Source organism: Acidimicrobiales bacterium (assembly GCA_036491125.1).
GTDB lineage: Bacteria > Actinomycetota > Acidimicrobiia > Acidimicrobiales > AC-9 > AC-9.
In genome coordinates, this window is record DASXCO010000158.1 from 1 (window position 1) to 53,305 (window position 53,305).

At 68.0% G+C, this 53,305-nt stretch carries 42 protein-coding genes; 24 read left to right on the top strand and 18 right to left on the bottom strand.

The genetic code is table 11. From position 1 onward, the window contains the following. The 5 genes from VGF64_12095 to VGF64_12115 form a co-directional block, all read right to left on the bottom strand. Nucleotides 1-785, bottom strand: a 785-nt coding sequence (locus tag VGF64_12095) for an ATP-binding cassette domain-containing protein (protein ID HEY1635492.1), incomplete at its 3' end; no start/stop codon positions are given. Continuing rightward, nucleotides 782-3,613 carry an ATP-binding cassette domain-containing protein gene (locus VGF64_12100; GenBank protein HEY1635493.1) on the bottom strand — a complete coding sequence of 944 codons (2,832 nt, stop codon included), beginning with the start codon at nt 3,611-3,613 and terminating at the stop codon, nt 782-784. The genes VGF64_12100 and VGF64_12095, both read right to left, overlap by 4 nt. 16 nt (nt 3,614-3,629) lie before the next feature. Beyond that, a complete protein-coding gene (locus VGF64_12105) occupies nt 3,630-5,183 on the bottom strand; it encodes a hypothetical protein (GenBank protein ID HEY1635494.1) in 1,554 nt (517 codons plus the stop codon). Nucleotides 5,184-5,202: 19 nt separating this feature from the next. Then, nucleotides 5,203-6,402, bottom strand: coding sequence for a hypothetical protein (locus VGF64_12110; protein ID HEY1635495.1), 1,200 nt, complete (start codon nt 6,400-6,402; stop codon nt 5,203-5,205). Between the two features lie 403 nt (nt 6,403-6,805). Beyond that, on the bottom strand, nt 6,806-7,567 hold the full coding sequence (locus VGF64_12115; protein ID HEY1635496.1) for an SDR family NAD(P)-dependent oxidoreductase: 762 nt from the start codon (nt 7,565-7,567) through the stop codon (nt 6,806-6,808). A gap of 158 nt (nt 7,568-7,725) precedes the next feature. Between VGF64_12115 and VGF64_12120 the strand changes: the two genes are divergently transcribed. The 3 genes from VGF64_12120 to VGF64_12130 are packed head-to-tail and all read left to right on the top strand — an operon-like array spanning nt 7,726 to nt 11,773. Next, a complete protein-coding gene (locus VGF64_12120; protein ID HEY1635497.1) occupies nt 7,726-8,673 on the top strand; it encodes a TIGR03564 family F420-dependent LLM class oxidoreductase in 948 nt (315 codons plus the stop codon). Next, nucleotides 8,670-10,253: a FadD3 family acyl-CoA ligase gene (locus tag VGF64_12125; GenBank protein ID HEY1635498.1), complete on the top strand. Its 1,584-nt coding sequence runs from the start codon at nt 8,670-8,672 to the stop codon at nt 10,251-10,253. The genes VGF64_12120 and VGF64_12125 overlap by 4 nt, the downstream gene beginning before the upstream one ends. Further along, nucleotides 10,253-11,773 carry a class I adenylate-forming enzyme family protein gene (locus VGF64_12130; protein HEY1635499.1) on the top strand — a complete coding sequence of 507 codons (1,521 nt, stop codon included), beginning with the start codon at nt 10,253-10,255 and terminating at the stop codon, nt 11,771-11,773. Before VGF64_12125 ends, VGF64_12130 begins: the two co-directional genes overlap by 1 nt. Nucleotides 11,774-11,780: 7 nt before the next feature. On the opposite strand, the gene VGF64_12135 is transcribed toward VGF64_12130, so the two are convergent. Continuing rightward, the gene (locus tag VGF64_12135) at nt 11,781-13,037 is read right to left on the bottom strand and encodes an amidohydrolase family protein (protein ID HEY1635500.1); all 1,257 of its coding nucleotides are present in this window, start codon (nt 13,035-13,037) and stop codon (nt 11,781-11,783) included. A 64-nt stretch (nt 13,038-13,101) separates the two neighbouring features. Between VGF64_12135 and VGF64_12140 the strand changes: the two genes are divergently transcribed. From VGF64_12140 to VGF64_12160, 5 genes are all read left to right on the top strand, one after another. Then, entirely contained in the window at nt 13,102-14,403 is a 1,302-nt protein-coding gene (locus VGF64_12140) for an amidohydrolase family protein (protein ID HEY1635501.1), read from the top strand. A 4-nt stretch (nt 14,404-14,407) separates the two neighbouring features. Next, nucleotides 14,408-15,196, top strand: a complete 789-nt coding sequence (locus VGF64_12145) for an enoyl-CoA hydratase/isomerase family protein (protein HEY1635502.1) — start codon at nt 14,408-14,410, stop codon at nt 15,194-15,196. Beyond that, complete coding sequence (locus tag VGF64_12150) at nt 15,180-16,244, top strand: hypothetical protein (protein ID HEY1635503.1); 1,065 nt, start codon at nt 15,180-15,182, stop codon at nt 16,242-16,244. Before VGF64_12145 ends, VGF64_12150 begins: the two co-directional genes overlap by 17 nt. A 112-nt stretch (nt 16,245-16,356) precedes the next feature. Beyond that, nucleotides 16,357-17,658 carry an acyl-CoA dehydrogenase family protein gene (locus tag VGF64_12155; GenBank protein HEY1635504.1) on the top strand — a complete coding sequence of 434 codons (1,302 nt, stop codon included), beginning with the start codon at nt 16,357-16,359 and terminating at the stop codon, nt 17,656-17,658. 86 nt (nt 17,659-17,744) lie between these two features. Continuing rightward, on the top strand, nt 17,745-18,728 hold the full coding sequence (locus VGF64_12160; GenBank protein ID HEY1635505.1) for an NADPH:quinone oxidoreductase family protein: 984 nt from the start codon (nt 17,745-17,747) through the stop codon (nt 18,726-18,728). 13 nt (nt 18,729-18,741) lie between these two features. Here the strand turns inward: VGF64_12160 and VGF64_12165 are convergent, their stop codons facing one another. The 5 genes from VGF64_12165 to VGF64_12185 are packed head-to-tail and all read right to left on the bottom strand — an operon-like array spanning nt 18,742 to nt 24,055. After that, nucleotides 18,742-19,875 carry an acyl-CoA dehydrogenase family protein gene (locus VGF64_12165; GenBank protein HEY1635506.1) on the bottom strand — a complete coding sequence of 378 codons (1,134 nt, stop codon included), beginning with the start codon at nt 19,873-19,875 and terminating at the stop codon, nt 18,742-18,744. Continuing rightward, entirely contained in the window at nt 19,862-20,902 is a 1,041-nt protein-coding gene (locus VGF64_12170) for an acyl-CoA dehydrogenase (protein ID HEY1635507.1), read from the bottom strand. The genes VGF64_12165 and VGF64_12170 overlap by 14 nt, the downstream gene beginning before the upstream one ends. 5 nt (nt 20,903-20,907) lie before the next feature. Continuing rightward, nucleotides 20,908-22,065 (bottom strand): CoA transferase, encoded by a 1,158-nt coding sequence (locus VGF64_12175; GenBank protein HEY1635508.1) that lies wholly within the window; start codon nt 22,063-22,065, stop codon nt 20,908-20,910. Continuing rightward, nucleotides 22,065-22,469, bottom strand: a complete 405-nt coding sequence (locus VGF64_12180; protein ID HEY1635509.1) for a cobalamin B12-binding domain-containing protein — start codon at nt 22,467-22,469, stop codon at nt 22,065-22,067. The genes VGF64_12175 and VGF64_12180 overlap by 1 nt, the downstream gene beginning before the upstream one ends. Continuing rightward, nucleotides 22,469-24,055, bottom strand: coding sequence for a methylmalonyl-CoA mutase family protein (locus VGF64_12185; GenBank protein HEY1635510.1), 1,587 nt, complete (start codon nt 24,053-24,055; stop codon nt 22,469-22,471). The genes VGF64_12180 and VGF64_12185 overlap by 1 nt, the downstream gene beginning before the upstream one ends. Nucleotides 24,056-24,191: 136 nt before the next feature. On the opposite strand from VGF64_12185, the gene VGF64_12190 reads away from it, so the two are divergent. After that, the gene (locus tag VGF64_12190) at nt 24,192-24,983 is read left to right on the top strand and encodes an enoyl-CoA hydratase/isomerase family protein (protein HEY1635511.1); all 792 of its coding nucleotides are present in this window, start codon (nt 24,192-24,194) and stop codon (nt 24,981-24,983) included. A 37-nt stretch (nt 24,984-25,020) separates the two neighbouring features. On the opposite strand, the gene VGF64_12195 is transcribed toward VGF64_12190, so the two are convergent. After that, on the bottom strand, nt 25,021-26,100 hold the full coding sequence (locus VGF64_12195; GenBank protein ID HEY1635512.1) for a ferredoxin--NADP reductase: 1,080 nt from the start codon (nt 26,098-26,100) through the stop codon (nt 25,021-25,023). A 95-nt stretch (nt 26,101-26,195) separates the two neighbouring features. Between VGF64_12195 and VGF64_12200 the strand changes: the two genes are divergently transcribed. From VGF64_12200 to VGF64_12240, 9 genes are all read left to right on the top strand, one after another. Beyond that, complete coding sequence (locus VGF64_12200) at nt 26,196-26,783, top strand: carboxymuconolactone decarboxylase family protein (GenBank protein HEY1635513.1); 588 nt, start codon at nt 26,196-26,198, stop codon at nt 26,781-26,783. A 65-nt stretch (nt 26,784-26,848) separates the two neighbouring features. Continuing rightward, on the top strand, nt 26,849-28,141 hold the full coding sequence (locus tag VGF64_12205; protein HEY1635514.1) for an aromatic ring-hydroxylating dioxygenase subunit alpha: 1,293 nt from the start codon (nt 26,849-26,851) through the stop codon (nt 28,139-28,141). 14 nt (nt 28,142-28,155) lie between these two features. Then, nucleotides 28,156-28,482 carry a hypothetical protein gene (locus VGF64_12210; GenBank protein HEY1635515.1) on the top strand — a complete coding sequence of 109 codons (327 nt, stop codon included), beginning with the start codon at nt 28,156-28,158 and terminating at the stop codon, nt 28,480-28,482. An 82-nt stretch (nt 28,483-28,564) separates the two neighbouring features. After that, the gene (locus VGF64_12215; protein HEY1635516.1) at nt 28,565-29,266 is read left to right on the top strand and encodes a TetR/AcrR family transcriptional regulator; all 702 of its coding nucleotides are present in this window, start codon (nt 28,565-28,567) and stop codon (nt 29,264-29,266) included. A gap of 158 nt (nt 29,267-29,424) precedes the next feature. Further along, nucleotides 29,425-30,759, top strand: a complete 1,335-nt coding sequence (locus VGF64_12220) for an alpha/beta hydrolase domain-containing protein (protein ID HEY1635517.1) — start codon at nt 29,425-29,427, stop codon at nt 30,757-30,759. A gap of 367 nt (nt 30,760-31,126) precedes the next feature. Then, nucleotides 31,127-33,172: an ABC transporter permease gene (locus VGF64_12225; GenBank protein HEY1635518.1), complete on the top strand. Its 2,046-nt coding sequence runs from the start codon at nt 31,127-31,129 to the stop codon at nt 33,170-33,172. 41 nt (nt 33,173-33,213) lie between these two features. Beyond that, entirely contained in the window at nt 33,214-34,830 is a 1,617-nt protein-coding gene (locus tag VGF64_12230) for an ATP-binding cassette domain-containing protein (GenBank protein HEY1635519.1), read from the top strand. A 72-nt stretch (nt 34,831-34,902) separates the two neighbouring features. Further along, complete coding sequence (locus VGF64_12235) at nt 34,903-36,138, top strand: ABC transporter substrate-binding protein (GenBank protein HEY1635520.1); 1,236 nt, start codon at nt 34,903-34,905, stop codon at nt 36,136-36,138. Nucleotides 36,139-36,146: 8 nt separating this feature from the next. Continuing rightward, on the top strand, nt 36,147-36,872 hold the full coding sequence (locus VGF64_12240) for an alpha/beta hydrolase (GenBank protein ID HEY1635521.1): 726 nt from the start codon (nt 36,147-36,149) through the stop codon (nt 36,870-36,872). A 51-nt stretch (nt 36,873-36,923) separates the two neighbouring features. Here the strand turns inward: VGF64_12240 and VGF64_12245 are convergent, their stop codons facing one another. After that, on the bottom strand, nt 36,924-38,249 hold the full coding sequence (locus VGF64_12245; GenBank protein HEY1635522.1) for an alkaline phosphatase family protein: 1,326 nt from the start codon (nt 38,247-38,249) through the stop codon (nt 36,924-36,926). Between the two features lie 205 nt (nt 38,250-38,454). Further along, entirely contained in the window at nt 38,455-39,564 is a 1,110-nt protein-coding gene (locus VGF64_12250) for a Zn-dependent alcohol dehydrogenase (protein HEY1635523.1), read from the bottom strand. Between the two features lie 205 nt (nt 39,565-39,769). On the opposite strand from VGF64_12250, the gene VGF64_12255 reads away from it, so the two are divergent. Further along, on the top strand, nt 39,770-40,600 hold the full coding sequence (locus VGF64_12255) for an alpha/beta hydrolase (GenBank protein ID HEY1635524.1): 831 nt from the start codon (nt 39,770-39,772) through the stop codon (nt 40,598-40,600). Nucleotides 40,601-40,613: 13 nt separating this feature from the next. Here VGF64_12255 and VGF64_12260 read toward each other — a convergent pair whose 3' ends face one another. Together VGF64_12260 and VGF64_12265 are read right to left on the bottom strand one after the other, a co-directional pair. Then, complete coding sequence (locus VGF64_12260; protein ID HEY1635525.1) at nt 40,614-41,372, bottom strand: maleylpyruvate isomerase family mycothiol-dependent enzyme; 759 nt, start codon at nt 41,370-41,372, stop codon at nt 40,614-40,616. Between the two features lie 58 nt (nt 41,373-41,430). Then, nucleotides 41,431-42,456 carry a trypsin-like peptidase domain-containing protein gene (locus VGF64_12265; protein ID HEY1635526.1) on the bottom strand — a complete coding sequence of 342 codons (1,026 nt, stop codon included), beginning with the start codon at nt 42,454-42,456 and terminating at the stop codon, nt 41,431-41,433. 369 nt (nt 42,457-42,825) lie between these two features. On the opposite strand from VGF64_12265, the gene VGF64_12270 reads away from it, so the two are divergent. The 4 genes from VGF64_12270 to VGF64_12285 all read left to right on the top strand — a co-directional run bounded on the left by VGF64_12270 (nt 42,826) and on the right by VGF64_12285 (nt 51,055). Continuing rightward, nucleotides 42,826-43,659 carry a helix-turn-helix domain-containing protein gene (locus VGF64_12270; GenBank protein HEY1635527.1) on the top strand — a complete coding sequence of 278 codons (834 nt, stop codon included), beginning with the start codon at nt 42,826-42,828 and terminating at the stop codon, nt 43,657-43,659. Nucleotides 43,660-43,942: 283 nt separating this feature from the next. Beyond that, entirely contained in the window at nt 43,943-45,388 is a 1,446-nt protein-coding gene (locus VGF64_12275; protein ID HEY1635528.1) for a choice-of-anchor P family protein, read from the top strand. After that, nucleotides 45,385-47,082: a hypothetical protein gene (locus VGF64_12280; protein ID HEY1635529.1), complete on the top strand. Its 1,698-nt coding sequence runs from the start codon at nt 45,385-45,387 to the stop codon at nt 47,080-47,082. Before VGF64_12275 ends, VGF64_12280 begins: the two co-directional genes overlap by 4 nt. Nucleotides 47,083-47,107: 25 nt before the next feature. Next, nucleotides 47,108-51,055 carry an ATP-binding cassette domain-containing protein gene (locus VGF64_12285; protein HEY1635530.1) on the top strand — a complete coding sequence of 1,316 codons (3,948 nt, stop codon included), beginning with the start codon at nt 47,108-47,110 and terminating at the stop codon, nt 51,053-51,055. A 653-nt stretch (nt 51,056-51,708) separates the two neighbouring features. Here the strand turns inward: VGF64_12285 and VGF64_12290 are convergent. Then, nucleotides 51,709-52,314 carry a TetR/AcrR family transcriptional regulator gene (locus VGF64_12290; GenBank protein HEY1635531.1) on the bottom strand — a complete coding sequence of 202 codons (606 nt, stop codon included), beginning with the start codon at nt 52,312-52,314 and terminating at the stop codon, nt 51,709-51,711. Between the two features lie 107 nt (nt 52,315-52,421). Between VGF64_12290 and VGF64_12295 the strand changes: the two genes are divergently transcribed. After that, nucleotides 52,422-53,045: a DUF2867 domain-containing protein gene (locus VGF64_12295; protein ID HEY1635532.1), complete on the top strand. Its 624-nt coding sequence runs from the start codon at nt 52,422-52,424 to the stop codon at nt 53,043-53,045. 30 nt (nt 53,046-53,075) lie between these two features. Here the strand turns inward: VGF64_12295 and VGF64_12300 are convergent. Next, a partial coding sequence (locus VGF64_12300; protein HEY1635533.1) for a hypothetical protein occupies nt 53,076-53,305 on the bottom strand: 230 nt, incomplete at its 5' end.

Sequence of the window (53,305 nt, forward strand, 5' to 3'; positions counted from 1 at the left end):
GCCTTCGTGCCTTCCCCATTGCCTTGACGAGCTCCGTCGCCGTGGCCTCCCAAGAAGACGGCCCGGGCGATGTCGTCGCGCTCGAGGAGCTCGGTGGCGGCTCCCTCGAAGCGGATCTCGCCCTTTTCCATGAACACGGCCCGTTCGCAGATCTCACACGCGACACTCAGGCTCTGCTCGACGATGACCAGTGTGATGCCGGCGTCTCGCAGGGACCGCACGATGGCCATGAGCTCCTTGACCACGACGGGGGCGAGGCCGAGGGACAGCTCGTCGATGCAGAGGACCTTGGGGTCGAGCAGGAGCGCCTTGGCCAGGGCCAGCTGCTGCTGCTCACCTCCCGACAGGCTCCCTGCCCGCCTGCGGAGGTAGCGCTCGAGCACCGGGAAGGTCTCCAGCACCCGGGCTGTGCGGGCTCGCACCGTGGCCCGGTCCCGGTGGATGGGGAGGGCCTGAATGTCGAGGTTCTCCCGCACTGTCAGATCCGGAAAGATGGCGTGGCCGCCGGAGATGAGGGCCAGGCCCCTCCCCACGAGGCGCTCCGCCGGTGTGGTGGTGATGTCGGCGCCCTCGAAGGTGATGGCCCCCGAGGACGGCGCCTCGAGGCCGCAGAGGAGCCGCAGCAGGGTGGACTTCCCGGCCCCGTTGGTGCCGAGGAGGGCGAGGGCCTCGCCCTCTTCGACCTGGAGGGACACGTCGAAGAGGACCTGGAGTCGGCCGTAGGAGAAGTTGACGCCATCGACGTCGATGATCGGTGCGATCGGTGCCGACAAGGCGTCGCTCATCGGGCCCGGAGGGGTCGGGCCCGCAGGGGCCGCTCTCGGACGGGCGGCGTCGGGGAGATGGGTGGGCTCGCCGGGGCCTCGTCGGTGCCCAGGTAGGACACGATCACCGCCGGGTCGGCCCGGACCTCGTCCGGCGTGCCCTCAGAGATCACCCGACCCTGGTCCATGGCGTAGATGCGGTCGCACAAGCCCATCAGCAGGGGCATGTCGTGTTCGATGATGAGCACGGACAGACCCAGCTCGTCGCGGATGGATCGCAGCAGGGGGCCGAAGGCCTCCGCCTCACGCTGGGCCACCCCACCGGTGGGCTCGTCCAGCAACAACACCTTGGGCACCGAGGCGACCTGGGCAGCCAGGTCGCAGATCCTTCTGGTGCCGGTGGACAGCTCGTCGGTCAGCACGTCGGCCCAGGCGGTCAGGCCGAAGCGCTCGAGCAACGCCCACGCCGCCTTGCGGGACGATCCCTCTCCCGCCCGCACCCAGGGCGCCGAGGCGGCCGAGGAAAGGAGCCCGACCCGGTGCTGGGTGCTCATGGCCACCTGCATGGTCTCGGTGACGGTGAGCCCGGGGAAGAGGGTGGCCTGCTGGAAGCTGCGCCCGAGGCCGAACGTCGCCCGCAGCTCGGGGGGAAAGTCGCCCACGTTCACCCCGGCCACTGCCACCGAGCCGCCGTCGGCGCGAAGCACGCCGGAGATCACGTTCAGCAGCGTGGTCTTGCCCGCCCCGTTGGGTCCGATCAGCCCGACGATCTCGCCCTCTCGTACCTCGATCGACGCCCCTTCGAGAGCTTGCTGTCCGCCAAAGGCAAGGCGCATGTCCTCGACCGCCAGGGCTGGCGAATGGGCCGCGGCAGTGTCGCGCTCGGTCGTCTCGGCGACCATCGCATCCAGGCGGCCCTGCCACCACGACTGCACGGCGCCGGCGATCCCCTGGGGGAACTTCCGCAGGGCGAGGACCAGCCCCAGGCCACCGAAGAGCAGCTCGAAGCCGACACCTGAGCCCGCTGCGGAGCTGAAAAGGTCTGAGATCAAGGGGCTCAGCAAGAACGTCATTCCGTAGACGACGACCCCACCGGCCACCGCCCCGGCCACCGAGCCGATGCCGCCGATCACCACCGCAGCAAGCACGGCGAGGGACAGGTCGGCCGGGAACTGTGTGGCGGAGACGTTGCGCCAGGCGTCGGCCCACAGGACCCCGGCCGAGCCGGCGAGGAACCCCGAGACACACAGCGCCCCCATCTTGACGGTGGTGGGTGTCACCCGGAACGACGCAGCCCGGGCTTCGTCGTCTCGAACGGCGATGATGAGGCGGCCCGGTTGCGAGCGCCTGAGAGCCCACATCGCAGCCGCCGCGACCACGACCACGCCGAGGGCGACGTAGTAGACGGCGAGCTGTGACGAGGGGCTCCCCAAGCCGGCGGCCAGGCTCGGCTGCTGGAGGACAATCCCGAATGGTTGAGCCGACCCGAACCAGCCCTTGTGGAACAGCCAGTCAGGAGCGACGACGGCGAACCCGAGGGTGGTCACCGCCAACGTCAGGCCCGGCACCCGCAAGGCGGGCAGAGCGACCAGCCCCATCAGGGCCGCACCCACGAGACCGCAGACGATCAGCAGGAAGAGCACCGACCAGCCCCTCGGCATCAGGTGGGCGGCGACGAAGGCGCCGGCACCGACGAAGGCGAACTGGCCCAGGCTCACCTGGCCGGCCCAGCCGATGGCAACGGTCAGCGAGAGTGAGACGACCGCGTAGGTGAGGACCAGGGCCAGGTCGAAGCGCGTTCCCTCGCTGTTGAAGATGGGAATCACCGGAAGGATGAGCCCCACGAACAGGGCTCCCGCCAGGAGGGTGCGCGGGGCGTAGCGGACGGTGAAACGGTCGCGGATGGCCTCGGGGATGCGCAGGGGCGGCCGGTCCTCGACGATGGCGCCCGCGGTGGCGAACACCCGTCCGATGGCGCCGCCGCGGATCAACACCATGGCGATGATGACCAGGAAGACGACGAGCTCCGAAGTCGCCGCGTTCGAGGTGAGGGCCAGTGCGATCTGCTGCGCCAGTCCGATCAGCAGTCCACCACAGAGGGCGGCAGGCAACGACGTGAACGCCCCGAGGGCGGCTGCCCCCAGGGCGAGCAGGAGCAGCTGTGGGCCGAGCACGGCCGCGGCGGAGCTACCGTTCGAGCCGAACGACGGGCTCTGGAGGATGGCGGCGATCGCCGAGAGGCCACCGGCGATGGCCCAGGTGATGGCGGAGACCCGGGCGGCGGACACGCCGGCAAGCCGGGCCGCATCGGGGTTGGAGGCGGCCGCCCGGATCATGGTGCCGAGGAGAGTGAACCGGAGGAAGGCGGCCAGGCCGGCGACGATGAGGGGCCCCAGGACAAGGACCATGATGTCGGCGCCGCTCAGGATCACGCCCCCCACGTGGACACTGGCCTGGAACGGCAGCGGGTAGCCGGTGTACACCTCCTTCGAGCTGCTCGGGCCGAGGGCCGGGATGAGGGCGAGGGCCAGCAGGACCTGGGTGACCCCGACCGTCACCAGCAGCAGCGAGACCGCGGACGCCGATCGGGCCCGCAGGGGCCGCACGACCCAGCGCTCGACCCCAAGGCCGACGACGATCCCCACGGGCACGCACACCCCGAAGGCGACCCACCAGCTCCAGCCCCAGTCGATGACGAGCTTGGCGAGCAGCTGAGCAGACAACGCGCCCAGCTGGGCGTGAGCCAGGTTCAGGAAGCGGTTGGACTTGTAGACGAGGACGATGCCCACGGCCAGCAGCCCGGTCAGCGTGCCGTTGATCAGACCCAGTACGAGCGTGCCAGAGCTCACGGTCGACTCCTTCGCATCAGAAGGACGGCGAGAAGTTCGGGCTGTCGAGCTGCCAGCAGCCGCAGGAGGTGTGGTAGGTCACGGGCCGCCAGAACTCCCCTCCATAGGTCGTGCCCGAAGCAGAGAAGCTGTTCGGCCCGTAGGGGAAGGAGAACGGCACCGGGCCCGCACGCTGCAGGCCGGCGGCCAGCTGATTCGGGGCCACGCTGGGAGCGTGGTCGACCGCGGCCGCGAACATCCACGCCGTGTCGCAGACCGCCCCCGAGAACTGGTCGGTCGACGCGATGGCGCCCGGCTGACCGTGGCTCGCCATGATCTGGTCGCACAGGGCGGTGGTGGCATCCTCCTTGAACCCCGGCGTCGTCTGCGCCCCGTACTGCTCGGGGGTGATGGCGAGGGCGTTGTTGAAGTTGTTGGGGTCCGGAGCGAACGGCGGGTTCCCGGAGATGGCGACACTTCCGTCATCCGGTAGCGTCCACTGGGGCCGAAAGCCCTGCGCCTGCGACTGCTTGGTGATGTTCTGCATGTCCTCGAGGTCGTTGTCGATCGTCGCCGTCGTGACCCCGTCGGCCTTGAACTTGACTACGGCCTGTTCGATCGAAGACGGCGACGCGAAGGCAGAGGGACAACCGAGGTCGGCGCGATCGATGGCGCTGGAGGGAACCCCGACCGCCTGGAGGTCGGCCAGCATCGCCTGGTTCACCTCGGGCTGGCAGTCCTTGTAGAAGATGCCGAGCTTCTTGAAGCCGTTGGCCGGGTTGAACATGTTGAACTGGCGGGATGCGAAGGCCCAATTGCGGTAGACGACCTGGAGCGCCCCGTCCCCGCTGAAGTAGTACGGGTAGTAGCGCTGGACGTCGGCTTGGGAGAGCTCGATCTCCTCGAACACAGGGATATGGGCTTGGAGCAGGCAGGTGTCCGGGCTCTGAGGCAGGAAGCCGAACAACACGGCGAAATCCTTGTGCTGGATGAACGAGAGGCATGCGCTCTGGGCGCTGGAGGGGTTGAACTCGTTGTTCGTCTGGAAGTCGGGGACGATCTTCTGACACGCCGCCCCGCCCGACTTGTTGATCGCGTCGAACATGGCGTTCCACATACCTTGTTGGCTGCTGGGCGAGGGGGCCCCGAAGACGCTGTTGAGCCCGCCGCTGTCGACCAGGACCACACCCACGTTCATGGTCTTCTGTGGACCCGAGCATCCCGCCAGAGACCCTCCGGGTGTGCCAGGCAGCCCGCCTCCCGCGGTGGCGCCGCTGCCGGCGACGGACCCACCTGGAGCCGCTGGCGCGCCGGCGGACCCCGGGCCTGCTGCAGCTGTGGTGCTACTCGCAGTGCCGGCGGTGTCAGCCGTTCCCGCCGTTTCTCCCGTCGCCTTTGCGCCACGGGTGCCGCTGCCGTATCCGACCCCGAGGTTGGTGGAGGGCCCACTGGCCAGGGGGACGGCGATCCAGACGACGAGGGCCAGGGCGGTGGCCACGGCACCGACCGCGGCGGCCTGCTTGCCGGGCGATGCCCGTCGCCACCACAGCCGGAACTCGAGGAACGGCGTCGTGGCCGTCATGCCATCCATGGCGGTGTCCCCTTCCCAGTCATCGAGGAACCGGCCCCTCCCACAGCCTCCACAACGCCACCGAAGCTGCGGGGCCCCGCGCCACCGAAGCCTTCAGGCAGGTGAGATCATCCGCCAGCTGACCGGCGGGCGCCGGAGCCTGCACCGCCTCGGAGACCACGGGCAACCCCGCGGCCACCGGGTAGCGACGCAGAGTGGCGGCGAACGCAGCTGGGGAGCTGCACGCACCAGCCCCGTCGAGCGAGCGGGCCACGAAGGACGCCTTCGACCACGCCTGGTTCGAGTCGAGGGCCGACCACACGGCGGCATCGGCGCTGGCGGTGCCGCCGTCGAGCCAGGCAACTCCTGCGGAGGGTTGGCCGGCGGCGTCACGGGCGGCCCCGAGTCCGGCCACGGTGTACGCGGCGATGGTGGCCGGCGTCGAGCCTTTCGGGGGCCCGCCCGTCCCGATCTCCACGAGCGGCACGGGCCCGAGCACCCCGAGGACCTGGGCCACCCAGGAGCCGAAGGCCGCCGGACCTCCGGGAGCGGCGGGTTGGGGCACCAACAGAAGCGAGACCAGGGTGCCGTGGCGTACGAGATCACCGAGGGCGCTCGCGAGGCCGGGTGACACCGTGGCTCCCTGCACCAGTCCCACCGGCACGATGGGGGTCCTGCCCGCCATCTCGACCCTGAGCCCGGGACTCCAGGTCGCGTTCGGGCCGCCCGAGGCACCCACCGGGGAATCGACGTACATCCAGCGCGTGGGCACCTGCGACGTGCCCGCAGCAGAACTGCCACCAGGAAGGGCTCCGGCCGGCGCCGTGCCCGAGCCGAGCACCTGGGCGCACACCGCACTCAGCTGGGCCGAGACGCCGTCCAGTGGTGTGTTGGTGGTCGGGAACGGCACGGGGCATGCGTCACTCGGCGAGGTGGGAGCACCGGGCGTGCTCGGGGCACTGGCGCCGTCCGGGGCGAGGCTCCCCGTGTCCCCGGAGGCCAAGTCCGGGCTTGCGCCTGCGTTGTCATCAGAGGCCGCGCCCGGGCTTCCGCTGTCGGTCGCGGGGCCGGTTGCCTCGGTCCCCAGTCCCGAGGCGTTCGCCGCCAGCTGCGCGCTCTGGCCCTGCGAAGATGCCGGGGCCTGGCCGGATGGCGTGGCCGAGCTCACTGGGAAGCCGGCCGCGAAGTTCGCCAGCACCCCGCCACCGGAGGGGACCGCGATCCAGGCGAGGAACGCCATCGCGGCGGTCCCCGCCGCGATGGCCCTGGATCGTGGGCCGTTCGACGCTCCCCGCCACCAGAGACGGAACGCCGGAAACGGTGCATCGGCATGCCTCATGGGCGATTGGGCGCCAACCACCGACCGACCGCAGCTCCGCCGCGTGGCGAACTCGGTGTGCCGCTCCTGGTCCCCATACCCCAGCGCTCCACTCGTCTCGGGAGCTATCTCCTGCTGTCTCCTTCTAGAGCGATGGAGCTATCTCCTTTTGAGCGCCCGATAATATGCTTCCCGATCGCGAAGAGCAACCTTCTCGCCAGGCGGCGAACGATCGATACGACCAACAATCGCCGCGACCAACGACGCGAGCTCTTCCGGTCCGGCGTTGGTCGTGTTGCGGCCGGCGCACGCGGGTAACCCGGCGTCAGGCCGGCGGTCGTGGTACTACGGCCACCGTTGGGATCGTGGCGCCGGCGCCGCACCGCAGCACGCTGTCGATCACTCGTAAGAGCTCGTCCACGTCGAGCAGCGCGCCGCTGAGGAGGTTGCGAGCGAGCCATATGGGGAAGACCTCGGCCGCGACCTCCTCGTCCCAGTCGGCACTGAACTCCGTGGCCGACGCCCCCTCCCCACCGGCGCAGTCGCCGACCGTGACCCGGGTGAAGCCGACGGCGGGATGCTCCGCTCGCCAAGCTTCGACCAGCTTGTCCAGGGCCGCCTTGCTGACGATGTAGGCGCCGAGGCCCGGCCACGGCGCCGTGATCGAGGCGCTCACCGAGGACAAGTAGGCGGCCACCCCCCGTGACGCCGAGAGGTGGGGGATCGCGGCGGCGGTGACAAGCGCGGCGCCGGTAACATTTGTGTCGAAGGCCCGCCGCCACGTGCCGGCATCGAGCTCGGCGAGCCGACCGAGGGGGCCGATGCCTGTCGCGTACACGAGGGCGTCGATCCCCCCCAACCCGCTCGCTGCCTGCTCGATCGCGTCGCGACACGACGCGTCGTCGGTAACGTCGCAAGCGATCGCCAGCGCGCCGGGGCCGGCCTCCTTCGCGGTGTCGACGAGGCGGTCGTGCCGCCGGGCAAGGAGCGCCACCGTGGCTCCGCGCTGCGCGAGTCCGATGCCGATGCAGCGGCCGAGGCCGCTCGATGCGCCGACGACAACGGTCCTCAACGGTGCAGTGGCCATGTCAGTCTCGCCATCTTGCCACGGACGAACTGTCGGCTCTGCGCTGCCACCAGCCCCTCCTTGGCCGCAAACTCGTTTCTTCCGCTCAGCAGAACGTAGATTACACTGAGCGAGGATACCGTTTTCACCGGTGCTCGCCACCTCGAAGGGAGTCGCCGATGCGCATCGGCCTCATGATCGGCCCGGAGCGAGCCCGCTACCGGACGAAGGTCGAGCGGCTCCTCACCGATGTCCGATGGGCGGAGGATGCTGGCCTGGCCACGGTCTGGATCCCGCAGATCCCCGACGAGTTCGACGCCCTGACCGCTGCCACGCTCGTCGGCGCCGAGACGACGAGGATCGAAATTGGTACCGCGGTGGTCCCGGTCCAGCCCCGGCACCCGATCGCGCTCGCTCAGCAGGCGCTGTCGGTGCAGGCAGTGTGCGAAGGTAGGCTGAGACTCGGGCTCGGCGTATCGCACCACTGGATCATCGACGAGATGCTCGGATTGCCCTACAAGCGTCCTGTCGTGACCATGGGCGCCTACCTGGACGTCCTCGACCAAGCCTTCGGAGGTCCCGGCACTGTCGACGTCGACAACGAGCTGTTCCGCGTCCACAGCCCCCTCGACGTCACAGACGTCGCCCCGACGCCGGTGCTCATGGCCGCTCTCGGTCCGCTCATGCTCCGGCTGGCCGGCGAGCGGACCGACGGCACGATCCTGTGGATGGCTGACGAGCGGGCCATCGCGTCGCATGTCATCCCTCACCTCACTGGAGCGGCGTCGGCCGCGGGCCGGCCGGCACCCCGTGTCGTCGCCGGCATCCCGGTGTGTCTCTGCAGTGAGCGGGAGGTCGACGCGGCGACCGCCCGGGCGAACCGGATCCTGGCCGAGGCGGAGGTGTCGCCGAACTACCAGCATCTGCTCGATCACGGCGACGCCCGCAACGTCGGGGACATCCTGGCCGCGGGCAGCGAGTCGACGATCGAGAAGCGCCTACGCGGCTTCGCCGATGCCGGCGTGACGGACGTGTCGGTCCGTGTGTTGCCGATCGGGGAGAGTCGCCCGGACCTCATCGCGTCGCTCGAGCGTACGCGTCAGTTCATATCGTCGCTCGCTCGATGAGTGCCACCCGCGCAGCCCGGTGGCCGAGCGTCACGGCGATGACGGCGGCTGCCGCCGAGCGGTTTGGAGACCAGCTCGCGATCGTGGACGGCGGGACCCGGCTCTCATACAGGGACCTGCGCGACGAAGCACGAACCTTCGGCGCGGCGTTGGTCGCGTCCGGCGTGGAGCCTGGCGACCGTGTGGCCATCTGGGGGTTCAACAGCGCCGAGTGGGTTGTCAGTGCGCTGGGGCTGTTCGAGGCCGCGGCGGTGCTCGTCCCCGTCAACACCCGGTTCAAGGGCGTCGAGGCGGCGGACATCCTGTCCCGGAGTGGGGCCAAGGTGCTAGTCACGGTCAGCGACTTTCTCGGGACGGACTACGTCGCCATGCTCCGAGCGAGCGACGCGGAGCTGCCCCAGCTCCGCACGATCGTGGTGTCGAGCGGTCACGCACCGGATAGCGCTTCGTCGTGGAGCGCCTTCCTCCGGCGCGGGACCGACGCGACGCGCGCCGAGGTCGCCCGGCGCAGCGCCGCCACGACCGCTGAGGACGTCTCCGACATCCTCTTCACCTCGGGCACGACGGGTGTCCCCAAGGGCGTGGTCCAGACCCACGCCCGGACGTTGCGCGTCGCCACTGACTGGGTGGCGATGACCGGCCTCACCGCCGGCGACCGCTATCTCATGGTCAACCCGTACTTCCACATGTTCGGGTTGAAGGCTGGGATCCTCGCGTCGGTCGCCGCCGGCGCGACGATGCTCCCCGAAGCGGTGTTCGACGTCGATCGCCTGCTCTCGCGGGTCGCCGAGGAGCAGATTACGGTGCTTCCTGGGCCACCCACCGTCTACCAGTCGATCCTCGACCACCCCGACCGCGGCCGCCACGACCTGTCGAGCCTGCGGGTCGCGGTGACCGGCGCCGCCGACATCCCGATCGAGCTCATCCGCCGCGTGGTCGACGAGCTGCCGTTTCCCACGATCATCACCGGCTACGGGCTCACCGAGGCGGGTACCGCGACGGCGACGTCCTTCGCTGACGACGTAGAGACCATCGCCACCACGGTGGGGCGTCCACGCCCGGGCTTCGAGCTGCGCATTGTCGACGACAAGGGCGTCGAGGTCCCGGCCGGAGATACCGGCGAGATCGTGCTGCGCGGGGGAAGCACGATGTTGCACTACCTCGACGACCCCGAGGGGACAGCGCGGGCTCTCCCCGAGGGCGGGTGGTTACGGACGGGTGACCTCGGCACGGTGAACGGAGCGGGCTGTCTACGCGTCGTCGGCCGGGCCAAGGACATGTTCATCGTCGGTGGCTTCAACGCCTACCCCGCTGAGATCGAGAGCGCCCTGCTCCGTCACCCCGACATCCAGGAGGCTGCCGTGATCGGCATACCTGATCAACGGCTGGGTGAGGTCGGCATGGCGTTCGTCGTCGTTCGGCAGGGGGTTGCCACGTCGGGCAGCGAGATCATCCGGTGGTCCCGCGACCAGATGGCGAACTACAAGGTCCCTCGGGCCGTCGAGGTGATCGATGAGCTGCCGGTCAGCGCCACCGGGAAGGTGATGAAGGACGTGTTGCGCGAGCAGGCGACGGCCTGATGGCGCCGGGCCTGATGCACCAGGGGCTCGAGCGGTCTGCCCGCCGCTTCGGCGATCGTGACTTCATACGGGCCGGCGAAGACATGTGGTCCTTCCAGGGGCTCGACGGCCTGAGCAACGCCTTCGCCCGGCACCTGGCGGTGAGCGGCGTGAACGCCAGAGACCGTGTCGTGGTCATGACCACGAGCCGCGTGGAGTTTGTTGTTGCCGTCCACGCCGTCAGCAAGCTGGGCGCGTCCGCCGTCCTCCTGAGCCCGGCGTGGAAGGCCCTCGAGGTCGGGCACGCGCTGGCGCTGACCGAGCCGGTCCACGCCGTGGCCGACGGGCCCGCGGTGGCCGTGCTGTCCGATCGCTTACGCGGGGGCGTGACTGATCTCGACGACCCGGCGATGACGGAGACGGTGTTCACCCTCGCTCCCGAGCCGATCACCGGCAGCGACGTCGACGACAGCGACGAGGCGGTCCTCGTCTTCAGCTCGGGTACGACCGGGCTCCCCAAGGCCGTGCGCCACTCGCACCGGTCGATTCGTCACGCCACGGCGCACTGGTGCGACGCCCTCGACCTCGGTCCCGACGACCGCTTCCAGGTGGCCACGCCACCGTCGCACATCCTCGGATTGTTGAACCTGCTCGCTGCGGCCGCCGCCGCGGCGACGGTGCGGCTGCATCCACGCTTCGACCTCGACGAGATCCTGGGCCGGATCGAGAGCGAACGTATGACACTCGAGATGGCCGTGGCGCCGGTCGCGCTGGCGATGGCAAAGCATCCTCGGCTCGAGGCGTACGACCTGTCATCGCTGCGCTACATCATGTGGGGCGCCACCCCGGTGAGTGAGAACGTCGCCAAAGTCGTGACCGAGCGCACCGGCGTCCGGTGGCTGCCGGCATACGGCGCCAGCGAGCTGCCGGTGATCGCCTGCAATCCCGTGCGAGAAACCGACGCCTGGCGACTCGACTCCGCCGGGCTGCCGCCGGCCGGCGTCGAGCTGCGGGTCGCGGATCTCGACACTGGCGAGCCCCTGGCGCCTGGCCACACCGGCGAGATCCAGGTCCAGAGCCCATCGGTCATGGCAGGCTACCTGCCAGCGGAGGCCACGGCCGGGGCATTCGCCGATGGTTGGTACCGCACGGGCGACGTCGGATGGCTCGAGCCCGAGGGATGGGTCCACCTGACCGACCGATCGAAGGAGATGATCAAGGTGAACGCCTTCCAGGTGGCGCCGGCCGAGATAGAGGCGGTGCTGCTCGACCACCCTGCGGTCCTCGATTGCGCCGTGTTCGGCGTGCCTGACGAGCGCGCCGGCGAGGTGCCAGCCGCAGCCGTGCAGCTGGACTCCTCGCACCCGGTTGCCGATGGGGAGCTTCAGCGACTCGTCGCCGACTCGCTCGCGACGTACAAGCACCTCCACCATGTCGTGGTCGTCGACGCCATTCCGCGGCTCCCGTCGGGGAAGGCGCTCCGCCGGACGCTTCGCGACGAATGGGCGCCGATGCTCGTCGCCTCGGGGAAGGTGGGTTAGGGGAGCTCTAGGCGATCCCGTCGTTGCGGTACACATGACCGCCCTTCATCACGAACCGGACATCCCCGGTCACGGCGATGTCAGCCAGCGGATCGCCGGGAACGGCGATGATGTCGGCGAGAAGTCCGGCTTCGAGCCGGCCCCGGTCGTCGACGTCGATCAGCTCGGCTGAGACGGTCGTCGCGGCGCGGATCGCCTGGAGTGCCGTCATCCCCCGGTTGACGAGCGCGACCAGCTCCTTGGCGTTGCGGCCATGTGGGATGGCCGGTGCGTCGGTACCGCAGGCGACTCGAACGCCACGCTCGATGGCTTTGCTGATCGTCGCCCGGGCCCGCGGGAAGACCTCCGCGGCCTTGGCTTGGAGCTCCGGCGCCGCGCGCGAGACATCCATGGCGTCCGCGAGGTAGGTGGTCGCGACGAGAAACGTGCCTCGCTCGACCATCAGCTCGAGGGTCTCGTCGCTCGCCAGCGAGCCGTGCTCGATACAGTCGATCCCCGCCTCGATCGCAGCACGGATGCCATCGTCGCCGTGGGCGTGGGCGGCGACCCTGAGTCCGGCGCGGTGGGCTTCGTCGGCGATCGCCTCCAGCTCTTCGTCGGAGTATTGCTGGGCCCCAGCGGGGCCGGTGTGCGACATCACACCCCCCGACGCGCAGACCTTGATGAGTCTCGCTCCATGCTTGATCTGGTAGCGCACGGCCTTGCGCACCTCGCTGATGCCGTTGGCGATGCCCTCCTCGACGGTGAGCGGCATGATGTGCGGCGCAAACGCCTGGAACATGGTGGGGTCGAGGTGGCCCCCGCTCGGGGTGATGGCGTGGCCGGCGGGAACGACGCGGGGTCCGTCGATCCATCCGAGGTCGATCGCCTTCCGGAGGGCGACGTCGAGGAGCAGGCCGCCGGTCTGGACGAAGAGACCGAGGTTCCGCACGGTCGTGAAGCCCGCCCGGAGCGTCCGGCGGGCGTTGGCGACCGCGCGCAGGGTTCGGACGGCGGCGTCGTCCTGTACGGAGTTCAGGGGGCTGGCATGGTCGGGGCCTCCCAAGAGGAGGTTGACCTCCATATCCATCAGACCCGGGAGCATGGTGAGGTCGCCGAGGTCGATCTCCTCGACGTCCGCAGGAACCGATCCGGGTGCCACATCGACGATCCGGTCACCCTCGATCAGGAGATCCCCAGGCGCCAGCACCTCGCCCTTCCCGACATCGAGCATCCGGGCGCTGACCAGGTGAATCGGTGGCTGCGGGCTCCGCTCACGGGCCATTCGTCGCTCCCTCGGGTAAAATCGCTCTACCTAGTCGGAAACCATATTCTCGCAGAGGGGAAGCATGCTCGACGTCGACCATCTCGTGCTCGTCAGTGTCGATGACCACCTCATCGAGCCGCCAGATCTGTTCGTCAACCACCTCGACCCGAAGTACCAGGACCGGGCGCCCAAGCTCGTCCGCAACGCCGAGGGGTCGGACGTCTGGACGTTCGGTGACGTGGTCATGGAGACGGCCGCGCTCAATGCGGTGGCCGGGCGCCCGAAGGAGGAGTACGGCCTGGAGCCCCAGAGCCTCGATGAGGTGCGGCCCGGCTGCTATGACGTGCACGAACGGGTGAAGGACATGGACGCCGGTGGCGTCCTGGCGTCCATGAACTTCCCGTCGTTCCCGACGTTCACGGCGCGCGTGTTCGCCAGCGACGACGCGGATCTGTCCCTGGCGCTGGTGCGGGCTTACAACGACTGGCACATCGACGAATGGTGTGCCGCCTACCCCGGCCGCTTCATCCCCATGGCCGTGCCTGTGATCTGGGACGCAGCGCTGACTGCGGACGAGGTGCGTCGGGTCGCCGCCAAGGGCTGCCATTCGCTGAGCTTCACGGAGAATCCCGCTGCCCTCGGCTACCCGAGCTTCCACGACGAGTACTGGGACCCTGTGTGGCGCGCGTGCTGCGACACCGGCACGGTGCTCTCGATCCACCTTGGCTCGTCGGGCCGCCTATCGATCCCGGCCGTGGACTCGCCACCCGACGTGATGATCACCCTCCAACCGATGAACATCCAGTCGGCCGCGGCCGATCTGCTCTGGTCGCGCGTCCTCAAGAACTTCCCAGGCCTTCGTGTGGCGTTATCCGAAGGCGGCACGGGGTGGATCCCGTACTTCCTCGATCGGGTCGACCGTACCTTCGAGATGCACCATGCCTGGACGCTGCAGGACTTCGGCGGGCGGATGCCGAGCGAGGTGTTCCGCGACCACTTCCTCACATGCTTCATCAGCGATCCGATCGGGGTCGCCATGAGAGACAGGATCGGTATCGACAACATCGCCTGGGAGGCCGACTACCCGCACAGCGACTCGATGTGGCCGACCGCACCGGAGGAGTTGGGCGCTGTCTTCGCCGAGAACGACCTGCCTGACGACCACGTTCGCAGGATGACGCACGAGAACGCCATGCGCTGGTACTCGTTCGACCCCTTCGCCCACGTGCCAGAGGACCAGGCGACCGTGGGTGCGCTGCGGCGACGGGCCGCCGGCCACGATGTCTCGGTCATGTCGCGCAGCACACGGGTCCGAACCCCGGACGAGAAGCTCGAAGGGTTCCGTAAGCGCGCCCGGCGAGCCGTGGCGGCTGTGGGAACCTGAATGAATGGCGACTGATTCGCTGGGCACCTCGAACCTCCGTCTTGATCGAGACGGGGGGATCGCCTGGTGCGTCATCGATCGTCCGGCGGCGAGGAACGCCCTCACGCCTGCGATGTACTACGGGATCAAGCGCGCCGTACGCCTCGTCAACGTGGACCCGCAGCTCGCCGCGCTCATCATCACCGGTGTCGGCGACGTCTTCGCTCCGGGCGGCGACCTCGGCGGACGAGCGGAGCCCGGGGACGATCAGACCCCTGACATCGGCGCCGACATCCTTCCGTTCCTCGCCATCCGGGACAGCCGTGCACCAGTGATCGCCGCGGTCAACGGCATCTGCCAGGCCGGTGGGCTACTGATCGCCATGATGAGCGACATTGCGGTCGCCAGCGATCGCGCCACGTTCCGGGTCCCCGAGCTGTTGCGCGGCATCCCCGACGCGACGTACGCAGCGGCGCTGCCGGCCCATGTCGGGCTGGCCGTGGCGCGCGACCTGCTGTTGTCGGCGCGTCGGTTCGATGCGGTCGAAGCCCAACGGCTCGGGGTCATCTCCCGCGTCGTTCCCCACGACGGCCTGCGGTCGGCTGCCATCGAGGCTGCTCGACAGGTCCTGCAGACCGCGCCGGACGCACGTGTGCACGTGAAGCGGATGCTGAACGAACACTATGGTCCGGTCGACTACCAGACGATGTTCTGGGCGCTCGAGCACTCACCCGAGCCACGCGAGGGCATGAGCGCCTTCATGGAGAAGCGCCCACCGAGGTGGATCCCGAGGATGGATGAACGTGGGGAATGACATGGACATCGAGAGCATGCGGCCGCTCCGCGTCGTGCAATGGGCGACGGGCAACATCGGCGCCAGGTCCCTGCGCGCCGTCATCGAGCATCCGCATCTCGAGCTGGTCGGGTTGTACGTGTACTCCGATGCCAAGGTCGGCCGGGACGCCGGGGCGATGTGTCAGCTCGGGCCCACCGGCGTGATCGCCACCCGAGACGTGGAGGAGATCGTCACCCTGAAGCCCGACTGCGTCCTCTATATGGCTGATCGAGCGGACATCGACGTCGTGTGTCGGCTGCTCGAGTCGGGCGCCAACGTCGTGTCGACCCGGAGCGAGTTTCACCACCCGGCCGGGCTGGCGCCGGCTGTCCGCCAGCGGATCGACGCCGCCTGCCAGCGTGGTGGGGCGACCCTCCACAGCACGGGGAGCAGTCCGGGCTTCATCACCGAGGCCCTGCCGATCGTGCTGACGTCGCTCCAGCGGCGGGTGAACCGACTGACGATCGACGAGTTCGCCGACCTGTCGTCGCGGAACTCGCCCGAGTTGCTCTTCGATCTCATGGGCTTCGGCAAGGATCCTGCCGAGTTCGACAGCCGCCGGTTCGGCCACGGGGCGGTCGGCTTCGGGCCCTCGCTCCGAGCGCTCGCCGATGCGATCTCATTGCCCCTCGACGACGTCGAGTCCACCGGCGAGATCGCCACGGCACGCCGCACCGTCGAGATCAGCGCCGGCACCGTCGGAGCCGGCACCGTCGCCGCACAGCGAATGATCGTGTCGGGCATTCGGAATCGTGAGACGCTCCTGCGCTTCCGCGCTACCTGGTACTGCGCGACCGACCTCGAGCCGGCGTGGGACCTCCGGGAGACGGGCTGGCACGTCCTGCTACAAGGCGACCTGCCCCTCGAGGTCGACATCCGCTTTCCGGTGTCCCCGGAGGAATGGGGCGCGACCTCACCGGGCGTAACGGCACATCGCGCCGTCAACGCGATCTCAAATGTCTGCTCGGCCGCTCCCGGCCTTCGGACGACGGCCGAGCTGCCACAGATCATCCCCGCGCTCGACTGACGGCGCGTCTCCCTCGCTGCTTGGCCCCGGCACCTCTTCGCGCGCCGTACTGGCATTTCCCTCTGTCGACGTCACAATCAACAGTGACGGCTCAGCGAGTAGGGTTGGCGCGATGGCGTGGGACTTCGAGACCGAGCCTGAGTTCCAGGAGAAGCTGGACTGGGCGGACGCGTTCGTGCGTGAGGAGGTCGAACCTCTCGACCTCGTCTGGGGTGGGTTGGAGTTCACGCCCCCCGACGACACGCTGCGAAAGGTCATCGACCCGCTGAAGGAGGAGGTGAGGCGTCAGAAGCTGTGGGCGACGCACCTCGGTCCCGACCTCGGTGGTGAGGGGTACGGGCAGCTCAAGCTGTCGTTGCTCAACGAGATCCTCGGTCGGTCCTCCTGGGCGCCGATCATCTTCGGGTGCCAGGCGCCGGACACCGGCAACGCGGAGATCATCGCCCACTACGGGACGCCCGAGCAGAAGGATCGGTACCTGCGCCCACTGCTCGAGGGTGAGCTGTTCTCGTGCTACTCGATGACCGAGCCGCACGCCGGCGCCGATCCAACGATGTTCCAGACGCGGGCCGTCAAGGACGGCGACGAGTGGGTCGTCAACGGGTGGAAGTTCTTCTCGTCGAATGCGAAGACAGCAGCGTTCCTTATCGTGATGGTGGTGACCAATCCCGACGTCAGCCCGTACAACGGGATGTCGATGTTCCTCGTCCCCACCGACACCCCCGGCATCCACATCGTCCGCGACGTCGGCCTCGGTGGTGAAAACCTCGGAGAAGGTTCGCATGCGCTCATCCAGTATGAGGACGTTCGTGTGCCGGCGGACGCACTTCTGGGTGGGGAGGGCCAGGCGTTCGCCATCGCCCAGACGCGCCTCGGTGGCGGCCGCATCCACCACGCCATGCGAACGATCGGCCTCGCGACGCAGGCGCTCGACATGATGTGCGAGCGGGCTCTGAGTCGGGAGACACAGGGCAGCCTCCTGGCCGACAAGCAGTTCGTTCAGGGTTACATCGCCGACTCCTACGCCCAGCTCGTGCAGTTCCGGCTCCTGGTGCTGTACACCGCGTGGTCGATCGACAAGTACAGCGACTACCGCAAGGTCCGCAAGGACATCGCCACCGTAAAGGTGCTGATGCCCGGAGTACTGCACGACATCGCGCAGCGAGCGCTGCAGGTGCACGGCGCGCTGGGTGTCAGCAACGAGATGCCGTTCCACAGGATGATCCTTGGCGCCAGCGTTCTCGGCCTCGCCGACGGGCCGACAGAGGTGCACAAGATCACTGTGGCTCGGCAGGTCCTGCGCGGCTCCCGGCCGAGCGACGATCTCTGGCCAACGAAGCACCTGCCGCGGCGGGTCGCCGCGGCGCGGGCCAAGTTCGCCGAGTACCTCGACCATGAAGTGGGGAACCTCTGATCAGGTTCGGGAGCGAGCACGCGACCGAAGGCGCCATGGCATTCGTCGACGATCGCAAATCGCTCCGGCAGGGGCGGTGAGCTGACGTGCGGGCTGCCGTCTGCGGATCCTATGGGCCCCCGGATGTCGTGGAGATCGAGGAGCTTCCATCGCCTGCCGTGGGTCAGGGGCAGGTGCGGGTCCAGATCGCGGCGGCGGCCGTCAACATGGCCGACGTGCTGGTGGTCGCCAACCAGTACCAGATCAAAGTGCCGACGCCATTCGTCGTGGGCAGCGAGTTCGCTGGTGTGGTCGATGCCGTCGATGGCGCAGTCAGCGATGTCGCTCCGGGCGACCGGGTCTTCGGCACCGCCCTCGTCGGGGCGTTTGCCGAGGAGGTGGTCGTGCCTGCCGACGCGGTGACCCGCATCCCCACGGGTGTCGAGCTGCGAGTGGCCGCGGCGTTCGGGGTCGCCCACCGCACCGCGTTCCACGTACTCCGCTCGGTTGCCCGGCTCCAGCGTGGGGAAGAGCTGGTGGTGCTCGGCGCCGGCGGAGGCGTAGGGCTCGCTGCCGTGGAGCTCGGCGCCGCTCTCGGGGCCTCCGTGACGGCGGTCGCGTCGTCTCCGGAGAAGCTGGAGGTGGCGGGCTCCCACGGCGCGGGCACCCTCATCGATGTCCCTCCGGACGAACTGCGGCAAGCGTTGCGCGGAGCCCATCCGGACGGCGTCGACGTCGTCGTCGATCCTGTTGGCGGCGACCTCGCCGAGCCGGCGCTGCGGGCCCTGCGTTGGGGCGGTCGGTTCGTGACCGTTGGCTACGCGTCGGGTTCGATCCCGCGGATCCCGCTCAACCTGGTGATGCTCAAGGGCATTCAGATCGTCGGCTTCGAGTTCCGCAACTTCGGCGTTCACATGCCCGATGAGCTGCGCCGCAACGAGGACGAGCTTCTGGAGCTGTTCGCTGCGGGTCGGATCGCGCCCTACATCGGCGCCAGCTTCGGTCTCGAGGACGTCGTGGCCGCGCTGAGGTTCGTGGCGGACCGGCACGCCATCGGCAAGGTCGTCCTCGATATCAAGGGTGGGTTCTAGGAGCCGCGCGTAGTCATGCTGTGGGCAGACCGAGGATGCGCGTGGCGATGATGTTCTTCTGGATCTGGGACGTGCCTCCCATGACGCTCTGGGCGCGGCCGTAGAGGTAGACCTTGAGTCCGAGGTCATCGACGTCGACTGCGGCCCGTGGCCCGGAGACCGTCAGGGCGGCGTCCCCGACGGTCTGCTCCACCCAGGTCATCAGGAGCTTGTCGACAGAGCCATCCGGGCCGTGGGCGACGCCGCCCAGCCGCTCGGACAACCTGCGACACACGTGGAGCCGCAGCATCTCCGTCTGAACGTATGCCCACGCGACCTGCTCTCGTTGGTCCGCCCGGAACGCGGTTGGATCGGCGCGTACCTCGTGCTCGAGGTCGTTCACCGTCTTCGCGTACCGGGCGACAAAGCCGAGCTCGCCCGGCTCGCGCTCATGGCTGACGATCGTCATTGCCACCCGCCAGCCCTCACCTGGCTCGCCGATCATGTTCTCGGCGGGGACACGAGCGCCGTCGAACAGCACCTGGCCGAACTCGGTGGTGATGCCGTTCATCATGCGGAGCGGTCGCTGCTCGGTCCCTCGCAGGTCCATCGGGACGGCGAAGATTGAGAGGCCCTTGTGCTTGGGGGCGTCCGGATCGGTGCGAGCGAGGAGAAGACACCAGTCGGCGACATCGGAATAGCTGGTCCAGATCTTGTGACCGTTGATCGCATATTCGCCACCCTCGCGGGTGGCAGTGGTCCGAAGTGTCGCCAGATCGGATCCGGCGTCGGGCTCGCTGAAGCCCTGACACCACCGCTCACGACCGCTGATGAGGCCGGGAAGGAGGCGGTCCTTGATGGCATCGCTCCCGTGCGTCGCGATCCCCTGGACGAGGTACCCGAGACTCGGGCGGGGTGGCGCGCCCGCGGCTGCCAGCTCCTCGTCGAGCATGACGTCGAAGACGGGCGGCAGGTCGTGGCCGCCGTAACGACCGGGCCAGCTCAGGCCGAAGAACCCGGCGTCATAGAGGGAGGTGTGCCACCCGGCCTGGCGGGCCCAGTACACGTCGTCGGTGGAAGAAGGCGGCAGACCAGGGTTATGGTCGCCGAGCCACGCTCGCAAGCGGGCGCGGAACTCCGCTTCGGCTGGTGAGTCACGATAGTCCATCGGCCGTCCCCAGGCGCTCCCGCTGCAGCCGAAGCAGCTGGGCGCCGTCGTCTCCGAACCACCGGGAGGAGAGCAGGGCGCGACGCAGATACAGGTGGACGATGCACTCCCACGTGTTCCCGATGCCGCCGTGCACCTGCACGGCGGTCTCGCAAACGGTGCGCGCCGCCCGCGCGCAGTAGGCCTTGGCGACCCGTCCGGCGAGACACGCGTCGACGGAAGCAAGGTTGTCGACCGTCCATGAGGCGTGCAGTGCGACGCTGAACGACGCCTCCGTCAGGCACCGCGCCTCAGCGAGGAGATGCTGCACGGCCTGAAATGAACCGATGGGAGCGCCGAACTGTCGCCGCTCGGTGGCGTATGCGACCGTCAAGTCGAGAACACCTCGCATGAGCCCGACGAGGTCGGCGCTCGTGAGCGCCAGGGCGAGAGCGGTCCAGTGGGAGAGCTCGTCGTCAGTGAGGACACAGCGCTGACCGGGGATCTCGATGAGTGGAGAGCCCGTCGGGATCTGGTGCACCCCCCGGGTGAGATCTGCGGCGCCGCGGGCGCGGTCGGTGTGCACGCGGGCGAGCCGTTGGCCGGCGCCAGCGGGGACCAGAACATAGGCGTCAACGTGCTCGGCCGGGGTGTCGACGGCGTACGCGGACTCGGCGGTCGAGGGGCCGGCCACGACCGCGGCGTCGACCAGGGAGGAGGAGAAGGCGACTACGGCGTCGTCGGTCTGGCTCGAGCCGGTCCGTCGGGCGAGGTCGCCGGCGAGGACCGGGCCCGCGAAGGCGACGTCGGCAACCACCCCTCCGAGGGCCTCGGCGACGATGGCCACATCGACTCCGCTGGCGACCGGCTCGCCGTCCCCTCGGTCGTGACGCAACTCGAGCCAACCGGCGTCGCGGACAGCCTCAGCGAGGCGCTTGGTGCGCGTCGTGTCGTCGAGATCGGCCACGCCGGTCGGTCCGAGGTCTCGGGCCAGCTGGCGGGCAGCCCGCCGGAGCTCAGCCTGCTCGGCCGTGTCTCGGGTATCCACCGAAATTAGAGCCCTCTCTCTGCTGACCCAGAGTGGAGCTCGGAGGTGTGTTCGTGCAGGCGCGGTGGCGCTCGGTACTCCGGCTGAGCGTCGTCGAGCCGGATCGGGCTGCCGATCAGGCGCAGCGGCCCATCGCCGGTGTCGACGGAGACGACCGTGCCCCTCGAGCGGACGAGCTCTCCGTCGAGCGCCTTCCCGAGATCCGTGACGGCACCCACCGTGATCCCCAGGGGCCGGAGACGCTCTTCCCACTCCACGGCGGACGCCGTCTCGAGACAGGCCGTGAGCGCGCCGAGCAGCTCCTCGCGATTGTCGAACCGTGCGTGCATCGTGGCGAACCGCGGGTCGTCGACCCAGTCGGGGTGACCGATCTCTGCGCACAGCAGGCGCCAGGACTCGTCGCGAGTCACGAACAGCGCGAGGTAACCCGACTTCGTCCGGAACAACTGGGCGGGGACATAGAACGCGTGCGCCCCGAGCGGGTGGCGGATGGGGGCGCCGCCGCCGTTGAGGTAGGCGGCCGCCTTGTAATTGAGCTGGGAGAGCATGACATCGAAGAGCGAGATGTCTACTTGACCGCCCCTTCCCTCGAGCACCTTGGCGACGAGTCCGAGTGCAGCCATGATGCCCGACGAGTTGTCGACCGCGGAGTAGCCCGCGAGCGTGGGTGGTCCATCCGGCTCACCGGTCAAGGCGGCCACCCCAGTGATGGCCTGGATCACGTAGTCGAATGCGGGCGACTCAGCCGCCGGGCCGTCGAGCCCGTAGCCCGTGAGGGCCACACAGACGATCTTCGGGTTGTACTGTCGCAATGACTCGTAGTCGAGCCCGAGCTTCCTGATCGTCGACGGGCGCAGGTTCACCAGGAGGGCGTGGGCCGTCTTCGCCAAGGCTCCCAGCTCCGCCTTTCCCTCGCCTGTGGTGAGGTCGATATGCACGCTGCGCTTGCTGCGGTTCAGGCTGGCGAAGTAGACGTTGTGGTCGCCGACGAAGTGCGAGCCAACCTGACGGGACAGGTCTCCGTCGATGGGCTCGATCTTGATGACGTCAGCGCCGAGGTCAGCGAGCAGCATCCCACCGAATGGACCGGCGAGGATGTGACCGACTTCGAGGATCCGGATCCCAGCGAGCGGTCCCGAACTGTTGGCCGGGTGCTGCGCCATCACGAGGACGTCTGAACGGGACGCGACAGCGCCAGTAGGCTCTCGACCACCGTCTCGAGCGGTGTCCCGGTGGGGTAGACGGCCGCCGCACCGGCCTCCTCGAGCCGTCCGATGTCGCGCTGGCGGATCGTGCCGCCGACGACGAGGACGGCATTGTCGGCGCCGGCGGCTCGTAGCGCGTCTGCTGTCTTCCGTGTCAGTGCCACGTGGGCCCCGCTGAGGATGCTCAGGCCGACGATCTGGACATCCTCCTGGACGGCGACTGCTGCGATCGACTCCGGTCGTTGCCGGATCCCGAGGTAGATGACCTCGAATCCTGCGTCGCGCAGCGCCCGGGCAACGAGCTTCACCCCGCGGTCGTGCCCGTCCAGTCCGGGCTTGGCGACGAGCACACGGATCGACATCAGAACACGACCGGCTGTTGGAACTCGCCCCACTGGTCTTTCAGCACGTCAACCATCTCGCCGACGGTGCAGTACGCCTTCGCACAGTCGATGAGGCGGGGCATCAGGTTGTCGCCCCCCTCGGCCGCCGCCGCGCCGAGGGCGGCCAAGCTGGCCCGCACGTCGGCCGCCGAGCGAGCACCCTTGACCTCGGCGAGGCGCTCGAGCTGGCGGGCCCGACCCTTCTCGTCCAGCTCGTAGCCCTCCACCTCGGGTGGATCTTCGTCGGTCTGGAACCGGTTGACCCCCACAACCGCCCGCTCACCGGAGCTCATGTCGGTCTGCACCCGGAAGGCCTCCTCCGAGATCAGGCGCTGTAGGTAGCCGTCCTCGATGGCACGGACCATCCCGCCCTGTCGTTCGAGGTCGTCCATGATGGCCTCGACGCGGGTTTCCACGGCGTCGGTCAGGGCTTCGACGTAATACGAGCCCCCGAGGGGGTCCGCGACGCGCGTAACGCCTGTCTCGCAGGCCAACACCTGCTGAGTCCTTAGCGCCAGGGTCGCCGAATCCTCGGTCGGGATCGCGAACGGCTCGTCCCACGCGGCGGTGAACATGGATTGGACCCCGCCGAGCACAGACGCCAAGGCCTCATACGCGACGCGGACGACGTTGTTCCGGGCTTGGGGCGCGTGCAACGAGGCGCCGCCAGCGACGCAGCCCACCCGGAACATGCAGGAGCGCTCGTTGTTGGCCCCGTACCGCTCGCGCACGATGTGGGCCCAACGCCGCCGTCCGGCTCGGTACTTGGCGATCTCCTCGAAGAAGTCGCCGTGGGTGTAGAAGAAGAAGGACACTTGCGGTGCAAACTCGTCGATGGTCATTCGTCCCCGGCCGATCACCTCGTCGCAGTAGGTGATGCCATCCATGAGGGTGAACGCCATCTCCTGGACTGCAGTGGCGCCCGCGTCACGAAAGTGCGCTCCGGCCACCGAGATGGCGTTGAACCGTGGAACCTCCTTGGCGCAGAACTCGATGGTGTCGGCGATGAGGCGGAGGGACGGGCGAGGCGGCCAGATCCAGGTGCCGCGGCTCACGTACTCCTTGAGGATGTCGTTCTGGATCGTGCCGCGCAGCTTCGCCCGGTCGACCCCCTGCTTCTCGGCGACGGCCACGTACAAGGCGAGGATGATCGCCGCTGTGCCGTTGATCGTGAAGCTTGTGCTGATGGCGTCGAGGGGGATCCGGTCGAAGAGGATCTCGGCGTCGGCGAGGGTGTCCACCGCCACTCCGACCCGGCCGACCTCCTCCTCGACGTCGGGGTGATCCGAGTCGTACCCACACTGCGTGGGGAGGTCGAAGGCCACGGACAACCCAGTCGCCCCCTGGGCGAGGAGGTAGCGGTAGCGCCCGTTCGACTCCTCGGGGGTGCCGAATCCCGAGTACTGCCGGATGGTCCAGAGGCGGCCGCGGTAGCCCTCGGGAAAGTTCCCCCGCGTGAATGGGAAGGCTCCAGGCGGGGGGATGGCGTCGGCCGGGGGGAGGTCCTCTGGCCCGTAGGTCGAAGCGAGCGGGATCCCTGACTCGCTGTGCGCCGACGCGTCCATGGCGCGAGCGTAGCGGAAACACCGATGCCGCCAGCCGACGCCGAAGTTCTACGAAATGCAAACTATTGGCGTGCCGCGGCGCGAGCGGTATTATCGCTCGGACGGACGGGGCCGGTCTGCCGGAGGAGACGATCCAGTGCCCGAGTGCGAGGCCAGCTCCACCCCGGGTGGCTTGCGAGTCGACATCGAAGCCGGGATCGGTGTGGTGACAATCGATCGACCCGGTGTGCGCAACGCCCTCGGGTTGACGACTGTTGATGAGCTCGACTCCGCGCTTGACCACACCCTCGAGGCGGGCGCCACGGTCCTCGTCCTGCGCGGGGCGGGAGACCGGGTGTTCGTGTCCGGAGGAGACCTCAGGGAGCTCAGTGCGGTCCGGACGTATGACGACGCCGTCGAGATGGCGACTCGGGTACGACGGGTCCTCGACCGTATCGCCGCCTTCCCCGTTCCCGTCGTTGCGGCCCTGAACGGGCACGCGCTTGGAGGCGGAGCCGAGGTCGCGATCGCCGCCGACATCCGCATCGCGGCCGACGACGTCAAGATCGGCTTCAATCAGGTGAGTCTCGGTATCATGCCTGCATGGGGGGGCGCAGAGCGTCTTGCCCAGGCGGTCGGTCGAAGCCGGGCACTGCTGGCGATCGCCACCGGCGAGGTGTACGACGCTCCGACGGCGCAGCGTCTCGGCCTCATAGACGTCGTGGTGCCGCGAGCCACCTTTGACGAGGAGTGGCGGAGCCTTGTCCAGCGGATGGCGCAGGCAGCGCCCGGCACGTCGCGTGCCGTCAAGTCGGTGATTGCCGCTGCCGCCCCCTCGCTGCACCCGGAGCTCGAGCCGGGCGCTACGGACGCGTTCGCCCGGCTGTGGACCGCCGAGGCCCATTGGGCGGCAGTCGAGGCGTTGAGGGAGACCCGCAGACTCTCCTGATCTCAGCGCCGTTCAGGCCCGGTCCTTCCTGCCGGTGTCATCCATCCTCGTAGATGACGTGCACCGACGGGGAGGCTGGCAACGCCTGGCAGGTGAGGACCCAGCCCTCGACGATCTCGTCATCGGTCAGGGCATTGTTGACGTACATCGTCACATCCCCTTCGACGACCTTGGCCATGCAGGTCGCGCAGTTACCCGATTCACAAGAGAAGGGTGGCGCCATGCCCATCTGGCGCGCCGTCTGGAGGACTGTCGTGCCCGGGCGATGGTCGACGGTGTCGCTGCGGCCGTCGAGCTCGATCGTGACCGACGAGGGTGTCGGCGGACCGTTCGAGACCTCTGGCAGCTGGCGAGGGTCGGCTGGCGTGAAGCGCTCGATGTGGATTCGTCGTGCATCCACGTCGTAGCCGAGGAGCGTGCTCTCGACGATGTCCATGAACGGTCCGGGGCCGCAGATGAAGTACTCGGCGTCGGGCCCGATCGTGGCAAAGGGGGCCACCACGTCGGCGTTGACGAATCCCTCCTCGACATCGAGGCGGTGGGCCACCTCCAGACGGCCGGGGTACCGCTCGACGAGGCTGTCGAGCTCGTCGGCGAAGATCACGGAGTCCCGGTCCCGGTTGGCACAAAGGAGGCGCACCCGTCGCGACGTGGTCGCCAGGGCCGTCTTTACGATCGAGAGCAACGGCGTGATCCCGCTGCCGGCGCTGAAGGCGACGACGTCGCTGTCGTCCGGCGTCAGGCAGAAGACGCCCGCGGGGCAGCTCGCCTCGATGACGGCGCCAGGTGCCAGCGCGTCGATCATCCAGTTGGAGACGAGACCACCGGGCACGCGTTTCACGGTCACCTGGAGCTCATCGTCAACGGCGGGCGAGGATGACATCGAGTAGCACCGGTGGTGGGGCTGGCCGGCGATCCAGGCGCGGAAGGTGGAGAACTGGCCCGCTTCGTAGGCGAACGCCGGCTGGAGCTCGGCGGGCACCTCGAGGACGAAGGACCTGGCGTCAGCCGTCTCGCGTACGACGCGTGCGATTCGCAAGCCGTGGAACCGGTGGTCACGCCCGGCCACCTCGACCTGCGCCGTCTCGACCTGCGCCGTCGGACCCGCCACTGTCATGAAACCATGATAATGGGATTCTCGCCTCATGGCAACGAACCTCACAACTGGCTAAAGTCGTGGCGAAAGTCCTGCAACGTCAGAAGGAGGGCCCGGTGCCGGAGCGGAGCAGCAGGATCGCGCCTCTGCCGCCAGGGCAGTGGCCCGAGGAGATGGGTGAGGCGATCGCCGCCCTCCGACCGCCCGAGGCGCGCCATCCCTTTCCTCCACGCCGTGACGACCGGCCCAAGGGCCTGAACGCGCTCGGCACTCTCGCCCGGTACCCGGCGCTGACCCGTGCGTTTCACACCTTGAACGGCCACGTGCTCTTCGCCTCGACCCTTTCAGCACGGCAGCGCGAGCTCCTTGTCCTCCGTGTGGCGTGGGTGCGAAGGGCGACGTACGAGTGGGAGCAGCATGTCGTGCTCGCTGGGGACGCCGGAGTCGACCGGGACGAGATCGCTCGGATCCTCCAGGGTCCGGAGGCACCAGGGTGGTCCCCGCTCGAGCGGGCCATGCTCGCCGCCGTCGACGAGCTGGTCGCCGACGCCAGGGTGACTGATCCGACGTGGGCGGTGCTCGCCGATGAGCTCGACGAGCACCAGCTGATGGATCTGGTGTTCACGGTCGGCACGTACGACCTGCTCGCCATGGCATTCCGTTCGTTCGGGGTCGAGCTCGACGAGGACCTCCGGCGAGAATAGGCTTCTCATTATTCGAGAATCGATGCTATGCTCCAATTGTCCACCTTGACCTGAGGGACTCCCTGATGGCGCACTTCACCAAGCCCCGTGAGGGCAGCTGGACGGAGCATTACGGGCTCGGCACGGGTCCGGTCTCCTACGAGGACTCGGTTTCACCTGAGCACTACGAGCGCGAGCGCGATGCCATCTTCCGCCGGACCTGGCTGAACGTCGGTCGCGTGGAGCAGGTCCCCAAGGTCGGGAGCTACTTCACGAAGGAGCTGGACGCGGCGCGTACGTCGATCGTCGTCGTGCGCGACCGAGACAATGAGGTCCGCGCCTTTCACAACATCTGCCGGCACCGCGGCAACAAGCTGGTCTGGAGCGACTACCCCGGCGAGGAGACGAGCGGCGTCTGCCGGCAGTTCACGTGCAAGTACCACGGGTGGCGTTACTCCTTGCAGGGCGAGCTGACCTTCGTGCAGCAGGAGTCAGAGTTCTTCGATCTGGACAGGGCTGATTACGGGCTGGCGGCAGTCCGGGTCGAGGTATGGGAGGGGTTCATCTTTGTGAACCTCGATACCGACGACACCACGGCGCTGCGCGACTACCTCGGCGAGCTCGGCGAGGGCATCACCGGCTACCCGTTCCACAAGATGACCCAGGTCCACAAGTTCCGTGCCGAGGTCGGGAGCAACTGGAAGCTCTTCATCGACGCCTTCACCGAGTTCTACCACGCACCTGTCCTGCACGCGAAGCAGGCCGTTGGCGAAGAATCTCGCAAGATGCAGAGCTACGGCTACGAGGCGCTGGCGTACAAGATCGAGGGGCTTCACGGGATGGTGTCGTCCTGGGGCGGCATGTCCCCTCCCAAGGACCTGAGCATGGTCAAGCCCATCGAGCGCGTGCTGCACAGCGGGTTGTTCGGGCCGTGGGATGCGCCTGACATCGGCTTGGACGAGCTTCCCCCGGGTCTGAACCCCGCACGGCACCAGTCGTGGGGCCTCGACTCGTTCCTGTTCTTCCCGAACTTCATGCTGCTGATCTGGAAGCCGAACTGGTACCTGACGTACCACTACTGGCCGACCTCGTATAACACCCACATCTTCGAAGGAACGGTGTACTTCGTCCCTCCCAGAACCGCTCGGGAACGCCTGGCGCAGGAGCTCGCCGCTGTGACGTTCAAGGAGTACAGCCTTCAGGACGGCAACACCCTGGAAGCGACGCAGTCGATGCTCGAGTCTCGGGTCGTGAGGGAGTTTCCTCTCAATGACCAGGAGATCCTGCTGCGTCATCTTCATACGACAGCGCAGCGGTACGTGGACGAGTATCAGCAGCGCGGGCGTTCCACGGCCGTCCGGGTCCTGGGCGCGTCCTGAGGGAGGAGCGCGACATGCCGACCCTGCCCAGCGAATTCGCCGACCTCGGGGCCTTCGCCGACTGGGCTCTCCCGACCGAGCGGGGGCGCTACGCCAAGCGTCTCTGCAGCACGATGGACGAGCTCCAAGCCTTCTACGACGCAGCATTCCCCCGGCTCGAGGCTGCGGCGTCGTACCTCGAGCAGTTTGACCTGAACGCGCTGCCAGAGGACGCCAAACGGCTGCTCTGGTTGTTCTGCGCGCTCGTGACCGCCTCGTTTCCGGTGGAGGTCTGGCGTCAGGCCAGAGTGCCTGACAGTGGTGCTTCCAGCTTCGACGCCGTCGTCGAGCCCTCCATCTGAGTGGTCCTCGGGCCAGCGAGGGAACTGGTGCTCTCCTGGCTCGATACGGACCTTTCCTTATTCATGCAGTAGAATTCGCGGTATGCCGATGAACGAACCTGCCGCCGACTCCCCGGCCGTGAGCTGGCGCGAGCAGGCCGTGGCGCGGTCGCTCGACTCCGCCCGGACGCGGGCCGAGAACCGCGTCCAGCGCTTCATCGACGCGGCGCTCGAGCTCATGAACGACAGTCCGTCCGGCAAGGACTTCACCGTCCAGGACATCCTTGCGACCTCCGGCCAGTCACTGCGGGCCTTCTACCAGTACTTCGGCGGAAAGCAGGAGTTGCTCCTGGCGGTCTTCGAGGAGTCGGTTCGATCGACCGCCGAGAGCCTCCGGGAACGGATCGGGGACGAACCGAGCGCGCTCGAGCGTCTTCATCGGTTCGTGGTCGAGTATTACTGGCTGTGCCATCCGACGGCCAAGAAGACGGGAAAGAAGAAGAGGTCGCTCGCGCTCGCCGAGTTCGCTCAGCAGTTGATGACCACGCGGCCGATGGAGGCTACCCGGGTGTACGCGCCCGTCGTGTCGCTGTTCGAGGACGTCCTCGAGGATGCAGTTGCTGCCGGCGTGGTCCGTGTCGAGCTCTCTCGGCGGCGGGTCGCCGGTGTCATCCTCGAGGCGATCATGTTCAACGCCTTCTCGACGACGATCAGCGGGTCCTCCGCTGAACAGGATGGCGGCGATCCGGCCGAGGAGCTCTGGGACATGGTCCTTCACGGCATCGGGAGCGGCTCGTCAGACTGACACGTCGCGACGGCAGACAGCCGGAGGCGGCGGGGGCCGCAGCGGTAGCATCGGTGGTTGCCGTGATTCTTCTCGCATCCTGTACGACGGGTGCGTCCCCACGATCAGGAGGTGCCGCACTGACTGGTGCCCGGCCCCGTGGGCCGGCCGCGAGCCTTGTGGGTCCCGTCACGGCCGGCCACATCATCGAGCCGACGTCTCCGGTCGCGGTCGACCTGGCGGTCAATGGTTACGCCGAACAGGAGTTTTTCGCCTCTGGAACCGCCACGGCGTATCAGCCGTCGAAGCCCCTTCAGAGTGACGGCAAGTGGAGTGTCAAGGCTCAGTCGTCTGCCCCCTACCGGACCCGCATCGTGGTGCGCCGTCCCCAAGATCCGAGCCGTTTCAACGGGACGGTGCTCGTCGAATGGCTCAATGTCTCCGGGGGAGTAGAGGCGGACGCCGATTGGGCCTATCTCAACCCGGAGATCGTTCGTGCCGGCTATGCCTACGTCGGCGTATCGGCGCAGGCCTTCGGAGTGAACGGCGGTCACGCGCTGCTTGGCGCGCCGGGCGTTGCCCCGAGCGGGGGTCTCGTCGGCGCCGAACCAGCCCGATACGCAACGCTCACCCACCCAGGCGACCAGTACGCCTACGACATGTTCTCCCAGATCGGACGGGCCCTTCGTGGCTCGGCGCAACCATCCGCACTCGGCTCGCTGCGTCCTGGGCGGGTCGTCGGCATTGGAGAGTCTCAATCGGCCTTCTTCTTGACGACCTACATCGATGCCCTACAGCCGATGCAGCATGTCTACGACGGGTTCTTCGTGCACAGTCGTGGGGGAAGCGGTGCGGCGCTGTCGGGCCAGCCGCTGGGCTCCAGCGCTGTCCCGATGGGGCTGAAGATCCGGGAGGACCTGGGCGTGCCCGTCTTCATGTTCGAGACCGAGACTGACGTTGGGCCCCTCCTCGACTACGGGCCCGCCCGCCAGCCTGACACTGACCGGATCCGGACCTGGGAGGTAGCCGGCACCGCGCACGCCGACGCCTACTTGGTGGGTGGTTATGCGGGCGCTTTGGGATGCAACTTCACGATCAACGAAGGTCCACAGCACAACGTGGTCCAGGCTGCGCTCCACGCCATGAACGACTGGATGGTGCACGGAACGTCTCCGCCAAGGGCCGCCCGCTTGCAACTCTCGACCACCGCTCCACCGGTGATCGCTCGAGACAGCCTGGGCAACGCCATCGGAGGAGTTCGCACCCCAGCGGTCGACGTGCCCGTGGCGGCGCTCAGCGGCATTGCTCCGGCTGGGGCCAGCACCCTGTGCTCGCTGTTCGGATCGACGATGCCGTTTGACGGCAGCACCTTGATGCGTCTGTATCACGACAAGAGCGGGTACCTCAGCTCCTACGAGGCCAGCTTGGGCAAGGCGATCGCTGGCGGGTTCCTCCTCAGCGCCGACCGGACCGCTTTGTTGCAACAAGCGAGCGGTGTCCAGTTCTCTACGTGAGACGGTGGTGAACCGCTCGCACGTCGACCACCCGCTCGGACCGAGCTCGACGCGACCCGGGGCGCTGCCCTCCGAGTCCGTCGGAGAGTAGAGTACTGAGTGGTACAAGATAGAGTAGGCTGAACGCAGGAAGAGCAAGAACGATGCTATCTTCCCGCAAGAACGCAATACCCACCACGTGGGAACTCGGAGTCAGCTCATCGGACATCCTCCCCTCGGCATCGGTGCTGATCGGGGAGAGGGGGACTGAGGATCGATGGCGACATGCATGACCTGAGGTCAGCTTCGCGGATGTGGAGTGGGGCTTCGGGGGGGCATTCCGACAAATGGTGCGCGTCGCTGACGGGTTGGCGCAGAGGATGACGGGATGCTCGAGTACGTCCTAGTCGGGCTGGCGCTTGGATCGATCTATGCGATCGCGTCGGCCGGGCTGGTGGTTACGTACGCGTCGTCAGGGGTCCTGAACCTCGCCTTCGGATCGATGGCCTATGTGGTGGCCCGGTTCTACTACTTCCTCAACTCCCAGCACGGGTGGCCCACCGTGACGGCGGGGTTGGTGTCTCTCCTGATCGTGGCGCCGCTCATGGGCGTGGTCCTCTACGCCGTTCTCTTCCGTTTCATCCGGGGTCAGTCAACCTTGATAAAGCTGGTCACCACGATCGGGCTCTCCGTGGCGCTGCCACCGATTGCAGACCTCACTCTCGGGACCCAATCCATCACGTCGGCGCCGGGCCTCGCCTTGGCCAGCGACCGCCCGTTTCATCTCCTGGGCGCCCCCATCACGACGGACCAGATCATCACCTATGGGTTCTTGCTCTTCGTCGTGGTGGCAGGCATCGCTGTGTTGCGGTTGACCGATGTGGGTCTGCGGGTTCGTGCAACCGTCGACTCAGAAGCGATGGCGTCGCTCTCGGGGACCAACCCTCGGCGGGTCGCCCTCGGGGTGTGGGCGGTCAGCGCGACGCTGGCGGGCTTGGCGGGGATCCTCGTAGCCCCCACCAACGGCTTGACGACCACCGGGATGACGGCGTTGATGGCGGCGGCGTTCGCAGCCGTGGTCGCTGCCCGCTTTCGCTCCCTCTCTGTTGCGGTCGGCGTCTCGCTCGCCATGGGAGTGGTGACCGACGTGATCCTGAAGCAGCTCCCGCAGGGCAGCTCACTCACGGCGGCGATCATTCCGAGCATCCCATTTGGGTTCATCCTGCTGTTCTTGATCTTCTACATCGTGAGGTCCGGCGCGGTGGATGAGGACGTGGGCACCGGAGGTCCCCTGGATCATGCCGTTCGACCCGCCAACGAGGCTCTGGCCAATGTGGGCAGAGCGGTTGCGAGCGGACGCGGCAGGGGTGTCGCGCTCGGCGCGGTCCCGCTGGTGGTGGTGGCGCTGTTGCCGTTCGTGTTCCAAGGTTCTGCCTACTGGCTGGGGTTGGTGGCACTGGGTCTCTGCTATGCGATCACCTTCCTCACATTCACGCTGGTGACCGGAGAGGGAGGGATGCTGTGGCTCTCGCAGATCATCTTCGCCGGCGCTGGCGCATTGGGCGCGGCGCAATTCGTCTCCGTGTGGCACGTGCCGGTGCTCTTGGCGCTCGTCCTCGGTGGGTTGATCGCGGCCGTCGTGGGGGCCATCATCGGCTTGCTCACCATCCGCCTCGGTGACCTGTATGTGGCCCTGGTCACCTTGACCTTCGGGCTCCTGGCCGAGACGCTCGTCTTTTCCCGCGGCCGGTTCCTGCAGGGTGGTATCGGGGTCGTGTTCAACCGCCCGGGCTTCGCCAGTGATGACCTGACCTTCGCGTACCTGGCACTCGCCGTCTTCGCCGTCTTCGCCGTGCTCACCTTGAACCTGCGCCGCTCGACCAGCGGGCTGGCCTTACGGGCTGTGCGGGACAGCAAGTCCGCGTCGCGGACCTCTGGCCTGAGCGTGCTCCAGGTGAAAGTCATCGTCGGGGCGGTGGCGGCATTCGTGGCCGCGGTCGGAGGTGGCTTCATCGCGATGTACGGCGGGGTCGCCCAGCCTGGGTCCTTTGCCACGTTCACGGGGCTGGTCTGGCTCGCGGTCGTGGTGACAATGGGTGTTCGGTCCATCACCGCGGCGGCGCTGAGCGGGCTGGCGTTTGCGTTGCTCCCCGGCGTGTTCCAGACCTACGTTCCGAGCCGCTGGGGGGAGGTGCCTGCGCTTCTCTTCGGGTTGGGTGCGGTCATGGTCGCACGACATCCCGAAGGCGTGGTCCTCCACAACGGGAGACAGTTGCGTCTGCTGTTGTCGCGGCTCGGGTCGCGGGCGAGGTCGCCAGAGGTGAGTCGCTCGGCGGCGGGCGGCACGATCCTGGTCGGTGACTCGGATGGCAGCCTCGCCCAGACCGGGGTGGCGCCCGACGGATCCGGCACGAGCGCGGGGGCACCACGATGATAGGTGGTCCCGGAAATGGAGCGATGGAGGGCCCCAGCTCCATGTCAGGACGAGGGTCGCAGGGCCAACCACGCCTGGCCTGCGTCGGGATCACCGTGCGCTTTGGCGGTCTCGCCGCAGTGAGCAATGTCGACCTGGCCGTGCCACCGGCGGCGATCGTGGGATTGGTCGGGCCGAACGGTGCGGGGAAGAGCACCCTGTTCGCAGTGCTCTCGGGTTTGCTGCAACCAACACGGGGCACGGTGCTGCTGGACGGCAGGGACGTCACCGGCAGCCGGCCCCAGCTGCGCGCCTTTCGGGGATTGGCTCGCACCTTCCAGCATCCCGAGCTGTTCACCGACCTGACGGTGCGTGAACATCTGGTGATCGCCTATCGGGCCAAGCACGCCAGAGGCCGGATCTGGTCAGACCTGCTCACCATGGGGAGCCTGCGTCCGGCCGAGCCGGACGAGCAGAGCTGCGTCGACGAGTTGATCGGGATGCTCGGCTTGGCCTCAGTCGCCGACCTCCCTGCGCTCGGCTTGCCCCTCGGGTTGGCTCGGATGCTCGAGTTGGGCCGGGCCTTGGCCTCGTCGCCGACGGTGGTGCTCCTGGATGAGCCCTCCGCGGGCCTCGACTCCTCCGAGACCGAGCAGTTCGAGGCCACGCTACGAGAGGTCAGTCGCCAGCGGGCCATCGCGGTGCTGCTCGTGGAGCACGACGTCGAGCTGGTGATGCGTCTGTGCAGCACCGTGCATGTCCTCGACTTCGGCGTGTCGATCGCCAGCGGCTCACCCGAGTCGGTCAGCGCCAACCCAGCCGTTCGGGCTGCGTATCTGGGTGAGGAGCTCTCAGATGGTGAGGCCCAGGAGGGCACCGACGGGGCGGCCTCCGCCGGCGCCGTGCGCTCGGCCCCCACGACGGGTAGCTCCACGGAGACCTCCGATGGCGTTCAGCCGTCGTCGCTTCTCACCGTCGAGGGCCTCTCGGTGCGATACGGGGAGGCCAGCGGTCTCTCTGGGGTGTCGTTCAGTGTCGGAGGGGGCAAGGCGCTTGCCGTCTTGGGCGCCAACGGTGCGGGAAAGAGCAGCCTGGCCCGTGCCGTCTCCGGACTGGTTCGTCCGTCCGGCGGACGGATCGTCCTCGCTGGTGAGGAGATAGGTGGTTGGACGCCTGATCGCATCCGCCGTGCCGGACTGGTGTACCTGCCGGAGAGCCGAGGCGTGTTCCGGAGCCTGACGGTGATGGAGAACCTTCGGATGGCCGCTGCCCTCGAGGGCCGCCGAGCGCGCCGAGAGGCGGTCGATCGCGCCTTGGAGATGTTTCCTGCGCTGGCGGCCCGCCGGCGTCAGCCGGCCTGTCTTCTCTCCGGGGGCGAGCAGCAGATGCTGTCCTTGGCCCGGGCCTTGGCTGCCTTCCCGCGGGTGCTGATCGCCGACGAGATGTCCCTCGGCCTGGCTCCCAAGATGGTCGACCTCGTCTTCGACGGTCTGGCGCGAGCCAGACAGGCAGGCGTGACGCTGATCATGATCGAGCAGTACGTCCATCGTGCACTGGCATTCGCCGACGATTGCCTGGTGCTCCAGCGTGGCGAACTGGCGTGGAACGGACCAGCCAGCGCGGCGCACGGCGAGGTGCTCCGTCACTATCTGGGCGACACCCTCATGACGGCCGGCTGAACGGAGAAGGGTGGCGGCACTCAATCAGCTGAGCCGAGGACCCTGTCAGCGACTGACGAGTGGAGAGAGAATATGCGCAACAACAAGGTGAAACTGTCGGCTGCCGCCGTGGCCGTCGTACTCATGGTGGCTGCAGGCTGCAGCTCGTCGAGCACGAGCGGATCGAGCTCGGGCGGGGGCGGCAAGACGTTCACGGTCGGCGTGCTCACCGATCTCACCGGTCCCGCCGCGTCGGGGAACAAGACGAGCCCCCAGGGAGTCCAAGCAGGAGCGGTGTACGCCTCGAAACAGGGCTACACCATCAAGTACGTGACCGCCGACACCATGACCTCCCCGTCAACTGCGCTGTCGGCGGCACAGAAGCTCGTGCAGCAGAACCACGTCATCGCCGTGATCGCAGTCTCCTCCCTGGCCTTCTCCGCCGCCCCCTTCTTGACGGCCCAGGGGGTCCCCGTCATCGGCGTGGCCGAGGACGGGCCTGAATGGGTCAGCAGCAAGAACATGTTCTCTACGTTCGGGTTCCTGGACCCGTCGATTGTCACGACCACCTACGGTCAGTACTTCAAGATGCAGGGCGCCACGAATGTGGGCGCGCTCGGCTACAGCATCTCGCCGTCCTCGGCCGAATCGGCCAAGGGTGCGGCGGTCTCGGCCCAGGCGCTCGGGCTCAAGGCCGGCTATGTCAACGCCAACTTCCCCTTCGGCAGCACCAACGTCGAACCGGTTGCCTTGGCGATGAAGTCGGCGGGGGTGGACGGGGTCACTGCCTCCGCCGACCCCAACACCAACTTCGCCCTGATCACCGCGCTCAGGCAGTCAGGCGCCAACCCGAAGGTCGGGGTGTTCGCCACCGGTTACGGCGGCGACCTCCAGCAGGCCGGCCCCACGGCCCAGCAGGTAGCGCAAAACCTCTCCTTCCTCTTGGCCTGGGAGCCGATCGAGCTGCACACCTCGGCTACCGACCAGTTCCAAAGCGCCGCCAAGAGCGCCGGCATCACAGGCGACCCGACCTATGCCGAGTACGCGGGGTACACCTCGATCGCCATGCTCGTCCAGGGCCTGCAGGGCGCCGGCTCGAACCCGAGCCAGTCGTCGCTGATCAATTCCCTCTCTCACATCACCAGCTTCAACGCCGCTGGGCTGCTGGGGAGCCATCCGCTCAACCTCACTCAGCGAGTCGGCACCCTGGGACCCGACAACTGCTACTGGTTCACGAAGTACAGCGGGTCCACGTTCCAGCCGGTCTCCGGAGCCGTCCCGCTCTGCGGCACCGTCGTCCAGGGCCAGAGGGTCTCCCCGTCATCTTGACGCCAACAATGGCAACGTATGTCCTCGTCCATGGTGGAGGCCATGGGGGATGGTGCTATCAGCGTGTCGCCCGCATCCTGCGCGCGGCAGGACATGACGTGTACACGCCGACAATGACCGGCGTGGGCGAGCGGTCGCACCTCCTCAGCCCTCAGGTCGATCTGGACCTCCACGTTCGCGACATCGTCACCGTGCTGGATTATGAAGACCTTCGTGAGGTGATCCTCGTGGGCCACAGCTATGGGGGCATGGTCATCACGGGCGCAGCCGATCGCGCCATCGATCGGATCGGTCGCCTTGTCTATCTCGATGCCGCCACACCGATGAACAACCAGTCTCTCGTCGACGTTGCCGGGCCGATCATCGAGGCGATTCGCCCCCTCGGTCGGGTGGTCGACGGCATGGAGCTCGTGCTCCTGCCGGGACCCGACGCAGGCCGGCTCTACGGGGTGACGGACCCTGATGACCTGGCGTGGATGGCCGAACGGCTGACCGCCCACCCGTGGAGGTGCTTCGAGCAGCCGCTCGAGCTCACGAACGAGAAGGCACTCCGGGCGTTGCCGCAATATCACATCGTCTGTACGTCCACACTGCCAACGCGAGATCCCGTCTTGATGCAGGAGGCGAGTGCTGCGGGACGCCTGTGGGACATCGATACAGGTCATGACCTGATGATCACCGAGCCTCAGTCAGTGGCCGAAGCACTCCTGCAACTCGCCGGCGGGCGTCCGTGACGGCCCGTCGCATTCTCGGTCGGCTTTGACTCACACCACATGACTCCCCGGCTAGACGGGGCTCGTCGGATCACGGGCGTAGCAGCTCAGGGCCCCAGTCGGGAAGGGCGCCTCCGCAAGGGACGGTGGGACCGCGAACGGTGGCGTGTGGGCTCGGAGCTCGAGGGTGTCGAGCAGGTTGCTGGCGTTGGCATCGCGATACGTGAGTGCGGGGAGGTTCCACTTGGTCTCGACGAGGCGAAGGATGGAGGTGTGGTCGTGGATCTGGTGTGAGACGTAGTCGCGCTTGGCCCAGGGTGACACCACGACGGCCGGGACCCGGAACCCGTAGTAGCTGTAGAGGTCTCCATAGGTGTCGTTGGCCGGCACGGCCGGGGGCACGGCGTCCGGCCGCACGGCAGGAGGGGGCGGGACGTGGTCGTAGTAGCCCCCATGCTCGTCATAGACGTAGACAAGGAGCGTGCGAGGCCACGCCGGGCTGTCGAGGACGGCTTCGATGATCCTGGACGCGTAGTACTCGCCCGTCCTGATGTCCTGGGGATTTTCCTCCGAGGCCTGCCAGCCCTCGGGGTCCACGAGGCTGAACCCAGGTAGCGTGCCGGCGGCGGCATCGGCGAAGAAGTCGGCCACCGGCACGACCTTCCCCGGGTTGGTCTCGACCAGGTAGGGAAAGAGCCCTGTGGTCGGCAGGTCGACGAAGTAGTCCTTCCAGCTGATGCCATGGGCGTTGAGCCGGTCGAAGATGGTCCCGTTGGGAGGAGGGTGATCCGTCACCCCGGGAAGCGGGTCGCTGACCTGGCCCAGCGCCGTGGCGGCGATCAGGAATCGCCGGTTCGGATAGGTCTGGGCCATGACGGAAGCGAAGTAGCGGTCGCACACCGGGAAGCTCCGCGCCAGCGAGTAGTAGAAGGGAATGTCGCTTCCCGTCCAGTAGGCCATGGCGTCGCTGCTGGTCGCCTTCACGAACCCGTCGTTGCGACCGAAGTCCCACGATCGGTGGCTGGCATCCCAGTCCTGACCCACGTGGTAGTGGGCCTGGCACGTGGAAGGGGAGTGATAGGCCGGTACCGGTGTGCCGTCCGGCCCCGGACAGGATTGGAGCGGCTGGCCGTTCGCTCCGAGCCGGAACCCGTCACCCCGACCGAGCATCCCGAAGTAGCAATCGAACGAGTGGTTCTCCATCATCAGGACGACGATGTGCTCGATCTGGGGCAAGGTGTCGACACCTTCGGGCAACCCAGGGAAGGGCCGGCTGCCAGGACGACGGAGCTCGGCCGCCAGAGCCCCCGGGATTCCGTTGAGGACAGGTCCGGCGGCCACCAGCCCGGCACCGGCCGCCATTCCCTTGAGCAGCGCTCTACGCGAGAAGGAGGTCACGCCTCGGCCTTCGCCGAGAGGTGGCCGCCCTCCTGCCGCCCTGCGTAGAGATACGACGAAAGAGGCGGGTAATTGGTCACCCACCGCCGAATCGTCGCCTATCGTTCACCCACGAGACATCGTGAGCCGGGTCGACAGCCGACGGCGCAGGTGCGCTCCACGCTTCTCCGGCCTAACCACATGACGACATGAGCGCCGCTGCCCTCTACCCGATGTCGATGACAGTGCGCAGCCCCCGGAGCGAACGGGCGCCGTCGACGGCGTCGTTCACCTTCGTCAGGGGGAAGCGGGCCGTCACCATGGCGTCCAGGTCGAGGCGACCGGCCTGCCATAGGGCGACGAGCCTGGGCACGTCGTATTGGGAGCTGACGGTGCCGAGCAGGCAGCCGATGAGGCGCTTCTCGGTTGCGGTGAATGTGACCACCGAGGGTATGGCGATTCCCTCGTCGAGCGGAGGGGCGCCGACGCAGACGGCCGTGCCGCCGGGCCGGACGACCGAGATGCACTGCTCGATGAGGTTTGCCTTGCCAGCAGTCTCGAAGGCGTAGTCGAAGCCCACGCCGGTGAGGTCGAGACCGGCGGTCGCGACGTCGTCGGTGAAGGGGTCGAGCACGTGAGTTGCGCCAAAGCGGCGCGCGGCCTCTCGACGCTCTGGGTCGGGCTCGACGACGGCAATCGTCGACGCGCCGGCCACGACGGCGCCTTGGGTGACCGAGATGCCGATGCCACCGGCGCCGAGTACGGCGACGGTCGCGCCCTCCTCGACCTTGGCAGTGTTGAGGACGGCGCCGACGCCGGTCTGCACGGCGCAGCCGAGGACGGAGGCGACGCCGAGGTCGACGTCGGGTGGGATACGCACGACCCCGATCTCAGGCATCACTGCGTACTCGGCGAAGGCGGCGGTGGCGAGGCCCCGGTAGACCACCTGGCCACCCCGCTCGAGCGGCGAGGTGCCGTCGGGCATCGTCGAGGTGAACAGCGAGCTGCTGTGCTTCGCGCAGAGGGTCGGTTGGCGGCGAGCGCAGAAGTAGCACTGGCCGCAGCTCGGCAACGGCGTGAGCACGACGGGGTCGCCGGGAAGGACCGTCGTCACGCCTGGCCCGACCTCGTCGACGACACCCGTCGCCTCGTGGCCGAGCACGACGGGCAGCGGCGACGGGAATCCTCCGTCGATGACGGACAGGTCGGAATGGCACACCCCGCAGTGGGCGACTCGGACGAGCACCTCGCCTGCCCTCGGGTCGCGCAGGCCGACCTCGTCGACGACCAGGGGCTGGTCGACTGCCTCGAGCACTGCCGCCGTCATTGCACGCATCTCCGCACCTTCCTTACCGTTTGTGCGTCCGATGGCCGGAATGATACGGACGTCCCCCCCAGGCTGGAAGACCAGATTCTGGATGTCGGCCGACGCGAAGGCTCGGGTGAATTCTTTCGTAACCCCCTACCAAGCCACGCATCACAAGGAGGAGACTATGCCCAGGGCCACCGAGTCGCTGACCCTGAGCAAAGGAGAGTGTCCGATGCCTCGCATCACCGTCGGTAACGAGAACTCAGGCCCCATCGAGCTGTACTACGAGGATCACGGCTCGGGACAGCCCGTCGTGCTGATCCACGGCTACCCACTCGACGGGCACTCGTGGGAGAAGCAGGTTCCCGGGCTCCTCGGGGCCGGCAAGCGGGTGATCATGTACGACCGGCGCGGGTTTGGGCAGTCGAGTCAACCCACCACCGGCTACGACTACGACACCTTCGCAGCCGACCTCAAGGCGCTGGTGGATGAGCTCGATCTGCGAGGGGCCGTCCTGGCCGGGTTCTCGATGGGTACGGGCGAGGTCACGCGGTATCTCGGCAGCTACGGTTCCGACCGGGTGGCGAGGGCAGCCTTGTTCGGGCCGATCCCGCCGTTTCTGCTGCAGACCGGGGACAATCCACAAGGCGTGCCCCAGAGCGTCTTCGACGGGTTCGAGGAGACAATCAAGAAGGACCGCTACGGGTGGTTCAAGTTCTTCTTTGACAACTTCTACAACGTCGACAAGCTCCACGGGAGCCGCATCAGCGACGAGGCCTGGAACGCGAGCTTCCAGGTGGCGGCGAGTTCATCCGCATACGCGACCCTCGCTTGCGTGGCGACCTGGCTGACCGATTTCCGTGCCGACCTCCCCAAGATCGATGTTCCTCTCCTCGTCGTCCAGGGCACTGAGGACCGGATCCTGCCCATCGACGCCACAGGGCGACGACTCCCAGAGCTCGTCAAGGACATCCGGTTCCTCGAGATCGAGGGCGGGCCACACAACATCGGCTGGACCCACCCCGACGAGGTGAACGAGGCCCTCCTCGACTTCCTCGGGTAAGGGGGCGCGTGAGTTAAAGCCCCGGGAAGGCGCGGCGTAGCTCTTCCAAAGTGTCGACGTCGCCGTTGACGGAGGGGGTGTGGTCCGGGTCTAGTCGTCCGTAGACGAGCCGGGCGAAGGCCTCGGCGGGAAGCACCAGATCTGGCTCGTGGCGGCTCTCTCCAGCTGCAAGAGCGACCTCGTCAGGGCTAAAAGTGATCGTGAAGTCTCGCCTCGGCTCGATCGTGCGCACGGCGACTGACCGGTCGCTGCCCGTCGGCTTGGCTGTGAAGCGGGCGATGAGCTCCAAGTTGTCGACCACCTGCGCGGCGGCGTCGGGAGGCACGACCGCAGCAGGGTCGAGAGCGACCTCGATGTCCCAGGCGTGGAAGGCGTGCTCGTTGAGGCGTAGGCCCACGAATCCATCGAAGTCGAGATTGACGGGTCCCAAGGAAAAGCGGAACCGTGACCGCTCGGACGCGGTCAGAGACTCGATTCGATCGAGGAGTCCCTGGTCGGCGACGAGGGCGTCCTCAGCTTTCGAGCGGGGTGACTTGGCGTTCCAGGTGTCCCAGACCCCGGGAGCGAAGTCCTCCGGGGTCGGCTGGCCGAGCAAGGTGTCCTCGAGCCGCTGTCGCATGATGACGGCGCCGGAGCCGATGTGGGAGAGGACGTCCGCAATGTTCCAGTCGGTGGGGTAGGCGGGGGCTACGAGTTGGGTGTCGTCCAGGTCGCCAACCATGGCGTGCAGCCGGGCGACCGAGGATTGGAGGGCCTGAAGCGTTGTGTCCATCGGGCACATCCTTCCCACCAGACGAGATCGCCGGCAAGCCGGCGCCCCCGCTTACCGATCAGGCGGCCGGACCGGTTGCGAGCGTCACGGTCGCGGTCTGCTGTTGGCCAGAGCCGTCGACCCAGCCAAGCTGAACCTTGTCACCCGGGTGATAGCTCTGCATGAGATTGGTGAGGGTCGTTGCCGAGTCGACGGTCTGGCCGCCGAGAGAGACGATCTCGTCGCCAGCCCCCAAGCCGGCGTGTTCGGCGGGAGATCCGGACTCGACGCCGGCCACTGGCGCCCCTGAGCTCAACGACCCATCGGACGAGTCAGAGGAAGCCTGGATCTGCACACCCAAGAAGGCAGCGGGGCCGATGTGCACCGTGGATGACGAGTGGCCGGTCTCGATCTGCCTGGCGATTGTCAACGCCTGGTTGACGGGGATCGCGAATCCCTGGCTACCTCCCGACTGGAACTGGAACCCGCTCGAGGCCGCCGTGTCGATGGCTATCACCTGACCCGACGAGTTGACCAGAGGACCACCTGAGTCACCGGCCTGGATCCCAGCGTTGGTCTCGACGAGACCGGTCAACTGCTCCGACGTGCCCTCGCCCTGGTCGCTGGCGGTGATCGACTGGCCGAGGCCCGTGACGGTGCCGGTGGCGACGCTGGGTGTGCCTCCGACGCCGCCGGCATTGCCGACCGCGCTCACGGCATCTCCGACCGCGACCTTGGAGGAGTCCCCTAGAGCGACCGTCTTCAACCCCGAGGCGCCGGTGAGCTGCACCACGGCGATGTCATCGGTCCGGTCCGTACCGACGACAGTCGCGGCATACGTACGGCCGTTGTCGACATCGGTGACGTTGATGCTCGTGGCTCCGGCGACAACGTGGTTGTTCGTGAGTATCTCGCCCGAGGAGCTGAGCACGACCCCGGTTCCGGCGGCGGACCCGCCCTGGTAACCGAGCGCCGTGTTGATGTCGACGACACCCTGGTCGAGGCTCGTCGCGCTCGAGCCAGCGTTGGCCTTGGTCGCCGCGGTCGGGGTCGACGTGCTGTGCCCACCGAGCATCGCCACGCCCACCCCGGTGCTTGCGATCACGAAGATCGCAAGGGTTGCCGCGAGTGCCGCAAACGTTCGCGAGTGATTGCTCCTCGGCGGACGCGGAGCCCAGTCGGAGCGACCCCAGGGATCCTGGGACCAGGGGCCCCCGCTATCTCCACCAGCACCAGCGCTGATTGGTTCCTCGTCGCCCACGACGGTTGCGCCTGTTGCCGCGCCCCTTGCGCTGGGCGGTGCATCGAACTCGCTCATGGCGCCCTCTGACCTCTACTCTCCGGCTGGCGTCTTGCCAGTAGTCAGTAGAGTCCCGCGGCCTAGGAGTTCGCAGGGAGTCGACTGTGAACCAGCTAGGAAGATTCAAGGCTCTTATCCCGGGAAGCCGGAGCCGTAGCACCATATGTTGATCCGATGAGCCACGACGACCCGCCCGGCGAGGCCGACCCGAGCTCGACCACTTGTCCCCAGCGGCCGGCAGAGAGCCCGCGCCTCAACTCCCGGGCTGCGCTCATCGACGCCGCCTTCGAGGAATTCTCGACCAAGGGCTACGAGTCAGCGACCGTCGCCGGGATCGCAGAGCGTGCCGGGGTCACGACTGGTGCGCTGTACACCCACTTCGATGGGAAGGTCGGCCTCCTGATCGAGACGCTCGGACTGACCCCTGTCGAGGACGTCATGCGGTCGATCGCCGACATCGCGTCCCAGCCGTGGAGCGAGGTGTCGAAATCTGTCGGCCGAAGGATCGCAGCTCGTCCCGACCGCCGAACGCTCTTGCTCCTCGACCTGATCGTGGTCGCGCGCAGAGACCCGCAGGTAGCGAGGATTCTGCGTCAGGGGCTCGAGGGGTACATGGGCGTCACTGTGCGAGCGACTACTGGGGGCGTCGCGCTGGGCATGCTCGACCCGGCGCTGGGGCCTGACGACCTGGCCCGGGTGCTTGCGCTGATGAACCTGGGAATGCTGGTCTTTGCCGCGCTCGATGAACCTTCTCCGTCCGAACAGGCCTTTGGTCGCATCGCCGACCTCCTTCTCCAGTCAGCTGGAGCCAGTGACGATGGCCAGCCCGCCGCGCTCGCCAGGGTTCGTGGCCGGGCTGCCACCGCCGAGCGGGCTCGGCGCGCGCTCCGCGACGGCATCGTCGAGGCCGTCGGCGAGGGACACAGTCTCCGACAGGTTGCGGGCGCGGCTGGGCTGTCCCATGAGCGTGTCCGACAGATCCTGCGCGAGCGGGATGAGTCCGCCTAGATAGCTGTCCGTGCCGACGGCGCAAGTCGGGAGCTGAGACCCAGCATGGCGGGCCGTCGGCGCGGGATGCCCGCCGCTCTCACCATTCTTTGTCAGAACCATTGACACCGACGGACCCGAATAACACCGAATTGGGCAAGAGTTTCCTTATGATTGCATGGAAACCATAGTGCTGCTACGGTCCGGCGCCGAGTGTGCTGGGGATCGCGAGATCTGAACAGATTGACCGTTGGATCGTCCGGGAAACGGCCGTCGCTGGAGTGGCCGTGCGGAAGGGGGCCTGATGACGTCACTCCGCCGGATGCGGTCGTACCGCCGGACGATGCTCGGAGTGTTGAGTACGGGCGCCGTGGTCGGGGCCCAGGTCCTCTGGTGGCCGGTCCACGGCGCAGGGGCCCAAGCGCCGCAGGGGTTCGTGCTCGGGACCGCCAACGCCACGGCCCAGGCCATCCAGCTGGCGCCGAGCACCGGCGGCCTCAGCTACAGCGTGACGCTGGCCGAGTCGTTGGCCGGCTACCAGAGCACTGAGGGACAGGGCCAGTCCCAGACCTTCGATCCCGGGGCCATCGGTATCTCGTTGACCACCCAGCAATGCAACGGAGATCCACCGCCGGTCCAGCAGTCCCAGATGCCCCAGCCTGCACTGGCCGAGTCCAACGACGGCGACGCCTCCCAGTCCAAGACCGTGCAAGGCAGCAACGGCGCCGGTGTGGGCGTCGAGAACGCGTCAGCCAAGACAACACCGGCGGGCTCGGCCAAGACGACGCTGGTGGGCCTGGACGTTCCCGGGGTCATCGACGTGTCGGGTGGGACCTCGACCGCGCAGGCCCAGGCGATCGCCAACAAGACCCGGGAGGCGACGGCGTCCTCGGAGATCGGCCAGGTCTCGCTGCTCGGTGGCCGGGTGACCCTGGACGGTCTCCAGTGGCGGAGCACCCAGCGCAGCGGCGACGGGTCCACTCAGCAGGGCAGCTTCACCATCGGGAGCCTGACCCTCGACGGCAAGTCCATGCCGGTCACCCCGGGCCAGATCCTCTCGTCGCTCGATCAGGTGAACCAGGCACTGGCTCCCACCGGGTTCCACATCACGCCGCCGACGGCGACCAACCAGAGCGACGGGAGTGTGCTCGAGAGCCCCTTGTCGATCGGGATCGACGCCTCAGCGCTGGGTCAGCAGGTCCTGGGTCCTGGTCTCGCCGCCGCCCAGCCGGTGCGTGACGCCATCGCCAAGGCTCTCCTGCAGATCGACTGCCGGACATCCATCCCCCTCCTGCTCGCCGACATCGCCGTCGGCCCATTTGCCGGGGGCGGTGGCCTCGACATCAAACTGGGCGGAGCGACCTCGATCACCGACGGCACCGCCTACGCCAACCCCTTTGCGGTCGACCTCGGTGGGGGCTCGCTCGGCGCCAGCACGCCGGGCGACGCGTCAGGCGGTGCGGGTGGGACGACGGGAGCGGGAGCAGCGGGAGGCTCCTTGGCATCGCCGGGGTCGGCCCTGGCCGGACAGACGCCGTCGGCCGCAGGCAGCCCGTCCGGGAGCACCGGGCGTGGAGCTCCGGGCGTCGCGTCGCTCGGAGCGGTCACCAACGCGTCCAGCAGGACCGGCACCGGAGCTGCCCTACCGGTCGGACTGGGCGCGCTGGCGCTCGTGGTCACCCTCGCCGGGATGGACTACGCCCGGGCCCGGCGCGCTCGCCTGTTGGGCAGTGGGAGCTCGGAGTCGTGAGGCCGGTCGAATCCAACCCGACGAGCGCCAAGATCCGCCTCCCGGTGTCGGCCGCCAACGGTCGGCTCCTCAAGGGCTACGGGCCCCTCGTCGCCCTGCTCGTGGCCTTCGTGCTCATGGCCACCATGGTGCCGACCGCTCACCAGCTGGCCGGCTCCGGGTCGGGCTCGGGCGGGTTGTCGGCCGGGAGCGCTGGGGGCAGTGGCGGTGCCACCGCGGGCACCGCGGGCACCGCCGGTGGCTCGGCGGGCTCGGCGGCGGGGTCAGGCGTCGCCGCAGGCGGGCCGGGGGGTAGCGGGACGACGAACGGCGGCCCGGCCACGGGTCATACGGTGTCCTGCCCGGGTCGCCAGGTGCAGGGTGATCCCTACGCTCCGCCGTGCACCCAGTTCTCGGGCGGCAACGGTGGTGCCACTTCGATGGGCGTCACCGGCGACACGATCAACGTCTCCTACCGGGTCACCAACGATCCCGGCTTCCAGCAGGCGCTGGCCAGTGTGGGTGGGGCGCAGCTGACCGATTCCCCCCAGGACATCCAGCGGACGATCCAGGGGCTGACCGACTACTTCAACACCCACTTCCAGTTCTACGGACGCAAGATCAAGGTCACGCCCTACAACGGGCAGGGAAGCCAGACCAACGAGCTGTTGGGCCAGGGCCAGGACAAGGCCAACGCCGATGCCATCACCGTCGGCCAGCAGATGCACTCCTTCGCCGAGCTCAACGGCACCACCGAGCCATACGCCGACTCCCTGGCCAAACAGCACGTCATCGCCTTGGGCGTGCCCTACCTGTCCCAGCAGTGGATGGCCCAGCGGTCGCCCTACGCCTGGAGCATCCTCACCGAGTGCAACGACGTGGTCGACACGACCACCGAGTTCCTTGACAAAGAGCTGGCCGGCCAGCCCGCCCAGTTCGCTGGCCAGGGCCTGCAGGGCAAGCCCCGCAAGTACGCCATCATCGCTCCCGACAACCCCTGGTACCAGGACTGTGCCAACGAGGCGATCAAGATCGCCGGTCAGCACGGCAACCAGACCACAGACGACATCCAGTACCAGCTCAACCTGTCGACGCTGTCCAACCAGGCCGCCTCGGTGATCTCCAAGCTGTCCAACGACGGGGTCACCACCATCTTCTGCGGCTGCGACCCGGTGTTCCCGGTCTACCTCACCTCACGGGCCCGCGAGCAGGGCTACAACCCCGAGTGGGTCGTAGCCGGCGTGGCCCTGACCGACACCGACATCGTGGGCCAGCTGTTCGACCAGAGCCAGTGGACGCATGCCTTCGGGGTCAGCTACGCGGGGGCCACCCTGCCCAAGCAGGCCACCCTTGGTTACAACGCCTACAAGGCGGTGCGACCGGACGAGCCCGCCAACGCCGTCGACCTCATCTACGCCCAGATGTACATGCTCGCCATCGGCATCCAGATGGCGGGGCCAAACCTCAGCCCCCAGAGCTTCGAGCAGGGTATGTGGGCCTACCCGGGCAGCATCCCCGGAGCGCCCAACGCGGAGTTCGGGACCTGGCTCATGCCCCAGGGCCACTTCACCCCCCAGATCGACTCCCAGATCATCTACTGGGACCCCAACAAGATCTCGACCTACAACAGCAAGAAGGGCGCCTACGTCGTGGCCAGCCCCCGCTACCGCTCGGGGCAGTACCCCAGCGGTCCCCCCCACGTGTTCGGCCACTGACGGGCAGATCATGAAGATGCCCTCGATGACCGCGCTGTCGCGCCGCCAGGTCCTGGCGCTGCTCGTGGTACCGGCGGTGATGATCCTCCTGCTCGTCTCCCAGAGCCTGCCCCATGTCGCACCGCCCGGGGTCCTGCTCCAGGGCGCCGAGCTGGGAGCCGTCAACGGCCTTCTGGCCCTGGGGCTGGTGTTGATCTACCGCTCGAGTCGGATCATCAACTTCGCCTACGGGGCCATGGGAGGGGTGGCGGGGACCTTCGCCATCATGCTCGATCTGGGCGCCCATGTGAACTGGTTCCTCTGCCTCCTGGCCGGGCTGCTCGTGGGCGCGGTGGTCGGCGCTGCGGTCGAGATCCTCGTCGTCCGTCGCTTCTTCAATGCCCCCCGCCTCGTGCTCACCGTGGCCACCATCGGCCTGGCCCAGATCCTTGGTGGGATTCAGCTCCTCCTCCCCGGGTGGCTGCACGGCCCCACTCTCGTGGGTGGGTTCTCGACTCCGCTCTCGGGTGCGCACGTCCGGATCCACCCGGTCATCTTCACCGGCGACGACGCGCTCGTCATCGCCGTCGTGCCCCTCGTCCTGGCCGGCCTCGGCTGGTTCCTCCTCCGGACCGACGCCGGGGTGGCCGTGCGGGCGGTGCCCGACAACTCCGAGCGGGCTCTCCTGCTCGGCATACCCGTGCGTCGCCTGTCGACCCTGGTGTGGGTCGTCGCGGGGGTGCTGGCTGCCCTGACCGTGATGGTCAACGGACCTTCCCAGGGTGTGACGCTCTCGGCGGCGGCAGGACCGACCCTGCTCCTGCCCGCCCTGGCAGCCGCCGTGGTGGCCCGAATGGAGTCCTTGCCCATCGCCTTCGGGGCCGGCGTCGGCCTCGGGATCATCGACTCGATCACCCGGTTCAACATCACCAAGCAGTCCGCCAGCGACGTCGCCTTCCTCGTGGTCATCCTCGCCGCGCTCCTCATCCAGCGGGGGCGCTCGAGCCGAGCCGAGGACACCGAGGGTTCCTGGATGGCCACCGGGATCATGCGGCCCATCCCCGAGGCGCTGCGCCGCCTTCCCGAGGTGGTGGCCGGCCGGGTGCTGCTGGGTAGCGTGCTCGCTGGCGCCCTGCTGCTGGTGCCGTTCGCCTTCGGGCCGGGAACGGTCAACGAGTTCACGATCGCGGTCATCTACGGCATCGTCGTCATCTCTCTGGTCGTGCTGTCGGGGTGGGCGGGCAACATCAGCCTTGGCCAGTTTGCTTTCGCCGGGATCGGTGGCGTGGTCACGGGCGACCTGATCTCGCATTGGAACGTCGACTTCTTCCTCTGCCTGATTGCTGCCGGTGCATCAGGGGCGCTGTTGGCAGTCTTGGTCGGCCTGCCCGCGCTGCGGATCCGGGGCCTGCTCCTCCCCGTCACCACCCTCGCCTTTGCCGTCGCCCTGGACTCGTTCTTCCTCAATCCCACCAACTTCGAGTCGCTCATCCCGTCCAGCTTCGTTCGTCCGTTCCTCTGGAAGCGGTTCGATCTGCAGAACGTCAACGACTACTACTACTTCTGCCTCGCCATCCTCGTCCTTGCCATCGTCTGCGTCGTGAGCCTGCGAGCCGCCAGGGCCGGCCGGGTGCTGTTGGCGACTCGCGACAACCAGCGCGCCGCCTCCGCCATGGCCGTGCCCACCACTCGGGTGAAGATGGTGGCCTTTGTCCTCGCCGGCGCCATCGCCGGTGTGGCGGGCGGGCTCCACGCCAGCGCCCTCGGGAGCGTCGGCTTCCACACCTATGATCCCTCGATCAGCCTGTTGCTGTTCTCGATGGCGGTCATCGGCGGCCTGGGCTCGATCAGCGGTGCGCTGCTGGGGGTGGCGACCATCGAGGTCGCTGTCCACGCCTTCCCCCAGTACCAGCTGATCATCACCGGGGCCGGTCTGCTGTGGCTTCTCCTCATCCTCCCAGGGGGGCTGGGTGAGGGTCTCCAGCGGGTCCGCAACCGAGTGCTCCGTCGCATCGCCGCCAGTCACAACCTGATCGTGCCCACGCTGGTGGCGGACCGCTTGGATGACGCTTCCTCGCCGGAGGCGTCACAGGCGCCCCCTCGCGAAGACGCCCTCCTCGCCGGCGCCCTGTCGTCGGGCGATGTCGGTAGCACGCCCTCGGTCGAGACCGACGAGCTGGCGCTGGTGGGCGACGGGCATCCCCACGTCGAGACTGCTCGGCCAGACGAGGAAGACGAGGGCCCCCCACCCCTCCTGCGCTGCCGCCAGGTCGAGGTCTCCTATGGATCGGTGCAGATCCTGTTCGGCGCCGACCTCGAGGTCGCCGAGGGTGAGATCGTCGCCCTGCTCGGCACCAACGGGGCGGGCAAGTCGACCCTCCTCAAGGGGGCGGCCGGACTCGTGAAGGTGGGGGGCGGGTCCGTCGAGCTCGATGGGCAGGCCATCACCAACACCCCTGCCGACGCCGCCGCCCGCCTCGGCATGGCCCTCATGCCCGGCGGCCGGGGCGTGTTCCCGACGCTGACCGTCGATGAGAACCTCCGGCTGGCTGCCTGGCTGCTGCGCAAGGACCGGACCGCGGTGGCGGAAGCTCGCCGGGATGCTCTCGCCGTGTTCCCGATGTTGGACGATCGGATCGGCCAGATGGCCGGCAACCTGTCGGGTGGCGAGCAGCAGATGCTCTCCCTGGCCATGGCGTTCATGGTCAAGCCCCGGTTGCTCATGATCGACGAGCTCTCCCTCGGGCTCGCCCCGACGGTCGTGAGCCAGCTGCTCGACGTCGTGCGCGAGCTCCATGCCCGGGGGACGACGATCGTCGTCGTCGAGCAGTCGGTCAACCTTGCTCTCGAGCTGGCCGAGCGGGCTGTGTTCCTGGAGAAGGGCGAGGTGCGCTTCACCGGCCCCGCCGCCGACCTGCTGGATCGCCCCGACATTCTCCGATCGGTGTTCATCGCCGGGGGGAAGCCCGCCATCACGCCCACGGCGCGCAGCCGGCCACGCACCGACGGCGAGGAGGCCCGCGTCTCGCCCAGCGACGACGCCGCCGCCGTGCTCGAGTGCCGCGGTGTGACCAAGTACTTCGGCGGCATCCAAGCGGTGGCCGGCGTCGACCTGTCCCTTCGAGAAGGCGAGATCCTTGGCCTTATCGGCCACAACGGCGCCGGCAAGACGACCCTGTTCGACCTGATCTCGGGCTTCCTGGCCCACGATCGGGGTCGGATCCTCCTCGGGGGCATGGACATCGGCTTCTGGCCATCACACCTGCGGGCCGTCGCCGGCCTCGGCCGCTCCTTCCAGGAGGCGCGCCTGTTCCCGTCGCTCACGGTGACCGAGACCATTGCCGTCGCCCTCGAGCGTCACCTCGAGTCGCGCGACTTGGTCGCCGCCGCCCTCCAGTTGCCCGCATCGACCGACTCCGAGGCCCGGGCGGCAGTTCGGGTCGAGGAGCTGGTCGCCACGATGGGCCTCGGGTCCTTCCGGGAGAAGCTGGTGGGGGAGCTCTCCACCGGCACCAGGCGGATCGTCGAGCTGGCCTGCGTCCTGGCTCAGGATCCTGCCGTCGTGCTGCTCGACGAGCCCTCGGGCGGGGTGGCCCAGCGCGAGACCGAGGCACTCGGTCCCCTCCTCCTGCGGGTTCAGCGGCACTCGGGTTGCTCGATACTGGTGATCGAGCACGATATGCCGCTGATCACCGCGATCTGTGATCGGGTGATCGCCCTCGAGCTGGGTGGCGTCATCGCCGGCGGCACGCCCACCGAGGTGATGGAGCACCCACTGGTCGTCGCCTCCTATCTGGGCACCGACCAGAGCTCGATCCACCGCTCAGGCACGCGATCGCGGCCCCTCACGGCGAGGGCGACCGGTCCGGCTCCGGCTGCGACCGCTGAAAACGGCCCTCCGGGCGCGCTCGAGAATGTCGCCGCTCCGGTGGATGGGCAGGATGACGACGACCTGGCCCGCACCCGCTCGGCCCGTACCCGCTCGGGCGACTGACGGCCGGACCGTCACGTAACGCTAATTACAAGCTACAAGACGTTCCAGACCGTCGCGTCCGGCGTGGCGGTACCCTTCATGGAGCGTTTACCAGCGGGCAACAGGCTCGTGACCGATCACGAGTTGGATACGTGCGGGCGGAGTTTGACCGTCTGCGGTCTCCCGGCCAGCAGCGGGACACAGTGAGGTCCTCGGAGCCGGTCGCAGTGGCGATGGAGCCTTGTTGATGCAGTCTGACGGCGAGAAGGTGATGATCCTGAGCGAAAACGACCGGCCATCCGACGTGGGCGCCTTCCTGCGTGTACCGGAGCCGAGGGGCCATCGACGGCCACACCGCTGTCACGTTCCGAAGACGGATTACCCCCCGGGCACGATCTGGCGCTGTGGGTGTGGTCGACGTTGGAAACTTGCGTCGACCCGCTACGACACAGTGATGGGCAAGACAACGAGCGCTGCCGGCCGCCCGCTGGCCTGGGTCCGTCGAATCGCCCCGTGGCCGCGGCGCGCAGTTGCTGAGTCGCTGACCCGGGCCCTCGAGAGCTCATAGCCAGCGACGGTGCGTGCTCCGGGCTGCGCGCTCGACGCCGATTCCCGTGGTACGCGAATCCCACGACACCCGGCAGGCCACGGTGGCGGCTTGCCGGTCCGGTTGGTCACCCGGCACCCGGTCGCAGCAGTCCCGTGATGAGCGTGTCGAGGACGCGGTCGACCTCGGCTCGGGCGGCGGGTGCGTCTCCAGCACGGGCGATGTACAGCGAGGCGCCGTAGAGGCCGCCCAGAGCGACGTGGGTGAGGGCGTCGACGGCGGTCCCTCCGAAGGCGCTCGTGCCCAGCAGCGGCGTGAGGACTTTCCGCAGCATGGGGAGCTCGACCGGGTCGATGCCGACTTCCAAGACCTGTGACTGCAGGACCGACACACTGTCGAGCACGACAATGCGACGGAAGGCCGGATCGAGGCAGGCGTCGAGGAAGGCCGACAGACCGGCGCGTGCAGCGTCCCACGGTGAGGTCTGCGAGGCTGCCGCTTCCATGACACGGGAGAAGACCTCGTCCTCGACCGTCTCGTAGACGGCGCGGAACAACGCCTCCTTACCGGAAAAGTGGTGGTACAGCGCGCCTCGCGCCACTCCCGCCTGCTGGATAATGTCGTCGATCGACGTCGCCGGGTAGCCGTGCTCGGTGAAGTTCTTGCGGGCCACAGCGATGAGGACGTTGCGCGTGGCCTCGGCTTGGCGGGCCCGGAGCGGCTTGACAGACACGCGTCACTGTACCAAACTGACCGACAATCGGTCACCGATAATTAGTCGGTCACCGATCCGTGATCGGTCCAACGGAGGAGGAGTGGGATGAGGGATCTGGTCCAGGCATGAGAGTCCCCAACGCCGAGCACAACTCCCGCCCATGGCGGATCCACGAGCTCACCCGCGACTACCGGCTGGAGGATGTGTGGGAGCTCCCCGGGGTCGGCGGCCCCGACGACTTCCCCCGGCTGGTGCAGCTGATGGCTTCCTATGACGCGTCGCGAAGCTCGTCGGTCGCTGTCCGCACGCTCTTCGCGATCCGCTTTAGGATCGGGGGGCTGCTCGGCTGGGACGCCCCGAGTGGCGGCGTCGGCTCGAGGGTGCCCACATTGCGAGACCGGTTCCCGCCGGATCTACGCGGCGCCCCACCCGGTCCGGACATGGCCGGGGGCCCCTTCACGTCGCTGTACCTGCTCGAGGACGAGTGGGCGGCAGAGATCGCCAACCAGACCGTGCACGGGGTCGTCCACGTCGGCCAGGTCCCCGACGGGACGGGAGGCTCTCGCGCCTACATGGCCGTCTACGTGAAGCCAAACGGTCTGCTCGGAAACGCCTATATGGCCGCTATCAGGCCATTCCGATACATGATCGTGTACCCCGCCATGCTGCGGGAGCTCGGGCGGATCTGGCAGGCGGGCGGCGACGATTCGACACCGCTCGTCCCCGACCGCGATCAGAGAGCGCGTTGAGTCGTCGCGGGGCAGCGCGACGGCGCCGGTTTATGCCTTGGGGCTCTCCAGTACCAGCGCCACGCCCTGGCCGGAGCCGACACACACGCCCAGGACGCCGTAGCGCGCACCTCGCAGGTGCAGTTCGGTCGCCAGGGTGAGCACGTAACGGGTGCCGGATGACCCGAACGGGTGGCCGATGGCCACGGCGCCGCCGTTGGGGTTCAGTCGCTCGTCGGGGACCTCGAAGCCGTCGAGCTGGTTTGGCAGCTCGCGAAGGA

Bases quoted from the DNA above. Each gene is read 5' to 3' on its own strand.
- VGF64_12110 (HEY1635495.1), bottom strand. From the start codon at position 6,402: ATGGCGTTCCTCGCCTGGATCGCGGTCCCCTCCGGTGGCGGGGTGCTG.
- VGF64_12125 (HEY1635498.1), top strand. From the start codon at position 8,670: ATGAGTGCCACCCGCGCAGCCCGGTGGCCGAGCGTCACGGCGATGACG.
- VGF64_12165 (HEY1635506.1), bottom strand. From the start codon at position 19,875: ATGGACTATCGTGACTCACCAGCCGAAGCGGAGTTCCGCGCCCGCTTG.
- VGF64_12120 (HEY1635497.1), top strand. From the start codon at position 7,726: ATGCGCATCGGCCTCATGATCGGCCCGGAGCGAGCCCGCTACCGGACG.
- VGF64_12240 (HEY1635521.1), top strand. From the start codon at position 36,147: ATGGCAACGTATGTCCTCGTCCATGGTGGAGGCCATGGGGGATGGTGC.
- VGF64_12130 (HEY1635499.1), top strand. From the start codon at position 10,253: ATGGCGCCGGGCCTGATGCACCAGGGGCTCGAGCGGTCTGCCCGCCGC.
- VGF64_12105 (HEY1635494.1), bottom strand. From the start codon at position 5,183: ATGGATGGCATGACGGCCACGACGCCGTTCCTCGAGTTCCGGCTGTGG.
- VGF64_12180 (HEY1635509.1), bottom strand. From the start codon at position 22,469: ATGTCGATCCGTGTGCTCGTCGCCAAGCCCGGACTGGACGGGCACGAC.
- VGF64_12255 (HEY1635524.1), top strand. From the start codon at position 39,770: ATGCCTCGCATCACCGTCGGTAACGAGAACTCAGGCCCCATCGAGCTG.
- VGF64_12285 (HEY1635530.1), top strand. From the start codon at position 47,108: ATGACCGCGCTGTCGCGCCGCCAGGTCCTGGCGCTGCTCGTGGTACCG.
- VGF64_12295 (HEY1635532.1), top strand. From the start codon at position 52,422: ATGAGAGTCCCCAACGCCGAGCACAACTCCCGCCCATGGCGGATCCAC.
- VGF64_12185 (HEY1635510.1), bottom strand. From the start codon at position 24,055: ATGGACGCGTCGGCGCACAGCGAGTCAGGGATCCCGCTCGCTTCGACC.
- VGF64_12260 (HEY1635525.1), bottom strand. From the start codon at position 41,372: ATGGACACAACGCTTCAGGCCCTCCAATCCTCGGTCGCCCGGCTGCAC.
- VGF64_12140 (HEY1635501.1), top strand. From the start codon at position 13,102: ATGCTCGACGTCGACCATCTCGTGCTCGTCAGTGTCGATGACCACCTC.
- VGF64_12225 (HEY1635518.1), top strand. From the start codon at position 31,127: ATGCTCGAGTACGTCCTAGTCGGGCTGGCGCTTGGATCGATCTATGCG.
- VGF64_12275 (HEY1635528.1), top strand. From the start codon at position 43,943: ATGACGTCACTCCGCCGGATGCGGTCGTACCGCCGGACGATGCTCGGA.
- VGF64_12230 (HEY1635519.1), top strand. From the start codon at position 33,214: ATGTCAGGACGAGGGTCGCAGGGCCAACCACGCCTGGCCTGCGTCGGG.
- VGF64_12205 (HEY1635514.1), top strand. From the start codon at position 26,849: ATGGCGCACTTCACCAAGCCCCGTGAGGGCAGCTGGACGGAGCATTAC.
- VGF64_12195 (HEY1635512.1), bottom strand. From the start codon at position 26,100: ATGACAGTGGCGGGTCCGACGGCGCAGGTCGAGACGGCGCAGGTCGAG.
- VGF64_12115 (HEY1635496.1), bottom strand. From the start codon at position 7,567: ATGGCCACTGCACCGTTGAGGACCGTTGTCGTCGGCGCATCGAGCGGC.
- VGF64_12150 (HEY1635503.1), top strand. From the start codon at position 15,180: ATGAACGTGGGGAATGACATGGACATCGAGAGCATGCGGCCGCTCCGC.
- VGF64_12145 (HEY1635502.1), top strand. From the start codon at position 14,408: ATGGCGACTGATTCGCTGGGCACCTCGAACCTCCGTCTTGATCGAGAC.
- VGF64_12250 (HEY1635523.1), bottom strand. From the start codon at position 39,564: ATGCGTGCAATGACGGCGGCAGTGCTCGAGGCAGTCGACCAGCCCCTG.
- VGF64_12175 (HEY1635508.1), bottom strand. From the start codon at position 22,065: ATGGCGCAGCACCCGGCCAACAGTTCGGGACCGCTCGCTGGGATCCGG.
- VGF64_12135 (HEY1635500.1), bottom strand. From the start codon at position 13,037: ATGGCCCGTGAGCGGAGCCCGCAGCCACCGATTCACCTGGTCAGCGCC.
- VGF64_12210 (HEY1635515.1), top strand. From the start codon at position 28,156: ATGCCGACCCTGCCCAGCGAATTCGCCGACCTCGGGGCCTTCGCCGAC.
- VGF64_12235 (HEY1635520.1), top strand. From the start codon at position 34,903: ATGCGCAACAACAAGGTGAAACTGTCGGCTGCCGCCGTGGCCGTCGTA.
- VGF64_12215 (HEY1635516.1), top strand. From the start codon at position 28,565: ATGCCGATGAACGAACCTGCCGCCGACTCCCCGGCCGTGAGCTGGCGC.
- VGF64_12155 (HEY1635504.1), top strand. From the start codon at position 16,357: ATGGCGTGGGACTTCGAGACCGAGCCTGAGTTCCAGGAGAAGCTGGAC.
- VGF64_12270 (HEY1635527.1), top strand. From the start codon at position 42,826: ATGAGCCACGACGACCCGCCCGGCGAGGCCGACCCGAGCTCGACCACT.